This is a genomic window from Richelia intracellularis HH01, assembly GCF_000350105.1.
GTDB classification, from domain to species: domain Bacteria; phylum Cyanobacteriota; class Cyanobacteriia; order Cyanobacteriales; family Nostocaceae; genus Richelia; species Richelia intracellularis.
Genome location: NZ_CAIY01000047.1, coordinates 1 through 50,890, shown reverse-complemented (window position 1 = coordinate 50,890; position 50,890 = coordinate 1). Strand labels below are relative to the sequence as shown.

Annotated in this window: 26 protein-coding genes, 1 tRNA gene and 4 pseudogenes; 21 read left to right on the top strand and 10 right to left on the bottom strand. The window is 33.7% G+C overall.

Annotation, left to right across the window (positions count from 1 at the left end; all coding sequences use genetic code 11):
* Positions 1-1,132: 1,132 nt before the first annotated feature.
* Entirely contained in the window at positions 1,133-2,638 is a 1,506-nt protein-coding gene (locus tag RINTHH_RS06295; protein ID WP_044304777.1) for a hypothetical protein, read from the top strand.
* A 119-nt stretch (positions 2,639-2,757) separates the two neighbouring features.
* On the opposite strand, the gene trmB is transcribed toward RINTHH_RS06295, so the two are convergent.
* Complete coding sequence (gene trmB / locus RINTHH_RS06290; RefSeq protein ID WP_044304776.1) at positions 2,758-3,396, bottom strand: tRNA (guanosine(46)-N7)-methyltransferase TrmB; 639 nt, start codon at positions 3,394-3,396, stop codon at positions 2,758-2,760.
* Between the two features lie 1,083 nt (positions 3,397-4,479).
* Here trmB and cobA point away from each other — a divergent pair.
* The 3 genes from cobA to coaE all read left to right on the top strand — a co-directional run bounded on the left by cobA (position 4,480) and on the right by coaE (position 7,198).
* The gene (gene cobA / locus RINTHH_RS11725) at positions 4,480-5,205 is read left to right on the top strand and encodes a uroporphyrinogen-III C-methyltransferase (RefSeq protein ID WP_008234313.1); all 726 of its coding nucleotides are present in this window, start codon (positions 4,480-4,482) and stop codon (positions 5,203-5,205) included.
* A 101-nt stretch (positions 5,206-5,306) separates the two neighbouring features.
* On the top strand, positions 5,307-6,152 hold the full coding sequence (locus RINTHH_RS11720; protein WP_008234311.1) for a uroporphyrinogen-III synthase: 846 nt from the start codon (positions 5,307-5,309) through the stop codon (positions 6,150-6,152).
* Between the two features lie 461 nt (positions 6,153-6,613).
* A complete protein-coding gene (gene coaE, locus RINTHH_RS06275; protein WP_008234310.1) occupies positions 6,614-7,198 on the top strand; it encodes a dephospho-CoA kinase in 585 nt (194 codons plus the stop codon).
* Between the two features lie 1,130 nt (positions 7,199-8,328).
* Here coaE and RINTHH_RS06270 read toward each other — a convergent pair.
* The gene (locus RINTHH_RS06270; protein ID WP_008234306.1) at positions 8,329-9,438 is read right to left on the bottom strand and encodes a metallophosphoesterase family protein; all 1,110 of its coding nucleotides are present in this window, start codon (positions 9,436-9,438) and stop codon (positions 8,329-8,331) included.
* Between the two features lie 970 nt (positions 9,439-10,408).
* Complete coding sequence (locus tag RINTHH_RS06265) at positions 10,409-10,852, bottom strand: tetratricopeptide repeat protein (RefSeq protein ID WP_008234302.1); 444 nt, start codon at positions 10,850-10,852, stop codon at positions 10,409-10,411.
* Positions 10,853-11,852: 1,000 nt separating this feature from the next.
* On the opposite strand from RINTHH_RS06265, the gene RINTHH_RS06260 reads away from it, so the two are divergent.
* A complete protein-coding gene (locus RINTHH_RS06260) occupies positions 11,853-13,187 on the top strand; it encodes a TrkH family potassium uptake protein (RefSeq protein WP_008234299.1) in 1,335 nt (444 codons plus the stop codon).
* Positions 13,188-13,458: 271 nt separating this feature from the next.
* A complete protein-coding gene (locus RINTHH_RS06255; RefSeq protein ID WP_044304779.1) occupies positions 13,459-14,154 on the top strand; it encodes a potassium channel family protein in 696 nt (231 codons plus the stop codon).
* Between the two features lie 349 nt (positions 14,155-14,503).
* On the opposite strand, the gene RINTHH_RS06250 is transcribed toward RINTHH_RS06255, so the two are convergent.
* Complete coding sequence (locus RINTHH_RS06250; protein ID WP_008234295.1) at positions 14,504-15,508, bottom strand: transaldolase; 1,005 nt, start codon at positions 15,506-15,508, stop codon at positions 14,504-14,506.
* Between the two features lie 2,377 nt (positions 15,509-17,885).
* On the opposite strand from RINTHH_RS06250, the gene rpoD reads away from it, so the two are divergent.
* The 3 genes from rpoD to RINTHH_RS06235 all read left to right on the top strand — a co-directional run bounded on the left by rpoD (position 17,886) and on the right by RINTHH_RS06235 (position 23,072).
* Entirely contained in the window at positions 17,886-19,058 is a 1,173-nt protein-coding gene (rpoD, locus tag RINTHH_RS06245) for an RNA polymerase sigma factor RpoD (protein ID WP_008234293.1), read from the top strand.
* 316 nt (positions 19,059-19,374) lie between these two features.
* Positions 19,375-20,553, top strand: coding sequence for a sulfate adenylyltransferase (gene sat / locus RINTHH_RS06240; RefSeq protein ID WP_008234291.1), 1,179 nt, complete (start codon positions 19,375-19,377; stop codon positions 20,551-20,553).
* A 305-nt stretch (positions 20,554-20,858) separates the two neighbouring features.
* Entirely contained in the window at positions 20,859-23,072 is a 2,214-nt protein-coding gene (locus RINTHH_RS06235; RefSeq protein ID WP_008234289.1) for a caspase family protein, read from the top strand.
* 810 nt (positions 23,073-23,882) lie between these two features.
* Here RINTHH_RS06235 and RINTHH_RS06230 read toward each other — a convergent pair.
* A complete protein-coding gene (locus tag RINTHH_RS06230) occupies positions 23,883-24,755 on the bottom strand; it encodes an S-methyl-5'-thioadenosine phosphorylase (RefSeq protein WP_044304775.1) in 873 nt (290 codons plus the stop codon).
* Positions 24,756-25,561: 806 nt separating this feature from the next.
* Complete coding sequence (locus RINTHH_RS06225) at positions 25,562-26,056, bottom strand: DUF2996 domain-containing protein (protein ID WP_008234285.1); 495 nt, start codon at positions 26,054-26,056, stop codon at positions 25,562-25,564.
* Positions 26,057-26,373: 317 nt separating this feature from the next.
* On the opposite strand from RINTHH_RS06225, the gene RINTHH_RS06220 reads away from it, so the two are divergent.
* The 6 genes and pseudogenes from RINTHH_RS06220 to RINTHH_RS11710 form a co-directional block, all read left to right on the top strand.
* Positions 26,374-26,526 (top strand): chlorophyll a-b binding domain-containing protein, encoded by a 153-nt coding sequence (locus RINTHH_RS06220; RefSeq protein WP_008234283.1) that lies wholly within the window; start codon positions 26,374-26,376, stop codon positions 26,524-26,526.
* Between the two features lie 859 nt (positions 26,527-27,385).
* A tRNA-Asp gene (locus RINTHH_RS06215) sits at positions 27,386-27,459 on the top strand.
* Between the two features lie 102 nt (positions 27,460-27,561).
* On the top strand, positions 27,562-29,004 hold the full coding sequence (gltX, locus tag RINTHH_RS06210) for a glutamate--tRNA ligase (protein WP_044304773.1): 1,443 nt from the start codon (positions 27,562-27,564) through the stop codon (positions 29,002-29,004).
* Positions 29,005-32,238: 3,234 nt separating this feature from the next.
* A pseudogene (gene ftsH2 / locus RINTHH_RS06205) lies at positions 32,239-34,118 on the top strand (ATP-dependent zinc metalloprotease FtsH2).
* A 409-nt stretch (positions 34,119-34,527) separates the two neighbouring features.
* Positions 34,528-35,608, top strand: a pseudogene (thiO, locus tag RINTHH_RS11715) (glycine oxidase ThiO); the annotation flags it as partial.
* Between the two features lie 95 nt (positions 35,609-35,703).
* Positions 35,704-36,492 (top strand): annotated as a pseudogene (locus RINTHH_RS11710) (glycine oxidase ThiO); the annotation flags it as partial.
* A gap of 385 nt (positions 36,493-36,877) precedes the next feature.
* On the opposite strand, the gene RINTHH_RS06195 reads toward RINTHH_RS11710, so the two are convergent.
* Both RINTHH_RS06195 and RINTHH_RS06190 read right to left on the bottom strand, forming a co-directional pair.
* Entirely contained in the window at positions 36,878-37,474 is a 597-nt protein-coding gene (locus RINTHH_RS06195) for a DUF3177 family protein (protein WP_008234277.1), read from the bottom strand.
* A gap of 542 nt (positions 37,475-38,016) precedes the next feature.
* Complete coding sequence (locus RINTHH_RS06190) at positions 38,017-38,238, bottom strand: Calvin cycle protein CP12 (RefSeq protein ID WP_008226771.1); 222 nt, start codon at positions 38,236-38,238, stop codon at positions 38,017-38,019.
* A gap of 2,207 nt (positions 38,239-40,445) precedes the next feature.
* Here RINTHH_RS06190 and mfd point away from each other — a divergent pair.
* From mfd to RINTHH_RS06170, 6 genes are all read left to right on the top strand, one after another.
* On the top strand, positions 40,446-43,916 hold the full coding sequence (mfd, locus tag RINTHH_RS06185) for a transcription-repair coupling factor (RefSeq protein WP_008234275.1): 3,471 nt from the start codon (positions 40,446-40,448) through the stop codon (positions 43,914-43,916).
* 2,019 nt (positions 43,917-45,935) lie between these two features.
* A complete protein-coding gene (ndhL, locus tag RINTHH_RS10455; protein ID WP_081606238.1) occupies positions 45,936-46,148 on the top strand; it encodes an NAD(P)H-quinone oxidoreductase subunit L in 213 nt (70 codons plus the stop codon).
* Between the two features lie 193 nt (positions 46,149-46,341).
* Positions 46,342-46,632: a DUF3007 family protein gene (locus RINTHH_RS06180; protein WP_008234273.1), complete on the top strand. Its 291-nt coding sequence runs from the start codon at positions 46,342-46,344 to the stop codon at positions 46,630-46,632.
* 273 nt (positions 46,633-46,905) lie between these two features.
* Complete coding sequence (locus tag RINTHH_RS11555) at positions 46,906-47,031, top strand: tryptophan synthase subunit alpha (protein WP_008234272.1); 126 nt, start codon at positions 46,906-46,908, stop codon at positions 47,029-47,031.
* Between the two features lie 257 nt (positions 47,032-47,288).
* Entirely contained in the window at positions 47,289-47,378 is a 90-nt protein-coding gene (locus RINTHH_RS11550) for a hypothetical protein (RefSeq protein WP_331270894.1), read from the top strand.
* Between the two features lie 526 nt (positions 47,379-47,904).
* Entirely contained in the window at positions 47,905-48,555 is a 651-nt protein-coding gene (locus RINTHH_RS06170) for a hypothetical protein (protein ID WP_008234270.1), read from the top strand.
* Between the two features lie 30 nt (positions 48,556-48,585).
* Here RINTHH_RS06170 and RINTHH_RS06165 read toward each other — a convergent pair whose 3' ends face one another.
* Complete coding sequence (locus RINTHH_RS06165; RefSeq protein ID WP_008234269.1) at positions 48,586-49,113, bottom strand: hypothetical protein; 528 nt, start codon at positions 49,111-49,113, stop codon at positions 48,586-48,588.
* Positions 49,114-49,517: 404 nt separating this feature from the next.
* Positions 49,518-50,530, bottom strand: a pseudogene (locus tag RINTHH_RS06160) (DMT family transporter).
* Positions 50,531-50,890: the final 360 nt, after the last annotated feature.

Here is a 50,890-nt window from a genome sequence, read left to right as displayed (position 1 = left end):
GCATTCAAAAATCTTTGTATTCATGGATTATGATTAAATAAACCATAATTATTCATGATAACATAAATTTTACCTTGGAAAAGACATTCTTACAAACTACGTCTAATTGACTAAACTATTGATTTATATTTTTTGTTATTGACTCTATTTAATATATTTGTTTTCTAATATAAAAATTACCCAATTTTGGATTTTTATCCTACGGGCAATAAATAGGTTTTGAAGATGCTTCTATATTTTTATTAATTCATTATTGATTGACTAACCCATCAAAAATTTTACTAGATGACGCTTTATTGTATTATGCTCTACGGCTAAGTTTTTTATATTTTAATTATTTTCACCTTTATTCTGTATGATTTGGTTTACCTTTGAGTAATATCATCTTCTTACTTAAAGTAAATTCTCAAATAGTTAATCTGTAAGGATAATATTCTCAGAGGTTAATTGTGTGAGCATAAGACTTTACTAAATAGCTTTATTGAATACTAAGCTAATCAAAAGTAATTCAATATTTAACAACTCAGTTATGACTATATTTATGAGCTTCATGTCATTTTATAGCTCGACTAAAAAATTGATTGTTGTTATAACATAACAACAATCACTAGCATTTACTTTTTTATAATCTATGTAAATATTTGAAATTGTTATATTGCTTCTTAATGTAATATGCAAATATGTTTATCGGGAATAATTTATATAAATTTTGTCATCAAATATTATCATTTTTATCAATTATAGAAACGACATGGTAGCTTTTCATATCAATATTGTGCGGGTATTAAAGTCTAAATCAAGCTAACTAAAATTACTTAATTATTAAAATCGAAATATAAGATTTCAATAAAATATTGATGATGTTTGAGTCATAGCTTATTATCAGTTGCTAAGAGTTTATGAACAAGTAAAACTATTTTCATAGTCTTGCATCTACATAATTAAACTGATATTACTGATTTAAAGCATCTGCTCTGTAGATTACCATAACACATATATAGAATTATTTGCATCCGAATTAGTCAAGCTTAAAAAAAATATTCCGCCAGTTTCAAGTAATGCTAAATTTAGTCTAGGATCTTTTTATTTGTTTTTAATAAACATTAAACTAGCCCATGTAGGGAGATTGCTAATGAACCTACCTTTTATTTTAGATATAACACTTGGTTTAATATTTATTTACTTGATATTGAGCTTATTAGCGTCAGAATTTCAAGAACTGATAGCTACTCTTTTGCAATGGCGAGCTCAGCATTTAAGGAAGTCAATAGAAATATTTCTAGCCGGAGATGTTCAAAATTCACAAGAGTTTAGGGTAATTCAATTAGTCAATCAAATTTACGCTAATCCTTTGATTAAAGGTCTTAATCAAGAAGCTAAGGGTTTTCTAGCTTTATTGCCACGTCGATTAACTTGGTATATGGCTTCCATCTCTAATTCATTTAGGAAGAAGAGTCTAAAATTACAATTCACAGATACCGTATTTGGAAATCAAAAACATAGTGGACCTTCTTATATTCCTTCACAAATTTTTGCTAAAACTCTTATTGAATCACTGCAAGTACAAGCTTTAGTTCAAAAGTTAAGTGAGTCCAGATTTGGAAAATTTAAAGAGCAAAAATTGGCTGAAATCCAAAATATTTTATTTGAAATGCAAGAGCAAGCAAAAACTAATGAAGAAATATCTATTTTTTTAAATAAGATGTATCAAGAATTTACTGAGGTATATGCAAACTTTGAGGAAATTATTTGGGATTTTAGAAAGGAGAAGACTAACTTAGCTGTAAGTATTAATCATATGGGACAAAGTATTAATAAATATATAAATAGTTTTCAGACAAATATGATTGACGATGATGTATCAAATAAAGCTTTGGAAAGACTGAAATTCATAAAACAAAATTCTTTTAAGAATATACAACAAGTAATAGCTATTAATGGCTTACAACCAAATGTGAATGAAGTCTTGCAATCTATCAATAGGGGAAGCCCTGTTTATGAAGAGATAAAAGAAGCAATACAGGATAGTGATAGTGAGACATTTAAGGCACTTGATAATATAATTGACACTCTTCCACAATCAATTGTACAAACCCTAACAATTATTGCTAAAAATTCTCAAACTGGAGTAAAAAGGGCAGAAGAAGGAATTGACTTTTTACGCCGGGAAATAGAGACTTCTTTTAATCAAGCGATGGATAGAGCATCGGGAGTATATAAACGGAATGCCAAGGGTGTAGCAATTATGTTGGGAGTTATTATTGCTGCCAGCTCTAATGCAGATGCATTTCACATGATAAATCGACTTTCTAAAGATTCGGCAATTCGAAATACAATTATTAATAATGCAGGAGAAATTTTATGGCAGAGCCCCCAATCTGCACTTAATCTTGATGCCTTAAAGAACCAAACTGATTTGGCATTAAATGATATATCTCTACCTTTGGGGTGGACGGATACAAATTTAAAACAACAAGTATTTTCTCAAAAGGGGGGAATTCCTGTATTTAGGCACTTGAGCATATTTGCTGGTTGGGTTTTAAGTGGAATTGCGATTGCTATGGGTGCACCTTTCTGGTTTGACATTCTAAATAAGATAGTAAATGTTCGTAATTCTGGTAAACCCCCAAATTCATAGAGAAAAAAGAATTAAGAAAGAGAAGAGAGAAGAGTAAAGTGGCAATCTAAAACTCCTTCACTTTTTTCTTTTTTTATGAAATTAGTGAATGAAATTAGTAAGTTGATATTTGTGGAGTACTAGGGTATTTTGTAAAATAAATTACGGTACACAGGTTGTCCCTTCTTTTGGGTAGCTATTTCCCTCTCAGTCCTTACCGGAAGAGGGTTTTCTGATAACCACTTGTCACTGTTTTCCCTTATCAAACAGGGATTTCCTGAAAGTCGACTACACATTTCTGTTGCCAGAAAATGAATATCAGTCTGTAGAAAAACTACCCCCCCTGGGGCCAAACATTCTCCTAATCCTTTAACTAGTTCTGGTTGTAATATCCTTCGTTTAGCATGGCGATGCTTAAACCAAGGATCAGGGAATTGAATGCTTACCCACTTTAATACCCCTGGAGGGAGGGATGATAATAGTGATTGAATGGAGGTGTTAACATTACAAAATAAATAATGCAAGTTTGTTAAACCTAACGTTTCTCTTACATGATTTGCATTAATTACCAAAGGCTCACGAATTTCCAACCCCAAAAAATTCCAATGAGTTTCTATCTGTGCCATTTCTAATGCAAATTTTCCTTTGGCACAACCAATATCCAAGTGTAGGGGTTGACTAGGATAGCTGTAGATTTTCCCCCATTCGAGAGGTTTAGGAGTTATTTGATACCTTCGTGCCAAGGGGTTAACATGCTGGCGGACTCTAACTTGTAACATTGCTAAACTTTATGCTCTTTGAATAATGCTATTAACAATTTAACGAAAAATTTCGATTACGGCTTAGTTGATTCTTGTTTTACTCAACTCACGATTGTCTTTATTCTTCCTTTGAATTAATGCTTTTTACCTTTATATAGGTTAAATAGGATTTTTAACCCCATAAGAACTTTCTATAGGTTTTTCTTTACTATTTCATTTAAGTGTTGGTAATTTTATTATCTAAAACATATTCTCAAATTGATTGTATTTAGCATATATATGTTAATTAGTATTACCTTATTAAGGGATAATACTAAATATAATAATGGCCAATTAAGTAGATATATTGACTCTATATTTCATGCTATTTTCCAAAAATTTAATTCTAAAAAATATTTCTTCATATCCATCGTGAATAAATAGCAAATATGGTAAAAATTTAATTTATTTATATAATTAAAGCTCATGCTATAAGGGTAACCTGACATATACAGAATACTAATTAGTCATTTATCTGATTTCCAAATCGAAACAGGATAATTATAAGTATGAAGTCAATATTTGTAGCTTATGAAAGAAATTCACCTTAGCCTATTTTATCAGAAATAATAATTAACATAGCAGAAGTAGATTTACCGGTCACTAGAATGATTAGGAATAATCATTTGCTCAAAACCCAGGATTAACTCATGATTCAGGGTATACTTGTAATTGCGTAAGGTGTTGGTCCGAATTTATCATTAATAGTTAAATCCTGATTTAAAAGTGTGGCAATAGCGAAGAAATTAGTATTATTTTTTACTTCTGACAATTTTCTTAACATCATGTTGCAATGTGTTTCTCATAATGTTATTTCTCGTTCATCATCTTCAAATAATCTTTATTTGATGTAAAACATGGTAATCATAATAGCCTGTTCATAAAACTCTCATCGCTTTGCAAGGGGAAGTAAATTTATAACTTTACGGATTCTCAGATAGCTAAACTAATTTGAGGTAAATTCTTTTAGAAAAAGGATGTAAGTAATTAAACTTTATAGGTAAGATTCAAAATTAATTATAAAATTTTTCAGCTTGATAAAACCAGAAATATTACATACTTATGGCTAAACAAAAGGGCAAAGTTTATCTTGTAGGTGCAGGAACAGGGAATGTAGCACACCTTACTGTGAAAGCATACAATATCTTAAAGAGTTCTCAGGTTTTAGTTTATGATGCACTGGTAGATATTGAATTATTGAGACTATTACCCCCGGACTGCCTGAAATTAGAAATGGGTAAACGAGGTGGTAAACCGAGTACTCCCCAAAAGTATATTAATCAGTTATTAATTAAATACTGTCATCAAGGTATGCAAGTCATTAGGTTAAAATCTGGAGACCCATTTATTTTTGGTCGTTGTACATCAGAAATTTATGCCTTGAAAACAGCAGGTTGTAAATTTGAGGTGGTTCCTGGGATTTCCTCAGCTTTAGCTGCACCTTTATTAGCAAGCATACCACTCACAGATCCTATAATGAGTCGTTGTTTTGCTGTGTTAACTGCTCATGAGCCGGATTCATTAGATTGGGATGTCCTTTCACGGATTAATACTCTGGTAGTTCTAATGGGTGGTAAAAGTCTGGGAGAAATAGTTTGCCAGCTATTGAAGAATCACCGTTCATCTAATACACCAGTTGCTATTATCCGTTGGGCAGGAACTAATCAGCAGAGAGTTTGGACGGGCACATTATCTAATATTTTAGAAAAAACTGGTGAAGAAAAACTTTCACCTAGTATTATTGTGATCGGGGAGGTTGTTGAACTCCGCAAATACTTGCAATTTTAGAATCAAGGGATAGAAAAGGAAAAAAAGAGGATTACGTATTAGTATATATTAATTTTCGACATGATTTTACCTGATCTGAAATCTAAAATCCAAAATTAACAATGGCAACTCTTTCCTTGACAGATAGAACTATTCTTGTCACTCGCTCTGTAGGACAGTCTAGCGAGTTTACTCAATCACTTATTCATGCTGGTGCTAAAGTTATTGAAATGCCAACCTTGGAAATAGTTGCACCTTCAAGTTGGGAAAGTTTAGATAATGCAATCATGAATTTGGCTAAATTCAACTGGCTAATTCTTACTTCAAGTAATGCCGTCAATTTCTTTTTTGATCGCTTGAATGCCCATGGTCAAGATGTCTCTGAACTAGGAGAAGTAAAAATAGCTGTAGTTGGTGAAAAAACAGCCCAAACCTTAAAACAGAAGGATTTACAACCAGATTTTACTCCCCCTAATTTTGTTGCAGATTCTATAGTAGAAAAATTTCCTGAAGAATTCTCTGGAAAGAAAATATTATTTCCCAGAGTGGAAAGCGGTGGCAGGGATTTTTTGGTAAGAGAATTTACTGCCAAAGGTGCTGAGGTTGTCGAGGCTGCAGCATATCAATCTGTTTGTCCCAGTAATATTCCACCAGAAGCTAAATTGGCTCTAAAAAAGTTTAATGTAGACGTAATTACTTTTGCAAGTTCCAAGACAGTAAGGTTTTTCTGCCAACTATTAGCAAAAACATTTAATGTCAAATGGAGCGGAGATAGCAAAACTGAGGAGGAAAACCTAAGACGAGTGGTAAAAAAATACTTACAAGGAGTGTGTGTCGCTTCCATTGGTCCCCAAACATCAAAAAGTTGTTTTTCCCTGATAGGACGTGTGGATTTAGAAGCAAAAGAGTATACTTTAGATGGTTTGATTAAAGCACTAGTTGAATGGAATTGTTTTTTAAATAAGTAATCATTTAGAATTTTTGTCAAGATATTAAATGAGGAGTTATAAAATTTTGTGATCGAGAATCATGTAATATCAAGTTGTGGAAAAACTTATGCAACAACTACAAAAATATAGGTTTCTTACATTCAACTCTCAATATGACAGAATTCTTATGAAATTTTTAGAAGTACCAAATTAACACAGAGAGTTAATTTAACCGACATACAGAGATAGTTACAATTTGTCACCAGATTGAGCATTCTAATGATTGATTGATAGTTACTTATACAGGAGAATATAACCTTTATCTAGTGGCAAACCAGAATGGGTTTAATAAAAAGTATGTCTACAGAATTCTATCGTAAACTCAGAGTATTTCTCTAAAAATTTTAATATTGAATTCTTAATTTTTACTTATTTTCTATTGACTTGTTCCTATTCTACATTCTTACCCAAAATCTAAAGTCCAACAAGCATATTATTAAATGGCCAAACGAATTATTGGTCTAACTGGTGGTATAGCTACTGGTAAGACAACTGTCTCAAATCATTTAGCCAAAAAATATAACCTGTCCATTCTAGATGCTGATATCTATGCTAGAGATGCAGTAGTTGTAGGTTCACACATTCTAAAAATGATCGTACAAAGATATGGTAGACAAATATTACTAATTGATGGAAATCTCAATCGCCAAAAACTAGGTGAAATTATTTTCCATAACCCTGAAGAGCGTTCTTATATAGAAGATCTAATCCACCCTTATGTACGTGATCGTTTCCTGGAGGAAATTAAACAATCATCAGATAAAGTACTCGTACTAGTTATACCCCTATTATTTGAAGCAGGAATGAGTAACCTGGTCACGGAAATTTGGGTAGTTTTCTGTAATATACAGCAACAACTAGCTAGATTAACACAGCATAATCAATTAACTATAGAGGAAGCACAAGCAAGAATTGACAGTCAAATACCACTGTCGAACAAGATCGACCTTGCAGATGTAGTTCTAGAAAATAATTTAACACTGGGAGAATTGTACATGCAAATAGATCAAGTTTTACTTAGGTGAGATTATTAATTTAAAATAGAGATGAAAATAAAGGGCTCTTAAAAAATATTTTCTATATAGAAAAACCATACTAATTGCTTTAATACAAGACTAATATATGAAAAGTACAAAAAATCTAGTACTCTGCGCAAGAAATAATGTTTTTTAGTTTATTATTCGTATCTAATCAGTAAATCAAAGTAGAACTCTACTACCCAGATTTTTTGGACAATAAAATGCCTTCTCATCCTAGAATTACTTAGATAGATACCAAACAAATTAAATTCATAATCAATGATATTAATTTGTTTAGGAGTTTATTGATCTTACAAAATACTCTGATAAATTGTCAGATGATATTAATAGTTATAACAACAATCATAAAGTCTCTAATCTCATTTTATTTATAGAATAAAAGCTTATATACTGCTTCCTTGTAACCTTATTTTTAACTTTTTTATAATTAATAATTGCCTGATATAAATCACTTATGGAGATGAATATCGATGTAAATCTACATTACTGCGTAAATATTGGTACATTGTCTAACATTATGTGTAGTCTTCAATAAAATTTGCTTTCTTACTTCTTCTCTTGGAATAGGGAAAATTATCTTTATAAATTATTAAATACTAAATTTATGATTTCCTCATGATTTTGGTTTATAAATAAATCATGTCTCTGATAAATCCATGCCTTTCATATACGTGGTTACCAGATTAGAATTTACTTATGTGATCCGCTAGTATAATGTTGACTAGATATTCATAGTCTATATGAAGAGATTTTTTTACCAAGTACATTAATTACCTTCTCTAATATTTGCTCACCCCACCAAATGTATTTATTAAAATTCAATTCTTTCCTGAAATAAATGAACTGAAAAAGTGAAATCTCCTCCCCTCATGGTTTCCATGAATATTCAAAAAAATCACTGCTTATATCTACTTCTATTCCTACTTGTACTTAGGGAGCAGATGAAAGTATTAAAGTAAAATAATTTCAGTGATTCGCATGCTTGATATTACAGGCATTAATATAAAGTTAAGGTCGGAAGATATAGCTAAACCTCAAGTTTTTTTCTCTAAGAGAAGCTGTATGTACATGGAACATTGATGGGGTTGCTTCTTAATATTATTTTCCCATATAAATTATAAATTAGAGAGTAGTAAGGTACTGTGATTATCAATTAATGTGGGGATACCAGAAGAGGAAATAGCCCCATATCGCTGAAAACACTGGCGTAGATGGGTTGAAAATTCAGGGTAATCTAGTAATGCATCGCCGCAAGCAACGGTTGCCCAAAAATCTTTAAAGCTAGGAGCAAGCTCCTCTGCTTGTAGTGGTGATAGGTTAAAAGGTGGTAAACTTAAAAACCTAACAAGAAAAGGAAGACTCCTATCTCTCATCCATTCTCGAGAAGAATGTTGAAAGTTAGGAAATTCTGGCAGAGATTCCACCCTGTAAGATAAAAATTGTAACCATTCTCTACCATAATTATCTTGATGAAATTCAAGAATACGATAAGGATGGGGATAGCTAACTAGTGAACCTGTTGTTATCTCATATATACCATGAGACTGGGCAACATCTTGAACATGTAAATGTCCGGTGAATATTAGTTTGACCCCATGTCTTGCCAATACTTGCAATAGCTCTGATGCGTTTTGTAGAATATAATTCTGTACCATCGGATGTTGGGATTGATTGGGTAAATGCTCAATCACATTATGATGTACCATTACTAAAACTAGATCGTCTCCAGTATTAGCTAGAACTCCTTTCAGCCATTCTAATTGATGTTGATCTAATCTTCCTAATAGTTTTCCCTCATAATCAAACGAGTTAGAATTTAATCCAATTAGTTTCACAGTTGGCATTAATTCACAGATATAGTAACTCTGCTCTGGTTGATTATAACCAAATTTACGGTAATAGTAAGGGAAATCTCTGAAAGAAATGGATTGTGAATCTGCTCGTAATACTGGAACATCATGGTTGCCAGGAACCACATATACAGGAAAAGGTAATTTTGACAGGCGCTCACTTAACCAACTATGATTTTCTGCCTCCCCATGCTGAGTTAAATCTCCGGGAATTAGTAAAAAATCTAATTCTAATTGCGTCAAATGTTCTAGTACACTTTCCAATGCATGGATACTAACTTCTACCCAATGAAATCGACTGGGATGTTGCCAAATTGTGTGAGGGAGAGCAATATGTAAGTCACTGACTATCGCAAAACGAAATTTATAAGCCATTGAATTAAAGTCAATTTTAAAATCGGGGTGTAAAAACTCTCTATTCAAAGATTATAACTTTACCTATATTATGTAGTTATAAGTTGATCCCTTAATATGATCAGTAAAGACTAGAAGATAAGAATGAGTAAAAAAGATGAAGATTAAAGTTATAGGGTACTAACCAAGAATGACATACTCTAGAGAAAATAGTGGGTATATAATACCTAAACTTATAAGAAGATAATGAAAGTTAAAATATAATAATTAGTATGTTAAGAATTGAGAGCTGCGTGAATGGAATAGTGACTGATAGGATTAGTATCTAAATGAGTATATTAGACTTGCTAAAACTAATATCTCCGAGGATAAAACAACCCGGACAGTCAAAAAAGCAAAATTATGTATTTCGCCTTATCTAACATAGCTAATACCTTTTTTACCAAAGACTTTGAAATCTATCTTGTGTTCAAGGTATTAGGATATACTAATTTCTAGTTATTCCAGGTTTTATTCCGTTTATCTTATCTGCTAAAAGCTTGACGATAATGCTGTGTATGTTCATGTTTTCATTTCAAGGAACTGAATGAATTCCCCCCCCTCTGGAATAACCAAAATATTTGTCATTCTTAGTAGATGAAGATTTTCATAACCACCCTTTTTAGCAGCTGCTAACTGCACTGAATCTTAAGAGCTAAAGTATCTTCATTAGAGTAACTTAGGATTTTAAATCTGTATGTCAAAAACTTATAAAATATATATGGATGCTTTTTGCAAAATCTGAGTAACTAAGCACTACAATAAATTACATAGTAGTTATTATGAATATGATATTTATTTAAAGTACTAAATTAAGATAATTGTCCTTCCTAATATGTATAGTGGGAATATAAGAATTATTCCAGTCAAGTGAGTAAATATTAACTGATTGAATAATATAACTAACTTAATGTTAAGTGATTACATAAATATAATTGTTAATATTATTATATTAAGATTCAGTAATTATTTTTAATAATTGCTGAATCTTTTTCAGGTCATTAACTTGACGTTTTGATTGAAAATATTTTTGAGATTTTTCTAGCAAATTTATAGCTTCTTGCCGTTTATCTTGTATTATTAAGGCATTAGATAAGCGGCAGTAAGCATCAACTTTTTCAGGAGCTCGTTTAACGACTTCTTGATATTTATCAATTGCAGCTTCTAATTGTTTTTGTCTTAATAATGTATCTCCTAATAGGAGATGTACTAAGTCATTTGTGTAATTAATGGCAATTAACTGTTGAAAATATGTCTCTGCATTTGCGTAATCTTTTGCTTTATAAAAAGTAATAGCTTGTCGAAATATAACATTAGTTTTCCATGTTTTAACTGATAAGTAAATCAGGGACAAAATAGGTAAAACAACAGCAATAATGGCAAATAAATCTAACATGATTAATAGCTATAAAATAAATGCAGCGGTAAATAAATAATATCCTAATAATAATTTCCAAACAAATTTTAAAACATATATATAGTTATAAATCACCTTTTTGAGGTGACATTCTTATCAGATGAATACGTAACTACTATCAATAAACTATATAATTCAGTTATAAATCACTGATTTTTGTGATGAGGTTGATATATACCTCTGAGCTAAAAAAGTTCATGAGCCAAGTTGAACATAGCTCTTGGGAATATCCTATTAAATTTTATGGTAAATATACTGTCATTATACTATTTACTAGAATTATATATTTGTATAATCTCCATATTAGGTTTTTTGTATGTCAATTTCAAAGATAAATATAATTAACTGTAATAAATAATATCAGCATTCATGTATTTGTTAGTAATAAAATGATTGTCCTAGCATAACCAAAAGAAAATATGAATAAATAGAAGCTGGAAAAATTTACTCTGTATGTGCAGCTAAAATTAAAAGCTAAAATTAATTTAGTAGCAAAAACTATTTTCTATATCTTCAAGGTAAATTCCTCGGAAACTGATGAAAGATGGGGCTTGTCTGTCAAACTTAAGATAATACCCGTGCATCAGTATGAAATATTTCTACCAATCACAAAAAGCTAATACCAATATTACAACTTATAGTAATAATGCTCTACACTCCATTGATATTCCTACAGTATATAGATTTCTTTCATTAGCCAAGTTTCTTCCTGCCCGTAGTCTTTTTCCGGATTTCTATTGCACTATTATAACTATTGTACGTATTCTCACATAATATAATAGGAGAATCACAAAATTATTTAATCTGCTGATAACAGAGTTCCACTCACAAGTTAAGACAAAGTTGAAACTAGATGAGAAATACATTTACAAACTAAAATGTGTACTTTTAATTGAGATTGAATTAGTGTTTCTTTATCTTCCAGAGAAGTTCTACCCTACCTTTAGCCTCGGAAATATTTGCTGAGTCAATATTCTATATGACTGTTTCTAGAACAATTTGCTTAGGTTTTTTAGTAGTAATCGCAGTAGGAACAATCCTATTAATGATGCCTTTTGCTAATAGTGCTGGTATATGGAATGATCCAATTGTATCTCTGTTCACTTCAGCATCAGCAGTTTGTGTTACTGGGTTAGTAGTAGCTGATACTGGTACAGATTTTTCTTTTTGGGGTCAATTATTAATTCTGCTGCTAACACAAATTGGTGGCTTGGGTTATATGACCACAACTACTTTCCTAATTTTACTAACTGGTAAAAGATTTGACTTACGCCACAAAAGGGCTATTCAGCAGGCTTTGGACCGACCAGGTATTAGTGGTAGTAGTAATATTATTCGTTCTATTGTAGCCACAACATTAATTTTTGAAGTTACTGGTATGTTGTTATTATTACCAGTCTTTGTGAAAGATAGTGGATGGCAGAGAGGAATTTGGCTAGCAATTTTTCATAGTGTTAGTGCTTGGAATAACTCTGGTTTCAGCTTATTCTCTGATAGCTTTATAAGGTACCAGTCCTCAGCTTTACTAATATTTACTATTTCCGCCTTGGTTATTTTGGGGGGGATTGGCTATCAAGTTATTTTAGAAATGTTTTTCTGGTTGCATGCTCGCTGGAATGGAAAACATGAAACACTAACTTTCTCTTTAGGTTTTAAGGTCGCCACTAGCACAACTATAGCTCTTATTATTCTAGGGATAATAGCATTTTCTCTGGTGGAATTGAGAGTTCCGGAAAGGTTTGGCAGTCTTAGCAGTTATGAGCGATTTTTAATTGCCTTATTTCAATCAGTTAGCACAAGAACAGCTGGTTTTAATAGCATTGACATTTATAAAATGAGCAATGCCGGATTATTTATTGTGATTGCTTTAATGTTTATTGGTGCTAGTCCTGGTGGTACAGGTGGAGGTATTAAAACAGCAACTCTTAGAGTGTTAACTAGTTGCACTAAATCAATTTTACAGGGTAAGGAGGAAGTAATTATATATGAACGAAAAGTGTCAAATTCATTGATTTTTAAAGCTACAGGTGTATTAATTGGTTCTGTAGGAACAGTAATTATATCTACAGTGATAATTTCTATTACAGACCCTAATTTACCCTTTATTCAAATATTATTTGAGGTAGTATCTGCATTTGCTACCGTTGGTTTATCTACTGGAATTACAGCAGGTTTGTCTAGCCTGGGTAAAATAATTTTAATTATTACCATGTATATTGGCAGGGTGGGGATATTACTTTTAATGTCATCCATATTTGGTGATCCTCGCCCCACACAAATTCATTATCCAGAAGAAAGTTTGCTTGTTGGATAAATTAAATAATAAATAATAAGCACTTGTTATTTATTATTTAATAATGAATGATTAACAATCAGAAAAATTGGTCATTAATTCTCTACCCTGGATTATACTATTAATCATAAAATAAGTACTCATAAAACCCCTTTTTACTTTTTCAGTTCAATTTTTCTATGATAAATACTCTCTGAATTGATTAAATACATAAGAACGTTATATGACATAAGTAATCAAATCCTAATATATGGTTACTTCTAAATGTCTATATCAATTAGGAATAACAATAGTGAACTTGTCATCATTAAAATTTTTTCGTAATTTAATTAAAGACGACCAGCAGTTTGCAGTCATTGGATTAGGTCGTTTTGGTCGTTCTGTTAGTACAACATTACACAAGTTGGGTTATCAAGTACTAGCTACAGATATAGATGAAAAGCGTGTAGCCCAAGCCTTAACAGAAAATATTGCTGGTCACGCGGTGAAAATAGATTCTACTGAGCCGTCAGCATTAAAAGAAGCTGGGATATTTGAAGTTGATACTGTTATTGTGGGAATTGGCAATTACATTCAAGAGAGTATAATTACTACATTAAATGTCAAAGAGGGCGGTGTATCTAATGTCGTGGCTAAGGCATCAAGTGAAGTCCATTGTAAACTATTAAGAAGAGTAGGTGCAGATCACGTTGTATTTCCTGAATATGAAGCAGGTTGTGCATTAGCAAGAACACTAACTAAGCCATCAATTTTAGAAAGATTCGATATTGATCCAGATAATAGTATTGTAGAGTTGATTGTACCAGAAGAATTTCACGGTAAGAATATTGCTGAATTGCATTTACGTAATCGCTTTGGCGTCAATGTATTAGCAGTTAGTGAAGGGGGAAAATTTTTAATTAATCCAGGTCCGGGTAAACGTTTACAAAAGGGATCTATTATGGCTGTTATAGGAAGGAACCAAGATATTAATCGGTTACCAATTTGAGCACAAAAAAATTTGCTTGGCTAGGAACTGGGTAATTTACATATTGCCTTCTGATCCCTTAAAAAAAATATATTATGCTAGTCAAATGCTTCAGAATAACCGCTAAAGCTTTAGTCTATGACTAAAGCTTTTTTAACCTTTAAGTTATACGTTTCAATGAGGTTTAGTACTATTTATAACTTTACTACTACATGTGTTTAGTAGTGCATAATTCTAGATCAAAGTAAAAGGCAAAGGTTAGAATTCCTGGTTGTTACCCTGCCTTTTATTTTTCTCTGAATCCTAATAAGTGATAATTAGGGGCATGGGAAGACGATAAGTCAGTTTCATCTTCCCTGGTACTTATAAGTTAGACAGTAACTTTAGAGTCGGCACCTAGATTTACTAATCTTTCTGTTAGCAACTGTTCTAAGTTTTCTAATGCTTTTGTAAATCCCTTAATACCTTCATCTAGCTTATCAGATGCCATGCGATCTTCAGAGTGCATTTTTTCAAAAGCAGCCTTATCCATGGAAATTTTTTCAAGATTCATGCTGGATGCTTTTTCACCATCTAATTTCTGAGGTAATTCACCAATTGTGTCTTGTAACTCACCCAGTAAATTAGGTGAAATTGTTAGTAAATCACAACCAGCCAATCCAGTAATTTCGTCTATGTTACGGAAGCTTGCTCCCATGACCTCTGTTTGGTAATCAAACTTCTTGTAGTAGTTGTAAATTTTAGTTACAGACAAAACTCCAGGGTCTTCCGCAGGAGGATAATTGTCACGCCCAGTTTCCTTCTTGTGCCAGTCAAGAATCCTTCCTACAAAAGGAGAAATCAACGTTACTTTTGCCTCTGCGCAAGCGATTGCTTGGTGTAGACCAAATAATAAAGTTAAATTACAGTGAATTCCTTCTTTTTCAAGTATTTCCGCAGCACAAATACCTTCCCAAGTAGAAGCAATTTTAATTAAAATACGATTACGGGAAACCTCAGCATATTCATATTGAGCAATTAGTTCCCTTGCTTTCCTCACTGTAGCCTCTGTATCATAAGACAAACGAGCATCTACTTCTGTAGATACCCTGCCGGGTATAATTTGCAGAATCTTTAATCCGAAAGATACAGCTAGACGGTCAAATGCCAAAGAAACAACATCTGCCTGGGAAACATTAGTTCCCAGATCTTTCCTAGCTTTTAACAAGGTTTGATCCACAATGTCCTGATACTCTGGCATTTGTGCTGCGGCCGTAATCAAAGAGGGATTAGTCGTTGCATCCTGAGGCCTAAACTTTCCAATTGCCTGGATATCTCCTGTATCTGCTACCACAACAGTCATTTTCCGCAATTGTTCCAGTAAATTCTTAGCCATACATAGCTCCTTCAATATAATTGATTCAGGACTAATATGATTTTTCTCGTTGCTGATTTTCAGATATGTGTGAGTAGAAAATTGGCAATTGATCTAATGTCTTTTATTCAACGATTACCAATTACACCTTAACAATTTTGCACATAGGCCTGTTTTATTCCCCCAGCACTATTTTAGGCATGTTATTTCGAAATTGGCTGTGAGTTTATATGCATTTTGATTAAAACAGATTACAGTTTTATCCATTGTTGATAAATGTAAGATCAACTTAGTTCCCTATTTTCATATTTCTGTTGCTATAGTGGTATTTGCCTCACACAACCCTTGATATTTACATTAGTACCCGGAGCTTTTCTGATTTTACTATTTACTGCTAGTTCTTGTTAAAAATTAAGAAATTAAGGAAAAACAATGAATATTTAATTAAAAAAATAGACATATTTTGTAATTTCTCTATATATTTATTTTTTTGTATTTTTGTTGTCATTAAAAATATGTATGTTATCTGAACAAATCAATCCGTATTTTATGTGGGATTTTAATTAAAATGACAATTAGTAAATTATCAAGAGGATATTTGAACATACTGCATATTGAATTCATGTCATAGATAGATGATATTCACCTATCTATGACATAGACCATGATTAAATTTAACAAAATCCTTTTCTATGATTGCTGGAAGATGACCTATATCTTAGGGTTTGCTATACAAATAAGAAATTAAGTGTGATGAATATAACACAAGGGTAAAATAATCAAAATCATAATTTAGTCGAATCATATATACTTTATGAAAGTACTTTTATCGTGTTTCAAATCTATAGTAATTTGAGGGTGTTTTTTTGCCAAGCGACTGATGGATATTATTACTAGTCTGAATTTATAGTAAGTACTACTAGATACCAGACAGTTTATTCAATACCAACTCAAAGTAAGATTTACAACTAAACAGGTTTAAATAGTTTCAACTGAAATATTAATTGGTCTACAGACTGATAGTACCAACTATCAAAAGTTTTTTTCTTGGTTTCTATTTGAATAGACCTAATTAAGTAAAAATAATTGTAGTGTGTCATGCTATAAGCTAGCAAATAATATAATTGTAAGTATGCTATATATAAAATTCGTGTAGGCAGTGAAAAATGTAACAAATAATTATATCACCACAAATTATTCCATTTTTAATTAAAATTGAGTAATGACTTAGACACTATTATGTATCAAGAATTACTATTGATTAATGGACAAGGTAACCTCGTATTTCTGCAGAATTGCAGTTAACAGTGTGATTCCAAATTTAGTTGTATGCATTTTTGCAAAAATTAATCTAATGCTAATATTTCCGTTAATAATCTTTTTAGGAGTTGATTTAAATATCCATTTACACAATGAAAAAATAGCCTGTCAATTTTCATAAAGCCGGATTTTCAGCAATACTTTAGCATGTGAATGGAGTATAGCATTTTAATTTAATTGAATTACCTTATTACTAATTCCAGCAATAACTCAACTTATCTTATAAGTTGTATAAGATAGGAAAAAATATATTTTCAAGACATGGCCATAACTACTTAGTTAAGTAATATAATTACTGAGATGACCTAAAATAAATAAGGAAAATATCTGATACTAAAACTTTCTTTTTTTGTGGAGATTCAATGAAACTAATTTTTATCTTTAAATTCATTCTCTCATCTAAAGTTACTTTAAACTTGATGTTTTATAATAGGCCAGTATCAGAAATAGTTTGTTTAGCTGCATTATAGTCTCGATCTATAACAAAATTAGATAGAAGTCGATTCTATGAAGAAAACTTATGTTTTTTTTACATTTGTTTAGGCTTAATAAATACAAATGTACCTAGTTTTGAGCGTATTGAAAATATCATCATAACTTCAATAAGTTTTGGAAAAATTGCTGGAAAATAACTACCGTTTATAATGTTTTTTTGCTACAACAAACTAAAAGGACTTAATTGTTTTATAGAGTTGATACATAAAATAGAGTGCAATTTCTGTGAAACAGGCTACAATCAAAACAGTTTTTACTGAAAAATATTCCCGTACTCTATAGTTTGTGTGTCAGGATTAGTAATCCTCTTGATAAGTCAAATTGCCTTTGAGACTATCTTGCCGGCGTTTTGTCCGTAAAACATTGGCATTGGCATTTTCTTGAAATCAAAAAGTTTATCTACGAAACACACCTCTGTTTTGAGGCAAGGCAGGGATATTAAACTGGGACTAAATATCTATCAGATAATATCCACCAAGGGAATTAGCAAAATGCCCTCTTAGAAAAATTTAGCCAATTCATGATAAGGGCGGCAGTGAAAATCTTGAGTCATTGATTCTGCAAGGAGCATGAGGAACGCGGCATGAACCAGGCTAACAACGTACTCGAAAATATATATCAGCCTGACTTAGAAATAATAAATCAACCTGAAATCGAGTTGGAAGAACTCTTACTCGAAGAGGAAGAAGAAGACCTACTAATTGTCGATGATGGTGAAGTAGATGAATTTTTAGAGCCCCGGTCTGATGATGACGCAAAGTCTGAGAAAGCCGCTAAATCGCGTCGTCGTTCACAAGCTAAGAAAAAACATTATACTGAGGACTCTATACGTCTTTACCTGCAAGAAATCGGCCGAATTCGTCTTTTGAGAGCCGATGAGGAAATTGAATTGGCAAGAAAAATTGCTGATTTGCTGGAAATGGAACGTGTACGTGATCGCCTTTACGACCAACTTGCACGAGAACCAAAATATAGCGAATGGGCAGAAGCCGTTAAAATTCCTTTGCCACAATTTCGCTATCGCCTTCACATTGGCCGCAGGGCAAAGGATAAAATGGTACAGTCAAACCTCCGCCTTGTGGTTTCAATTGCGAAAAAGTATATGAATCGAGGCTTATCTTTCCAAGACTTGATTCAAGAAGGCAGCTTGGGCTTAATTAGAGCAGCAGAAAAGTTTGATCACGAAAAGGGTTATAAGTTTTCCACCTATGCTACTTGGTGGATTCGTCAAGCAATTACTCGTGCAATTGCTGATCAGTCTCGTACTATTCGTCTCCCAGTTCATCTTTACGAAACTATATCTCGTATTAAGAAAACTACTAAATTGCTTTCCCAGGAAATGGGTAGAAAACCAACTGAGGAAGAAATTGCGACTCGTATGGAAATGACCATTGAGAAGCTTAGATTTATTGCTAAATCAGCTCAGTTACCTATTTCTTTAGAAACACCTATTGGTAAAGAAGAAGACTCCCGTTTAGGAGATTTTATTGAATCTGACGGTGAGACCCCAGAAGATCAAGTTTCTAAGGGTTTGTTAAGAGAAGATTTAGAAAAAGTACTAGATAGCTTGAGTCCCAGGGAAAGAGATGTTTTGAGGTTGCGCTATGGTTTGGATGATGGACGTATGAAGACATTGGAGGAAATTGGGCAAATTTTCAATGTCACCCGCGAGCGCATCCGCCAAATAGAGGCCAAAGCACTGCGTAAGTTACGTCATCCCAACCGTAATAGTGTTTTAAAGGAATATATACGCTAAGTATTTACATTTAATTAACAAAATACTACTTTCAAATCAATATTGGACAGAAGGAGAAGATAATTCTCCTTCTGTCTGTTTTCTTATGAAGTTAAACTATAGTAGTAAATAAATAAAAATGAGTTATAGCAAAATGCAATACATTATTTGTATCCATAATTAGTCCGTACTTAGGTCTGTAGGCACATTCCATTCCTCTACATATATAGAAGTATACATAATTGTTCTAGCATAATTTGTTTCACGTACATACTTGCATTTTGGTAGTTTAATAAGTAATTAAAAAATTACAAGAGAAAGCAAAGAAGGGATTAACTTGAGTAACAACATAAAAGGTATTGCACCACATGGAGGGTATCAGGTAAATCGTATTGCTACACCTGAACAAGTAAAAGAGTTTACATCCAAGGCCAATTTTTTACCCCGTGTGCAATTGAATAAAAGATCTGTTTCCGATCTAGAAATGATTGCGATTGGTGGTTTTAGTCCCCTCACTGGTTTTATGGATCAGGATGACTACAATCAGGTAGTATCGGACATGCGGATGGCTAATGGTGTGGCTTGGTCTATTCCCATTACCCTTTCTGTATCAGTATCGGTGGCTGCTAACCTCAAAGAAGATAGTTTAGTACGTCTAGATAACGCAAAAGGTAAATATATTGGTGTTTTACACCTCAGTCAAAAGTACACTTATGATAAGCACCGAGAAGCTGTAAAAGTTTATCGGACTGATGAAGAGAATCATCCCGGTGTTCAAGTGGTTTATAGTCAAGGAGAGGTTAATCTGGCTGGTGATGTTTGGCTACTAGAACGTACCCCCCATCCTCTGTTCCCATCATACCAAATAGATCCTGTAACCTCACGGTTGATATTGAAAGATAAGGGTTGGAAAACCGTGGTTGGTTTCCAAACTCGTAACCCCATTCATCGTGCCCATGAGTATATTCAAAAGTGTGCCTTGGAAACAGTAGATGGTTTGTTCTTACATCCTTTAGTAGGAGCAACCAAATCAGATGATATTCCTGCTGACGTTCGGATGCGGTGTTACGAAATTTTGTTGGAACATTATTATCCTAAAGACCGAGTGCTTTTAGCGATTAACCCCTCTGCAATGCGCTATGCTGGGCCAAGGGAAGCGATTTTTCATGCTCTAATACGTAAAAACTATGGTTGTACACACTTCATAGTAGGACGCGACCATGCTGGGGTTGGTGATTATTATGGTACTTATGATGCCCAGGAGATTTTTGATGAGTTTCAGCCAGGAGAGTTGGGTATTACACCAATGATGTTTGAACACGCTTTTTACTGCACCCGGACAAAACAAATGGCAACAACCAAAACAAGCCCCAGCGTTCCAGAAGAAAGAGTTCACTTGTCTGGAACTAAAGTTAGAGAAATGTTACGCCGGGGAGAATTACCACCCCCAGAGTTCTCTCGTCCTGAAGTCGCAGCAGAATTAGCAAGATTTATGCAGTCAAAAAGACCATGTTAATGTAAAAAGTAACAGGGCAAATATTTATTTTGATTTTGTGCTTTTAGTTTTGACCTATTAAGCTAATAAGTCAATCAAAATCAAACAATTTCTGTCCAAAGATTGTAGGTATTTAAAAGTTGATAAAGCAACATTCTCCAAAGCCTAATTACTCATTAGTTTATCTCAACCGAATGTAAATGATAAACAGAAAATTATCAGATTGGGGATTTAAGAAGTAAGAAGAGGTAACATCTCTTTTATACTCTGACTCATAAATGACTTAGGATTGCTATAACTGATTGGCTGAGGACTGAAAGCTAATTATGAAGCGGCGGACTTTTTTGCAACGGTTTGGACCCCTTGTTGCGACTATGGGGTTGTCTCAGATTGAGTTACTATCTTTAGGCAATTGTTATTATCAAGCTTTGGCACAACCAAGTTCACGTAAATTTGCCTTATTAGTAGGAATTAATGAATATTCTCAAAACCCCCCTTTAGGTGGCTGTGTAGCAGATTTAGAACTGCAAAGGGAACTTTTAGTTCATCGCTTTGGTTTTTCTAGTTCTAATATTCTCACTTTAAAAGATGAGCAGGCTTCTCGAGGTTTTATTGAGGATGCTTTTCTTGAACATCTAATCAAGCAAGCAAAACCAGAGGATGTGGTAGTTTTCCATTTCAGTGGTTATGGTTGCCAGGTTGAGGAGCAAACAACACTCCCAAGATCAAAAAATGCCTTAGTAACTGTTGCTAGTACAGGTGAACGAGAGGATTATTTGCTAGAAAACAATCTGAAATTGCTAGTACAATCACTGGCAACAGATAAAGTGACAATGGTGTTGGATAGTAGTTATTATCCTCCTTATACTCAATTCCCATCTGGATGGCTTATTCGTGCTTGCTCCTCCACTGTAAGAGCCACTGAGGAACAAACCAAATTACAAGTAAAACTTACTGAGCAGTTAGCTACCAGAAATATATTGGGTAGTAACTCTCCACCAACTGTACTCACTCCCAACTGTGACGGTAAAAAAGTTGCCAGGGAGCTGCTATTTTATGGCTGGAGTGTTGGTTTATTTACTTATACCTTGACCCAATATTTGTGGGGAATTACACCCCAAACCACGGTGCAGTTTTTCTTGTCTCAAGTAACCAATTCTATGTATCGTCTAGGGAATTATCAACAACCCCATGCCTTGAATGCTAAAACAAATCAACAGCATATTGCCGATATCTTTTTAACAATCCAAGAAATAGGAGCAGAGGGAGTTATACAGAGCGTTAAAGAAGATGGAGAAACTGTTAACCTCTGGCTGGGAGGAATACCGGCTCAACTCTTATCATACTATGATGTTAACTCTCAATTTACTCTAGTAGGAGCACCAGACAAGGTCAATTTAGTTTTGCGTTCACCTCTAACCATCTGGTCTGATCAATTCCCCACTGTATTATCCGCAAAAGCCCAGGCGAGAAAAGGAGATGTTACATTTGTAATAAAGCCAGGACAGTTAATTCAAGAAAAAATTCGGGTTATTCCGCGCAATATTGGTTTAACTATAGCATTGGGAGCTGAATTAGACAGAATAGAAAGGGTCGATGCCACAAGTGCCCTTTCTACCTTAAACCATGTTTCTTCTGTAATTGCTGGGGAGCAACCAGCTGATTTTGTTTTTGGGAAATTGCCACTTGTCAAACCACCAGAATTAGATACAAATTCTTCAATTATAAATTCTTGTAGTCGTTATGGTTTGTTTTCAATGGCTGGTGATCTCATGCCTAACACTGTAGGTGAACAGGGGGAAGCAGTTAAAATTGCTGTGCAACGACTAACTCCAAATATATATACCTTGGAAGCAGCTAAATTATGGCGATTGACGGAAAATGCAACTTCTTCTCAATTGGCGGTTAAGGTGAATCTGGAAATAGTAACGGGTATTCTTCCCGGAATTATTATCCAACAGGAAACAAGAGCAAGTACTACTACAGGTTCACCCATTAGAAAAGCAGTGAACACTGGCAGCAGACAAATACCTAATGTTCCTATTGGTAGCCATATTCAGTATCGGATTCAAAACTTAACTAATCACTCTATATATGTTATCTTGCTGGGTTTAGATACGTCTATGAGTGCTTATATTCTTTGCCAGTGGGGAGGCATTGGCAATGATGGAAGTGGTCAAGATAAACCTATATTAGAGAATATAGTTATTGCTCCTGGTAAGAGCCTAATTATACCCGGCTTTACTGCCGATTTTCAATGGGCAGTAACAGGACAAACTTCTTTTGCTGAGACTCAGTTAATTTTGAGTAAGGCCCCCTTTAAACATACTATAGAGCAACAAGCCGTAAAATACTATAGTCATGTGTCTAACCATCAACGTATTTATCCCTTGCTTAATCCTATTGAAGTTACCCAAGCACTATTAGAAGATCTACATGATGCAAGCTGTTCCGTTGATGATGCGAATAGTCCATCGAGTTTTTACAGCTTTGATGTTAACAAGTGGGCAAGTTTTAGTTTCATTTATCAAATAGTATAAGTAATATGAGGACTTTATAATAAAAATTATGCACCTAATTTACAAAGTAAATAATTTACTGAAAAAGAAAAAATATGGTTTTATTGAATAAACCAGGAAATTTATTGGGTGGCCAGTTTGTTTGAAGTCCTAGATTATTTTCAATTTGTTGATACTATTAATTAGTGAACTTATAGATACTGAATTAAATAGTTATTAATTATGTAGGTAAACCCACAGGGTATTAATCAAATTTGGGGTTTATTCTTTCATTGTGTTTATTTCTAAGTCAAGTATGGATATTACATATGTAATAAGGGATTTAGTGGAAAGAAATGTTCTATATGAATATTTTCTTTTTGCCTAATAAAGTGTTTAAAAATTCGGTGCTTATGATAAATTATTTCCAATTAATAGGGTCGACTGCGTCAATTTTATTATTGGGTGATACTTGAAGTAAAACGAATTTAATACAAATAGTAGTGAGGGCCTGAGCTCTGCGAGTAAAATTTAAGGTATTATATAAATATAATCATCATTCAGTAATGTTTATCTGCATCAATATAAGCTTGCTTAAATCTTTACGGGATGTTTGTGTGTTAATTCATATTTGGAGTTAAAGTCTTATCAGACTACTAAATAATAAGAATAGTGTGTTGCCAAATAAATTAATTCAGTATATCTACTATCAATGTATTTATTTATATAAAAACTACGGGTATACTTGCATGAAGTTAACACTAAGATATATTATGGACTTGAGAATATGTACATTCAGTGTATTTATCTTGAGATATTTTCGGAAAAAAGTTTTCTAAAAAACTATTAATATTATAAATATTTCTTAATAAATAACCATATTTTCTCTTTAGTTGCAGTAGGGATTTTATCAAAGGAAGTTAAAATTGCATTCTTCAGTGCTGAATGGGATTCACTAACCGGAGGATTGGCATCCAACTGCTTTACTGCCTCTTGAATTACTTTCTGAGCATTCACCGCATTACGCTGCAAATTTGCCAAAACAATATCGACAGTAACGCTATCATGATCTGGATGCCAGCAATCGTAATCTGTCACCAGCGCTAAAGTAGCATAGGAAATTTCTGCCTCCCTGGCCAACTTTGCCTCTGGCAGGTTAGTCATACCAATAATTGTTGCATCCCAACTACGATATAAGTTAGATTCTGCCTTAGTAGAGAATGCTGGTCCTTCCATACAAATATAAGTACCTCTACGGTGGAGGTTAATGTCAGGGATATTAGCAGACATAATGGCATCTGCTAATATCCCTGCCAAATTAGGACAAATAGGATCGCCAAAAGCAATGTGAGCGACTATTCCATCCCCAAAGAAAGTGGAAGCTCTATTTTTTGTACGATCAATAAATTGATCGGGAACTACCATATCTAAAGGCTTCACCCCAGTCTGCAAAGACCCCACCGCACTTGCAGAAATAATGTACTCTACCTCCAGCTGTTTCATGGCATGGATATTAGCACGAAATGGTAATTCAGAAGGTAATAATGTATGATTGCGGCCATGGCGTGGCAAAAAAGCCACAGGAATATTATTTAAGGTGCCTAGAGTAATGGTATCTGAGGGATCACCAAAGGGTGTTTGAAGATTCACTTCTCGGATATTTTGTAGGGCATCCATTTTATATAGACCACTACTACCAATAATTCCAATAGGAGCTTTAGCCATCATACTTTACCTATATGTATTTACAATGCATATTTATTTTACTGGCAAATGGATAATTTCCATAATATTCAGTTATCAATATTCATTATCCATCTCACATTATTATTAATTACTGGACCTTAAATGAACAGGAAAATAAGTAAGTAGAAAAATTAGTATATAGATATTTTAGGAGTTTATATTTTAGGAATATTTATAGTTAAAACTACTACCAGCTTTAACTATAAAAAGCTCTTATCATTTGTCAAAAATTACTAAGGAAATATTACATATACATAATCTTTAAAAAATCAATCTTAACTAAGACAAGGTAAAAACAAAAATCAATATTACCTTTTGTTTTCCGCATGTTAAATGACAGCTGGTTCTTGAGTTTAGTATGTGTATTTTACCTAATAGATTAGTAATAGTGAAATTGCTAGAATTATTCTATAAGCACTGGTGTGCGGCATGTCTAGTGTTGTGAAATAATTTTAATAGTTACATAATAGCAAAGGCTAGAAGAGTAATAATAAAAACTCAAATTAAAATTTGAGTAGTTCTCTTTTAGGAATACCAAACCCACACACTATAATAATGAGTAAAGTTTAAAATATTACTGGGGATGAATTAACTATCAATTTAATTTGAATTTTTAGATCTAAAAAAGAAGTGTCTAAAATATAATTCAATATATAAAATACAAAAGTCCTGATCTTGTATGATTGGAAAATACCTTAAAGGAAATATTAAAGTATATTAATGTGGAAATGTATAGGAAACGATTCTAGTCAGTAGATAGTTTACTATCATTCCCACGAGATTAATTAGTTTCTACTTAGCCATTTCTGACCATCTAAACGTTGGGTTAATCCCCAAATTAAAAGTTCTAAAGTTACTTTGCGCTCATCAATCATAAATGGTTCTAAAGTGCTAGGTTGTTTTCCTTCATGACACGAGAATGTTTTTTTGCCTTTGATGCTCTCATCTGGAAAATAAATATTAAAATTGCACTTTCCTTGAGCAAAACTTCCAACGACTTGCCAACACTCATCTAGATTTTCCAGGCCCTTAACAGGTAATTTCTGTTTGATAAAAGATAACTCTAAATCAGCTATACCTTCATCCGTGATCGCCTTCTGCACAGCAGGTAAATAATACTCCGTTACAAACTCTGTGAATGGCTTATTTTCAATAACAGGTGGTTTTTCCTTTTTAACTTTTTTAGCCGGTTCCTCTCTACCATCCTTTGACATGACAGGTTTATCTGTTTCAGGGCTGGCTATTTCCGCAGCTTTATTTCTACTGTTTTCTTCTACCATAGCTAGGATTTGTCCTTATATACAAATGAAAATTAGGTGTTAGGGTTAATAACTATAAGATTTGCGCATCATCTTATGAGCAGAAATACTCATAATAACTTTTCTCTAACGACTATCACATAGCATAAGTCTATATCTAAAATAATTCTTTGTAATTTGACCATTTCGAAGTATGGGTTAATTTTATTCTGTCATAACAATGGCTAAAAATATTCTTTAATTCCGAATCAAGAATATTGCATTATCCCAAAATATTGTTATATTAATTTACATAAGATAAAATTTATTAGTGAATCTTTCATTATTAAGCAGTCATCATGCAAAATAACTTAAAAGCTTCCACTCCGTTAATAAGTGATAGAAACTCTTGGCGTTGGGGTTTTACTCCCCAGGCAGAAATTTGGAATGGCCGTATGGCAATGGTTGGAATTCTGCTAGCAACTATAATTGAGGTGATTGCTGGCCAATAATTTTTGTATTTCTGGAGTATTGTATTGGGTCATAAGTATCAGAAAGACAAAATTATTTAATAAGTATGCCAAAAAAATGGCAAAAAAAACTGGTAGTGTGCTTTGCACACTACCAGTTTTTTTTGATGATATAATCATGCTAAGTTTGTTTCTAGACTAAAAAAGTGTAAAAGCCCATTAAATTTTTGCCTAGTTTTATTATTGATAATAACCCTATCTAGTTCAGATTATTTAACTTGGTTATATTTAACAGTATTCATAACTACATTATCTAACTTAATTATTTTGCTGCTAAACCAGACTAATTGGCTATTATAAATGCCAATTGTATCTCCCTATTATTCTAGGATATATGCTTGACTATGTCTGTAATAATGAATGATATTTAGGCGATTATACTTCTAGTGTTGAGTATCTGAGATTTAATATACTAAATTATTGAAAACCATAATTGTTTAATATACAAACCATCTCTTACTAAACAATAGCCTTGTTATTAACTAAGGAATAAGATTTACTAGTATTCAGGGTTTTTATAAGAATGATGACTTACATAGATGATAGATATAACAAGGTTGAATATTTTCTCCTGACTTTAATCAAGTGTTTTCGGAACTAAATTTGGTCTTTTCATGACTACATTTATTAGTGTGGTGAGGAATATACTCTCCCATAATTAATTTTAAGCTTTCTTGTAAGAAGTTAGTATTTTTTGGATTTGTTTTTGTGTTAGGTCACTTCCCACAAAACTTTTTTTATGTGTATATTGCAAGCTGATTGGATATTTTTTCCGAGAGGGTACTTGACACATTTATCAAGAGGGAGGAGAATTAGTATGGTGTGTGAAAAGCACATCTGGGGGACCGTAGTTCAACTGGTTAGAGCACCGCCCTGTCACGGCGGAAGTTGCGGGTTCGAGCCCCGTCGGTCCCGTATATGCTTTCACTACTTATGTATCTTCTAAGATTGATGCTGTTACCAGGATTTTAGAATCAGGGCTCGATTAATTTAATGTTTTAAAAGAGAGAATATATCGTGACTGTTAGAGTCCGTATCGCTCCAAGTCCTACTGGTAAACTGCACATTGGTACAGCCAGGACTGCTTTGTTTAATTGGTTGTTTGCCCGCCATCATGGGGGGAGTTTCATTTTGCGCATTGAGGACACGGATCAAGAGAGATCTAGTTCTGAACATACGGAAAATATCTTAACTGGACTGCGCTGGTTGGGTCTAGATTGGGATGAAGGCCCATTTTTTCAGACCCAAAACCTACAAATATATAAAAATAGTATACAGGAATTATTAGACAAGGGTTTAGCGTACCGATGTTATACAACACCAGAGGAATTAGATATTCTGCGGGAATCCCAAAAGGCCAGAAATGAGGCTCCCCGATATGATAATCGCCATCGTAATTTAACCCCAGAAAGAGAGGCTGATTTTCAAGCAGAGGGGCGGAGCTTTGTCATTCGTTTTAAAATTGATGAAACTCGAGAAATCATCTGGGATGACTTGGTTAGAGGTCATATAGTTTGGCGTGGCAGTGATTTGGGTGGGGATATGGTGATTGCCAGAGCCGTACAACAAGGCATTGGACAGCCTTTATATAATTTTGCTGTTGTTGTTGATGATATTAATATGCAAATAACCCATATTATCCGGGGTGAAGACCATATTGCCAATACTGCCAAGCAAATCCTATTGTACGAGGCTTTTAATGGGAATATACCCGAGTTTGCTCATACCCCCTTAATTCTTAATATAGAAGGACGCAAGCTGTCCAAAAGAGATGGGGTAACTTCTATTTCTGACTTTCAGAGAATGGGATTTACAGCAGAAGCATTGGTTAACTATATGATTTTATTAGGATGGTCACCTTTAGATTCAACCCAGGAGATCTTTACTTTGGCAGAAGCAGCTAAGCAATTTGGCTTTGAGCGTGTGAGCAAAGCTGGTGCTAAATTTGACTGGGCAAAACTGGATTGGTTAAATAGCCAGTATATTCATAATTATCCTGTGGATAAGGTTATAGACTTGCTAATACCACTTTGGTTAGAAGCTGGGTATAAGTTTGATTTTTCTGGAGAGCGTCCTTGGTTAAAAAAACTAGTGACACTAATTGCCCCTAGCTTAAATCACCTAATAGATGGTGTGGCTATGAGTCAATTATTTTTCACCCGTGATGTAGACTTTAGTGAGGAAGCCAAAGAACAGCTAAAACAGGAAGGGGTTATCTCTGCTCTACAGGAGATTTTAAATGGTCTAGAAAGCAATACTGTTAGCTTTTTTAGTGGTCAAGAAATAATCAAAAAAGTAGTTAAAAAGCAGGGTATCAAAAAGGGTTTAATTATGCGGTCGCTCAGAGCTGCCCTAACAGGTAAAATGCACGGACCAGACTTGATGCAGTCTTGGGACCTACTTCATGATATTGACTTAGATAAAACTAGGTTAAAAGCTGCAATCACCTTAATCAGTTAAATATTCTTCAATAATCTATCAAGTTCAACTTCCAGGATCAATTGTGATAATTAGCAACTACCATGGTTACAAGTGACAGAATCAAAACCCAACTCAGGAGTTGTAAAACATACATATTTCAATGTATCAGAATCTTATTGCTCATACTCACTCAGGTGGGTACAAGTGTAGAGTAGACATAAAATTAGTCACAAATCCAATTCTCTGGGTTTTGCTATAACAGTCAAAATATTTTGACATCTTAAAATCCACTTTGCTATCAAGATAAGAAAAAGTACTAAAATGATACATTGGTAAGTCAAAGATTAATATTGATTATGCCTTTATAGGTGTTAGTTGATATGGTTATTAAACATAGTATCAACACAACAAAAAACTTTAAAATTCTTATATATTAATAGATTTTGTACTTGTACTTATTATATATATAATAAATGTTATTTTCCTAGATACTAATTAAAAGCAATCATCTCTTGAGCTTATTTGAATTACAGAGTTTATAAATGGAAATATTAGTGAATATTATTTCCGATTTATTTATGTCAATTCAACTTAATTCTTCACTCAGCTATTCAAACTTTGTATTATAAATTCATTGCTATATTTCGTAGTAATCATCAATATATTATCCTTGATTAACTATCATATACTTTTATCAAAAATAAGATCCAGCCAATTTATTTAGTTTACAGTCTCTCTTTAAATTACTAACACTGCAATTATATTTAGGTTTTTACAGTTATATGTTCTGTTTTATAAACAGTAAAAATTTTGTAACAAAACAGTTTGTCAGAGGATAAGAACTATATTATAGGGGTTAAATTCATATTTTAGATAACCCTAATAGTTTCAAAATATCCAAATATTTATATGATGACCACAGGCTTTTTTCAATTAATAATTAAAAAGTTTTAAGCTCCTCTATTTACTACTAGAAAAAGTACCTATGCTATTATTACTTAGTATTTTAATTGGCTTCTTAAACTGATAAATATCTATATTAAGTTCTGAAGTGATTATTTTCCTATAAAAAATAATATTTACCACACTAACAAGTCCTATTATGCTTTTATATTAAAATAACAAATTATACAAGTTTACCACCTCATAATTCCAGGGTAACATATAATAAATTCATTGGCTAATTACTTAATTACTGGGAATTATAAAACTAATAATAATCATGCCACCACAAGAACTTATAAGATAATTTTACAAAAAATGATAAGGATACTAAACATCTCAAGGAATCAAAGTAACTACTGGTAAGAATTTTTCCCCAACTCCAATAATAGGTATTCATATACCAAGTAGGTTTATTGATGGTAAGCAGAAGATTCCCATAGGCCACTATATGGGTTTTTATCAAACTTCAGACTATTCCTTGCAACTCAATTATCAATTTAAGTATTTTCCGCTCAAAGTAAAGAGCTATGAAGATAAAACTTTGACTGTGAAAAGACCAGACTAAGTTTGGTGCAATGATTATTTTCAAAGTAAAAAGCCAGAGATATTAGGGTTATGGATACTTAGCAAATAAAAATTGTAGATTGGTTATTTTTCTAGCAGTCAATATTTTTCTTATCCTTATTATAATAGAAATTACAGAGTTTAAATAAGTTGTAGGAAACAATTATGGCAAAATTGTATTTGCCATACCTAGGTTTATATATTTACTTGTAATGCAATTCATAACTTGGCAGACTTCTATCGTAGGATTAAAGGGTTAATGTAAAAACAGACTTCAATTAAAAAAAAATTAGGGAGTTTCACAATACTTAGGAAATTGATGCAAGTATTGGAGTAATAATTGAATTAACAAATTTTTTAAGCAATCTTAAAGTGTATATCCCAGTGGATCTTAATGTATGTGAGAAATATAGGTTAGTTAATTTCGTATTTGTAACAATGTATATTCACGTAACTAGTTTTTAACTAATTATATTCAGTAATCAATTTGAACTTGTCATAAATACAATTGTAGAGGTTTCTTATAGTGAGATGCATATGGCTTTTCTAAGATAATAACTAACCACATTAATTTTTTAATTATGGCTTTATAATTTTGTTAAATGCATTTTCTACCTCTGTATTATAGAGGATTCAGTATATCAACTTATAACTTAAACTAAATAGATGACAACGATATGATTCAGTTGTAAACAAATTATATAATTCCTTTTAATAGGCTTACTTATATTGAGAACAAGTAAGCACTATGATGATGCAGGTTTATAAAAATATAATCAATTTCTGACTTCCATTATTTAAACTATATAGGAATTAAAGATGTATCGTTAACAGATATTCTTGTATATATACTTGTTTAAAATAACACGTTGTAACTGAATCTATACGGTTTGATTAACCTTCAAAGCTGATAATCTTTGTTATATATACTATTTGGTTATAATCATTACATTCAAGGAAGATGTGAGAGAGTATTATTCGCTATGTTTTATCAGTAAAGTGTTTTAGTCTTAATTCTAGAGTTAAAAGAAGAGAGTAAGATATTACCTCTTAAGAATTTGAAAGATAACATACCCGGAGAACCCACTAACAAATAAAGAGATCTGACAAATCGAAAATATATTTTTCCATCTGGGTAATAGAGCTATTTAAGATTTAGATCCTAAGTGTGGATATGTTTCCTCAACACTGCACCTTACGAAACTATGAGTTTGTAATCAAGTTTATATTTACTAATAGTACAAGAAACACATAGTCATAGATTTAAAACTTACGGGAATACATTGAAATAAAAAATTAATTCGTAAAGTATCAGCAAAGAGTTGACATTAAACATGTAAAAATAATAACGATATCGTAAGTGATTTTTGCTTGCTTTAACTTACGTTGTTCTAATCTCACAACCTATTCTCGTTACAATATGTGAGAATTGTGTTAAGTTTGATGAATATTGTTGAACTTATAGCTTTGCTATGATCGAATAGTCTTTCCTGTAAACGGATATAGAGAAAATTAGTGAAACAGAATCAATTAATAAACATCCATGATGGCATGTATTTTAGTGATGTTAGAATCATCAGCTATTACTCAGGAAAAAAGATACAGAGACTTTAAAGTAGTTCGGGATTATCATTTAACATTAATTCATTAAGGACTTTTACAATCTTGGGGCTTAGAGGTATTTATCAATTAAAGGCAACTGGCAATATTCAATTGCCAATAAACTATTTGTTTTTATCAGTATATTTGTAGAGGTAAGTTAACATGAAGTTTTCCTGGAAAGTTATAATACTCTGGACATTACCTGCTCTACTAGTAGGCTTTTTCTTTTGGCAAGGTGCATTTAACGGTATTGGATACATGGGTAATACAGCCACTAGCCGCATGACATATGGCCGCTTTCTGGAATACTTGGATTCCAATCGTGTAGATACTGTGGATTTTTACGAAGGTGGTAGGACTGCGATTATAGAAGTTGTTGATCCTGAATTAAATGACCGAGTTCAAAGGGTTAGAGTAGAACTACCTCCTAATTCTCCAGAATTAGTTAGTAAGTTGAAGAAGAAAGGTATTAGTTTTGATGCTCATCCGGTGCGGAATGATGGGGCAATCTGGGGTTTATTAGGTAATTTAATATTTCCTATTCTGTTAATTACTGGATTATTTTTTTATTCCGTCGCTCAAACAGTATGCCTGGTGGTCCTGGTCAAGCAATGAACTTTGGTAAATCTAAGGCTCGTTTCCAAATGGAAGCAAAAACTGGTGTCATTTTTGATGATGTAGCAGGAATTGAAGAAGCTAAGGAAGAGTTACAAGAGGTAGTTACCTTTCTTAAACAACCAGAGAAGTTTACAGCTGTAGGTGCAAAAATCCCCAAGGGTGTTTTGTTGGTTGGACCTCCTGGTACTGGCAAAACCTTACTTGCAAAAGCAATCGCAGGGGAAGCAGGAGTGCCATTTTTCAGTATTTCTGGCTCGGAGTTTGTGGAAATGTTTGTTGGTGTGGGTGCTTCTCGAGTAAGAGACCTGTTCAAGAAAGCTAAGGAAAATGCCCCTTGTATTATATTTATTGATGAGATTGATGCTGTTGGTAGGCAACGTGGTGCTGGTATTGGCGGTGGTAATGATGAACGGGAACAAACCCTCAACCAGTTATTAACAGAGATGGATGGTTTTGAGGGAAACACAGGTATCATTATTATTGCCGCTACCAACCGGCCAGATGTATTAGATGCTGCCTTGTTACGTCCTGGTAGATTTGATAGACAAATAATAGTAGATGCACCAGATATAAAAGGGCGTTTAGAAGTACTTAAAGTACATGCCCGGAACAAAAAATTAGCTCCTAGCATTTCCCTAGAAACTATTGCTCGTCGTACTCCTGGTTTTACTGGTGCGGATTTAGCTAACCTCCTCAACGAAGCAGCTATTCTCACTGCAAGAAGACGGAAAGAAGCAATTACTCTTGCAGAAATTGATGATGCAGTAGATAGGGTGGTAGCTGGTATGGAAGGTACGCCTCTTGTGGACAGTAAAAGTAAACGGCTAATTGCCTACCATGAAATTGGGCATGCATTAGTTGGAACACTGCTTAAGTATCACGATCCAGTACAAAAAGTTACATTAATTCCTCGTGGACAAGCACAAGGGTTAACCTGGTTTACCCCCAATGAAGAACAGGGCTTAATTACCCATGGTCAATTGAAAGCTAGGATCACTGGGGCTTTAGGAGGGCGTGCTGCAGAAGAAGTGATTTTTGGTAATGCGGAAATTACAACTGGTGCTGGTAATGATCTGCAACAAGTTACTGGCATGGCAAGACAAATGGTAACTAGATTTGGAATGTCTGACTTAGGCCCCTTATCCTTAGAAGCCCAAAGTGGAGAAGTATTTTTAGGTCGGGATTGGATGTCTCGTTCTGAATATTCAGAAGCTATTGCATCCCGTATTGATGAACAGGTCCGCACTATTGTGGAAAAATGCTACGCAAACGCTAAGAAAATTATGCAAGAACATCGCAGTGTTATGGATCGGTTAGTCGATTTGTTGGTAGAGAGAGAAAGCATTGATGGTGAAGAGTTTTGCCAAATAGTAGCCGAATATGCTCCTGTTCCTGAAAAACCCCAGTTTACTGTCATACTATAAGCTAATATGGAAACAACCCTAGGGTTGTTTCCATATTAGCTAGCAGGAATAGCAAAAATTACTATTCCTGTTGTTTATTACTAGTAGACAAACATGTAAAGTGATAAATTAGTATTTTGCAGTAATAAACTCCGGGGAACTTTTAACGGAAATAGGAGGGCTTAACAAGAATTTAGGTGTGAGAATATTAAAAAAACAATTAAAACTTGATTCAATGGAACAAAGAATTTGCCCTGCATACATCAAATGCAACCTTATACTCTTTGAGTATCTCTCTTTGGGAAAAGGTTGTTTAGAAATAAGTCTCATAATAAGTGAATAAATAACTCTATTATCTCCAAATTAAGAATTTCTTTTAGAACATCTAAAATCCGAAATAATTTTGAAAAATCTAAAATAATTTTGACTAATGACTCTTGACGTTTTAATTGTTGGTGGTGGCATTATCGGTTTATCGATTGCCATTGAACTAAAACTACTGGGAGCATCACCCACCATCATCAGTAGGGACTTTAAGTCTGCTGCTACCCTGGCATCTGCAGGGATGCTAGCACCGGATGCAGAACAAATATCAGATCCAGCAATGCAACAATTATGTTGGCAATCACGTAGTTTATATCGGGAGTGGACTTGCAAATTAGAAAACCTTACAGGCTTAAATACTGGTTATTGGTCTTGTGGTGTACTTGCCCCTGTTTACAATTTAGAAAATAATTTGCCTCCTTCCTGTGACCTAAATTCTCATAACAGGTATTGGTTAGATGGGGAAGTCATTCATAAATGCCAATCGGGATTGGGTAAAGATATTATTGGTGGTTGGTGGTATCCAGAAGACGGACAGGTTGATAGCCGTGCCTTAGGAAAGACACTATTGTCAGCAGTGCAGTCTCTGGGTATTGAAGTTAAAGAAGGGATTGGGGCAGAAGCAATTTTAGAGGAGCAATGTCGGGTTGTAGGAGTACAAACCAAAACTGGCTTATTACAAGCAAATCATTATGTAATAGCTACTGGAGCCTGGGCAAATGAACTATTTCCCCTACCTGTAAAACCGAAAAAAGGACAAATGCTACAGGTACGAGTGACGGAAAACATTTCAAGTTTGCCTTTAAACAGAATACTGTTTATGGGAAATACTTATATCGTACCGAGGAAAGATGGTCGAATTATTATTGGTGCATCCAGTGAAGATGTAGGTTTTACCCCCCATAATACCCCAGTAGAAATTCAAGAACTGTTAGCTTTAGGAATTAGCATTTATCCTCAACTTCAAGACTATCCTCTTGAAGACTTTTGGAGTGGATTCCGTCCTGTAACACCTGATGAACTACCTATACTTGGCAGTAGTTATTGTGATAACTTGACATTTGCCACTGGTCATTACCGTAATGGTATTCTTCTAGCACCAATTACTTCTAGATTGATTGCAGACTTAATTTGTAAACAAAAATCTGACCCTCTGTTGGATAACTTCCACTACTCTCGTTTTCAGACATTATCACCTAAGATTTCATCTGTGCTTACTTCCACGAAAAATTCTAATCCTCTCCTTAGTATTGTGAACAATACCCACCAAACCTCCATCACAGATACACCCTTGGTTATTGCAGGTAAGGTTTTTAGCTCTCGGTTAATGACTGGGACGGGTAAATACCGCTGTATTGAAGAAATGCAAAAGTGCGTAAATAAGAGTGGTTGCCAAATAGTAACGGTTGCTGTGAGAAGAGTACAAAATAATGTTCCTGGACATGAAAGTTTGGCCGAAGCACTGGACTGGGAAAAAATTTGGATGTTACCCAATACCGCTGGTTGTAAAACTGCTGAGGAGGCAATTCGGGTAGCTTTTCTGGGTAGAGAAATGGCGAAACTATTAGGGCAAGAAGACAATAATTTTGTCAAATTAGAAGTAATACCCGATAGTAAATATTTGCTCCCTGATCCCTTTGGCACTTTGGAAGCTGCTGAAAAACTAGTAAAAGAAGGTTTTGCTGTGTTGCCTTACATTAATGCCGACCCTATGCTGGCAAAACGTTTAGAAGAAGTGGGTTGTGCAACAGTAATGCCTCTTGCTTCCCCTATCGGTTCTGGACAAGGTTTACAAACGGCAATTAACCTCCAAATAATAATCGAAAATGCTAAAATACCGGTGGTTGTAGATGCGGGGATTGGTTCCCCCTCAGAAGCAGCTCAGGTAATGGAAATGGGTTCAGATGCACTGCTAGTTAACAGTGCTATTGCACTCTCTGACAATCCGCCAGCCATGGCTTATGCAATGAATTTAGCCACGGTGGCAGGGCGCATGGCATATTCTGCTGGCAGAATGCCAATGAGAAGTTATGCTAGTGCCTCCTCCCCCTTAACAGGAACTATTGACTAAGGTAATAAAGAGAATTTACCCTAAAGTCATTTATCTATCTTGGTTAATAAAGTAATTCATGAAAAGTAGATATTAAGTCAGGTGTATGGAAAAGCCTCAATAGCTTTTTTATTCAATTATTCATTGCCAATATCAGTTGGTTTTGGTTAAATTTTAACTAGGTGTCTGGAGTGTTTAAAATTAATAGTCTGGATAAGAGCGTATTGGGAAGTTCCTTATCTATGAGAAAAAAATACCCCCAGTTTATTCCGGGCTATCAGTGGTATTTTGGACTCATGCTCAGTTATTCAGGTACTTAGTCCATTTCCGTATTTGTAATACAGGGGTGGATACCTATATTTCCACTCAGTTGACCATGGCTAACCTCAAGTTACATAATTTATTATTATTGAAGTGCAGAACGTCTCTTTTTGCCAAGTTTAAATAGTATAAAATAACCTAAGTAAACAACATATGTGATTAGGCCAAGAATGCCAAGAATACCAAGGGATTCAGGCTTATCAACATTAGAATGAAAGTATTCCTTAAACATCAATGGTGCTTCCAGCCATACCCCACAATAAGCTGTCGTAATACTATCCTTTGAGAAAGCACAACTTAAGAAAGGTAAAAATGCAACTAACCCAAAAAGACAATAAGTACTCACAGCCCATCGCCAAGAAGTGAAAATGACTTTAAGCAAGCTGTTTGGATAATATTCAATTTCCTCATTTAAATCAACCCAAAACCATAATTCTAAGGGAATTAAGAGTCTAGCTATCCAGCTAGAGAGAAAAGCAATCCCAAACCCACCAATCATTAAATACAAAGTAATAAGCAATAAACTTGACACTCGCCAATAGATAATTAAAAGTCTTTGTATAGCTTCAGCTTTTTGGAAAAATGCCCATGAAAGTAAGAGTAGAGGAAAAATTACCATAAACAAAACAGCTAAGCGATAATCTATCCATACTAATGGGCGAAACCAAACATCATTGTTCATAACTTTGTTAAATAGGTATAAATCAAGTCCAGAAATTCTGGTTTACAATCAACAAATTATAAATCAATGGTGTTGTTCTATTTAAACAACACCATTGACTTATTCAAAAGATAACTATAATAGATAACTTTAACTGAAAAATATCAACAATGAGGTGCCCGGTTTCTGTCATGAAACCGGGAATATATAGAGCAAAAGAGTTAAAAACAAGTATCTCTGGAATATTCTCCTCTAGATCGACATTATTCAACCTACATAGCCAGGGATAATTAGCTAATATAACTCCATTCTGTCTAGAGAGAAAAGATAGTTTTTCCTAAACCCATTGTAATACTACTATTCGGAATATTACTAGTTGGCATTGATCCTCAAAATGACATACTTACCAACACCCTACAATCTAAGGATTGGTGGGCAGGTGCTATATCTGGGTTTGATTTAGATAACTCAACTTATCAGGCCGGAAATCATTTCAGATATTAGAGTAAGAATGAAATAAAATTCGCTAATTTAGCCCCAGCAGAATTTAATGATGTACCTGACTAATCCTCATAAACACGACATTCTGCAGCGTCAGGATTCTCATCACAGTATTCTTCCAGAGAGTTTTTGGTTTTCCCTTGTTTTTGGTGGGAGGCTTCTGCTTGTAATTCTTCAACCGCATCCCATGCAGCAGCACATTCAGCAGAGTTACTACCTGATGTACCACATACTGCACGAGCTTCTTCTAATTCTTGCTGGATTTTTTCTTGAATATCAGACATTGTTTTGAGTACTGTTATGTTGTTATGACTAGTATAGAAAAAGTTAGAGGAATATTATTTTTTCTAGTGTCACTCACCATTTTAACTAGGAAATTGTACACTTAATAATTTTACCTATAGCTGTAACTAAATACTGTAATAATAGTCTTGCTTTCGAAGGAATTTAAGGAAATGTAAAAATGAAAAAATACCCTATGTATAATAATGAACCTGTTATCATTAACATAATAAGTTTTACTGTCTGTCTTTAGTATAAGCAAAGACTATCCTCAGAGTAAGCTGGGATTATACATCTCATAACATAAATGTATTGAACCAATAAATTATAAATTTGTTAATGATTTGGAAGAAGCAGTTGTATATATGATGTAGTGAATTAAATCTCTCCCAACAATATTTTTTCATGTAGAGTTGATTTATAAATACCTAATTAAGATAGTAGAAAACAAAAATTAAAAGGCCATATTCATAGGAAATAGTATAATACATAAAAGGTTAGTAAGGTCTAAAATTTATCTGAAATTAGATATTTAAACGACTGCACAGCTATCACCAAATTATGTACTAAAAAAAGTAATACTTGGCATAAAAATTTTGGACTAGGGAAAACATAGTCACCAGTAACAATATTCTCTCATATAGGACAAATGTTAGAGATATTATTATCACCAAGTACTATTATTAAAATAGCTACAAACCTTATTGTTTTCACCTTGCCAATATAATACATGACCTATATTTTTAGAAAAATAATCACTACGGAACATCAAATCAAAATCCAGATCTACTAATGTAGCATAGGGTATAAATTTAAAGTGCTCACGATTTATCTATATTGTTGACACTTTCAGATAGTTTAAGCAAACTAATCAAATCTTGAGTTTTAATTTTATAATTCCACACTTATATACTTAAACAAAGATCTCATAATCTGATTAGTTAGGAATAACTATAGTATTTCATTTATCAAAAACATTTTCATAAGCCATAATTATTTGAATGAAATATTTATTTTTAGTCTTGTATCTTTGGTTTAATTCACAACCTGGTTTTTATGGAAAATATAGGTATTACCGTAATATCTTTTAAATTCAAGCAATTCTATACCCATGTTAATTGGGAATATCATTAGTAATATTTCCTAATACATCTTCAGAATCATGGGAATTTTTACCACAAAATTCTTCTAAGTTAGACTGAACATAGGCCAAAATACTTTTACTTTATTCTTATGTTTGCAAGTATAACTTTAGCTTGTAGTAAAGGGTCTGATTCTTACTGTTTACTTATAACAATAAATAAACATTTTATTGAAAAACCATATTTAATCCAAAAGTATATCAGGTTTCTTATAATTGATGTATTTATATAAAACTCATACATAGGATATAGAAATACAAAGTAAAAGTCCTGACAAAAATATTAGGCAAAATTTGAAGTAGATTAGAAGGCAAAATAGTTTATAGCTGTAGATTTCATAAATGATCTTTGTATCCTACTTTAGGAGTACATTAATTTGAATGAAACACACTCATTTTATATATAAAAATAAATACTAAATTAAGATATTAGAGCTTTCTAAATGTTTATGCTTAAACGGTTCATAACTTAAATCAAGCATTATTATCTTAATGCCAGTATAGGTTCCAGAATGTCCCAGTTTAATCAATTATTTTGCCATTATCTTCTATTTACAAATAAATCTGATCATAACAGAGAACTATGTTGTTCATATATATTTTTTAAAAATGTTTTGGGACTTTGATCGATTGTATTTTCTCCTCAGAATTATTCTTGTGGGATGCAACAACTATCCATATCCGGTGGAATATTAGAAAGTCACTTAGTTCAACTCCAAACTGAAAAGGAGAGAATAGATAGTTATAGGCATAATTCTAGGGAATTGTATTACTTGTCCCCAAGGATTTATATTTTTGATTTCTCAGTACTTTGAGTTCTTCTTCTGAGCATAGGGATAAACTGCAAATAGTTGTTCTATCAACTCTAGTTGTGGCCATACAATGTTAGGCTAATTCTACAAGTGAAAATAAAGTGGTCTAAGCAAAATATACTCATTTTAGAAGAGGATAATTGTATAGGAATTCTATATAGATTTTATCCACTTGAGTTGGTTTAATTTTTATGAAATTAGACTTAGAGTCTGTAATCATTCCGAGTTAATCGACTTTCATTTCGGCTAGAAAATCATGGCTTTTTCATCCATTGTCCGTGCTTTAGGATACTCATCTCTGTTAAATGAACTTCTTGCCAAACTAAAACAACAACAAAATATACATTTGAACGGAGTTTCACGGCTACCTAAAGGTTTGGTTGCCTCGGCTTTGGCTAACGCTGAGGAGAAAAATTTATTTGTGATTTGCGCAACTTTAGAAGAAGCTAATCGGTGGACTTCTCAGCTAGAAGCTATGGGATGGGAAACTATCCATTTTTACCCTATTTTTGAGGCTTCTCCATACGAACCCCTTGACCCAGAAATCGAGGCAAATTGGGGACAGATGCAGGTCCTTGCAAATTTGGTAAAAAGGAACAAGATAACTAATTTGGCAATTGTGGCTACTCACACATCATTACAGCCCCATCTACCTCCAAAAGAGATATTCATTCATTTCTGTATTAACCTAAAGCGAAATATGGATTGGGATTTGGCGGTTTTTAGCCAACATTTGACTCGTTTGGGTTATGAGCGGGTACCCATGGTTGAAATGGAAGGACAATGGAGCTGTCGTGGGGACATTGTAGATATCTTCCCTGTATCCTCAGATTTGCCTGTAAGATTAGAATCGTTTGGCAATAAGATTGAGCAAATTCGAGAGTTTGAAATTTCTACTCAACGTTCAACTTTAAATAAAATTGAGCATTTAATTTTGACTCCCACCAGTTTTGCAACAATTATCATGGCAGCCATGGAAGATGTTTCTACTGTTGAGCAGTATTTATTAGCAGAGGAACGTGAAATATGGAGAAATAAGCAAACTTTGGAAGGAAGTCGCCGTTTTTTAGGTTTAGTTTTTGATAAAACTGCTTCTTTAATTGATTATTTACCAGAGAATACCTTAGTTGTTGTTGATGAACTAGAACAGTGTTATGCCCATAATGAGCGCTGGTTTGAAAATGCTGAGGAGCAGTGGAAATTTACTGATAATGATAACGATACTTTACCCAAAATTCACAGAATTTTAGATGATTGTTTGGGAGATATGGACCGATTTAAAACTTTATATTTATCTGAGTTAGAAGCAGAAAATAAAGGCACAAATTTATCTGTTCGTTCTCTAAATGTAACTCCCCATGGTTTTGCGAAGATAGCAGAAACACTAAGACAAGAACGTAACCGCAATTTTGCCATATGGATCATCTCTGCACAACCTAGTCGTTCTGTATCTCTGCTACAAGAACATGATTGTCCAGCTCAGTTTGTCCCTAATCCCCGAGATTACCAGGCAATTGACAAATTACAACTTAATCATACCCCTGTTGCTCTCAAGTATTCTGGGTTGGCGGAGTTGGAGGGTTTTATTTTGCCTACTTTCCGCCTTTTAGTAATTACGGATAGAGAGTTTTACGGACAACACTCATTAACCATTCCCAGCTATATTCGCAAGCGTTGTAATGCTGCTTCTAAGCAAGTTGATCCCAACAAGTTACATCCAGGGGATTATGTTGTCCACAGAAACCATGGTGTAGGTAAATTTCTCAGGTTGGAAAGTTTAACTTTGAATAATGAAACCCGTGATTATTTGGTTGTTCAGTATGCTGATGGATTATTACGGTTAGTTACAGACCAACTGGGTACACTGTCCCGCTTGCGTTATACAACATCTAAAACACCCCAACTTAATAAAATGACAGGTAAAGTATGGGAAAACACCAAAAATAAAGTCCGTAAAACTGTAAAAAAATTGGCAGTTGACCTTCTTGCATTATATGCAGCCCGTGCTAAACGGGAGGGATTTAGCTACCCCAAAAATATGGCTTGGCAACAGGAAATGGAAGACTCATTTCCATATCAACCCACCACAGATCAATTGAGGGCTGTACAGGATGTAAAACAGGATATGGAAAGTACTCGCCCTATGGATCGGCTAATATGCGGAGACGTGGGTTTTGGTAAGACTGAGGTTGCAATTAGAGCTATTTTCAAAGCAGTCACTGCAGGAAAACAAGTAGCATTGCTTGCACCCACTACCATTTTAACTCAGCAACACTATCATACTCTAAAAGAGCGCTTTGCTCCTTATCCTATCCATATTGGTTTACTCAACCGTTTTCGTAGTACAGAGGAACGTAGGGAAATTCAGAAAAGACTCACATCTGGGGAACTAGATGTGGTAGTCGGAACTCATCAACTTTTAGGTAAAAGTGTTAGCTTTAAAGACTTAGGGTTATTGGTGGTGGATGAAGAACAGAGATTTGGTGTCAACCAGAAAGAAAAAATCAAATCCCTGAAAACCCAAGTAGACGTACTCACTCTTTCCGCTACACCTGTTCCTCGTACCTTGTATATGTCACTTTCTGGAATTAGAGAAATTAGCCTAATTACGACTCCACCTCCATCTCGACGTCCCATAAAAACTCACCTTTCCCCCATGCTTACTGAAACTATCCGCAGTGCCATCCGACTAGAACTAGATAGATGTGGACAGGTATTTTATGTAGTTTCCCGAGTGGAAGGAATTGAAGAAAAATCTGCAAGTATTAGGAAAATGATTCCTGAGGTAAAGTTAATAACTGCCCATGGGCAAATGGATCCAGGAGAATTAGAATCTGTTATGCTCACTTTCAGTAATGGAGAAGCAAATGTGTTGGTTTGCACTACCATTATTGAATCTGGTTTAGATATTCCCCGCGTTAACACCATCTTAATTGAAGATGCTCATCGCTTTGGTCTGTCACAATTGTACCAATTACGGGGACGTGTGGGACGTGCCGGGATTCAAGCTCATGCCTGGCTATTTTATCCACAAAAACAGGTATTATCTGATACTGCCAGAAATAGATTACGAGCAATTAAAGAACTAACTCAACTCGGTTCTGGATACCAACTAGCAATGCGAGATATGGAAATCCGCGGTGTGGGGAATCTGCTTGGTGTAGAACAATCGGGACAAATGGATATTATTGGTTTTGATTTATATATGGAAATGTTAGAAGAAGCAATCCGAGAAATCCGAGGACAAGAAATACCTAAAGTTGAGGATACCCAGGTTGATCTCAACATCACTGCCATGATTCCTAGCGATTATATTCCTGATATTGATCAAAAAATGAGCGCATACCGCACTATAGCATTAGCCAAATCGAGGGAAGACCTAGCAAAAATTGCTGTCGAATGGGGTGATCGTTATGGTAAAGTACCCAAACCAACAACACAATTGTTAAGAGTCATGGAACTCAAACAAGTTGCGAAAAGACTTGGATTCGTCCGTATCAAACCGGAAAATAAACAGCATATCGTTTTGGAAACACTAATGGAAGAACCTGCTTGGAACTTATTAGCAGAAAATTTACCAGAAAATCTACGGAGCCGTTTTGTTTATTCTCCTGGAAAAGTCACAGTTCGTGGTTTAGGAGTATTTCATGCTGAGCAACAATTGCAGACATTGATTGATGCATTAGGGAAAATGTCTTCAACTATACCTAATGTATCAGTAATTTAAAATATTTATCGTTAAAACCGTTGGGTATTTTCCCCAGTATTTATAATGTCTTAAATAACGCTTGAGTTCATTGGTAGTAAAAGCCTTAAACTGCTTGATAAATTAGAAGTTAGTTTCAAAAAACAAAATTGTCCATATTAGGCAAACAATTAATCATTTTCACTAATGATGCTCTGATCACAGCATCATATAAGTAAAACATGTAACTTTTATTGCTAATATCTTTTTTTGGTAAACAGATCCAAAGATCCTGTGGTAGCTGTTACAATATTGTTAAGAATCTTTGCCTATCGCCTTTTAAGAATGCGAATTTGGGTTTAAAACGATTGAAAAGACAACATGGAAAAGAATTTTTAAGATAACCAGCTGTGGTAAGCTGGTTTTTATTTTTCATCTTAAAATAAATTAAGATTATTGCGGTCAAAATAAAGTGGTGCAATCATGATATTTTTGATTATTCACTGACTCGAGTAAATCTACAATTAGGCAAGTATAATCCACCCCTAGTCTAACCCAAAAATTATTTTGCCCTGTAATTGATCATTATCATGGTAAATGTATTTTATTATTACAGCCCTAAAATACGATCCCCAGTTTATTTATAGTCTTTTCACTAATGCAATAATTTTCATGTCATGAGAAACGACTAAACCTTAGTCCTAATAATACTAATAAACACAGTGAAGGATTTAGAACACATTATTATCTATATCCTGGATTTTACTGTTTTTGGCACTAGTTTGAGATAGTATTTAACTCATCTGAGTGATTGGCTTATCGGTTATGCTATGTTGTCTTCTCTACATCATTAATTAATTCAGTAAAGAATATATAATATAACCATGATAAAAATAAAGCTAATTTGCATTAGCATATTAATTTACAAGTGCTTAATTTGATTTTACTCAGATAGATGACTTAATCTTGGCTAGTCTATTTACAGCCTACTATTCAGAACCTCTAATGAACTGGCAATAGCAACATATAATACCACTGATGTGGGATGGTACTTATATGACCAGACTATAATACTCCTTGTTATAAAATTTTCAGTATATATATCAGTTATGTTTTACTTTCTCAGTACTTAGTCATTTTACGTTATCTTATCTATTTTTAGGGTTTTATTACCTTGCCTTTAAATTGTTATATGTTTTTTTCTTGTTGGATAATTGTCTCTGTTATTTATTTGGTTGTTAGCTATTTCAACACAATAGTATTGTTCTACATTTTTAGAGATAGTTTTTCCCATACCTTTTATATTCCCTATAGAATATGGGTGTTATCAATATGCTATTACTTAAATTATTTACTTTTGAAACTACCTTTAACATGTACTATGTATAACTAGATTTTCCTGATAAGGAAATTATATACTTAAACTGCTAAATTTACAAATTGAGTAGTTTTTTGGATGCAGTCAAAATATTATTTTTATGTAAGTATTCAACTCTTATTTATATAGCCCTTCTTAGGAATAATATTCCTCAAGAGGTTAAATAATAATTAATATAAAGTTATAAAATATACATGCTATTTAATATGTTCTTTATCTCATATATAAGTGGATAGTATACAGTCCAAATTAATTTTTTCTCACTGTCTAACTCAACTGCCTTCTTTAAAATAAGTTTTGAGTTGAACATTACAAGAGTCAATAACCAAAACTGTAAAATAGTCAATGTAAACCCAAAAAATACAAAACAGAAGAAAATTACATGGACTTAGGTATTACACTTTTTAATTACAAATTAGGTTTATGTTTTGACCTTCAAGAAAACTAGTGGCAATTTTCTGTAATTATAAGTTAATGACTACCATAAAGTCTATTTTTTATAGTTATCTGGTCATTTACTCTACAGAAATACTTGTTTGAGTATTATAGAAACACTCGTCGCTCTAAAGTAAAGGCGGGTTCTTATTTATCCACAGAATTATTTACCCTTTCCTAACTAATAACATCAGCCTATGATAAGAATTAGATATGCTTGTTAGTCTTGTGGACTGGAAAACAAAAGTATGATTATAGCGTTACTCTATTTAATGTTTGCTGGAGCCTATCTGCTGTTATTACCTGCAGCTGTTTTACTTTACCTGAAACAGCGATGGTATGTGGCGAGTTCCATAGAGCGATTATTGATGTACTTTCTAGTTTTCTTTTTCTTCCCTGGTTTATTGCTCCTGTCGCCATTTGTTAATCTACGCCCCCAGCGACGAAAAATTGAAGTGTAATATAGTAAATTAGAGGAAAAACTTAAAGGTTTAAAGTGTTAACAGGTAGACTACTTCTACTTGATTTTAACTCCTCTAAATTATTTGATATCTGGGGGAAATCCCTAGATATGAAAACTAGTATTTGGGGTTATTAGCATCATCAACTTGTTCCCCACTCTTTAATATTCTAATGTATTAGGTCATTCTTATCATGCGACGTATTGACGCAATTATAATTGCTTTTTGTATCTTTGTTGCAGGCGGTATAATATACCTTGCATTACAACGATTGGGTTTGGATAGCCAGATTTCTGGTATTTTAAGCCAGACAGTACTTATATGTGGGTTGATAGGCTGGTCATTCACCTATATACTTCGTGCTGTAAATAACAAAATGACCTATAATCAACAGCGAGAAGACTATGAAAAAGCTTTTTTCCAACAACGTTTAGATGAGCTCACTCCAGAAGAACTAGAACGTATTCAGACAGAGATAGAATAAAAACCTAATAATTTGAAAGTTTAGATAGTAATTTCTTAGATGGAAAGTTAGAAACCTCAGTTTTGCCTAATTAATTTGTTCGTTAAGTATATACTTGAACTAAGTCCATAAACTTTACTCCTAATTCGACTTAACAATATTGGGGACGACTGATGATTATTTCCACGATTTTAGGAAAAATATCTGACAAGATATTAATTTAAAATTCAAAGCTATTTTACTGAAAACAATTGCTAATATTTCCATTTATTTTGCTAGACTCTAGCAAAATAAATGGAAATTGCTTTAATTCCTTACATTACTGCAGACGATCCTAATTTGGAAATTACTGCATTAGCACTGCAGGGTTTTGATAGCAATGGTACAAATGTGATTGAAGTAAATATTACTTTACTCTGACTATCCTGCTATAGCAATACCCTAGAAAAGGTTCTGGCAATTTTAAAACAGCTTATTCCCAATTATGAATATACCCATTGTCTTATTTACATAAGATAACCCCATTTTAAATAGTGTAATCAAGATATTTCTTCAAGAAATATCTTTCATTGGCGTTTCTGGATTTGTTTTACCAGATTTATCTTTAGAGGAAGTAGCTAATTTCATTAAACCTGCAAAAAAAAGCTGGTGTTGAATTTATTTTACTCATTACTCCTATGAGTTCTGACAAACGCATAACTGCTATTGTAAATATTTCCCAAGGTTTTATTAACCTTGTGAGCGTTACCGGATTTACAGGGACATGATCTAAACAGATGTCGGATTTAACATTAAAAATACGTCATGTTACGAATAAACCTGTTAGTGTGGGCTTTAGTATTTTATGATCAGAACAAGCAAAGCAATTATAAAGACAGGGGAGGTGATGGTGTAATTCTTGATAGTTCCATGGTTTAGATATTGGCTCAAGGAATGCCAGAAGAGGATATAAATGCTATTGACTTTTGCTATAAGCTCAAAGATGCGATATCAGAAGTTTAAGTAAAATTAACAAATTAATTGCTAATTTTCGTTGAGACAAGGGGAGATAAATAAAGAAAGAGTAAAATCTAGTTTTTTCATCTTTCTTGGTAGACAATTTAACAGATATAGTTTTGAATATATAAAGCACCTTCATGTGCTTTAACAATTAGGTAAGTATAGAAAGCACTAACATACATAATATTTGAGCATAAAAAAATAAAATAAAAAGTATTAGGGTATTAAGTATATGAGTGTGAGAGAGAATCAGTCATTTATTTTAGTGGTGTTGCAGTCTAGGGGCAAGGGACAATGAGCGAAAGTATGGCGTTTGTTGGTGGGGTGGCCGTAGCAGGGCTGGCAGCACTCTTGTTACTTAAAGGTCCAGGGGAAACTTCTACCCAACCAAATTTTGCTGTGTCTCCACCAATGCAAGCACCTGCCATGAACCCGATGGTACCCCCACAAGTTAGAACATATCCCTACACCTACTTAAATCCTAACGCACCCGTACCCCTGCCTATTGATCCCAGTATCAGTCAGAAACTAGTGCAACTAGAGAAGTATAAAGTCTTAGGTGATAAATTACGGCAAGAAAATACTCTGTTGAAAGCCCAAATACAACAGATGCAGTTTCAGATGCAGCAAATGAGGTTGAATACTGATAATAATCAACGAATACCCATACCATCTGAATTAAATATAACTGGAAATACTTTGCTTTCTTCACCCATAGTTTGGGCAGTAGGGGGAATGAGTCTTGCAATTGGTGGGGGAGTTGTAGTTGCAGGGGTTTTGGCCCTATTCTCCCCTAGGGAGCGTAATGCCCGTACCGTCCAGGTGTTACATCCTTATCCTAGTACGAGCCAACATATGGCTCCCGCACGCCGGGCAGAATTTTTACCCCCTCACAAAGAAGTGAAAAGGGTAAAAAACCACCACCAATATGATGATATCTATTAGGTGAGTTGTTTCTGTATTATGTGATTTTTTTCATGTTGATTCTTTCTGTAGATATTTCCGTAAGCCCTCACTCATTTCCAACAAGTTAGGTTTAATCTTCTCTGCCAAAAAATTCTCTACTGCATGAGCTATTTGACCTGTTAGAAAATGGGGTACTCCCTTTATTTCCTTTGGGTCTATTATTAATTCCCCGCGACTTTCAATGATCGTATTGCCATTATCTTCTAGGAAGCGATTAATGCCAGAACAAGTTACAGCTTCTTTAAAAGAGTGCGTTTCAATTGACCATACCAGAATAAAATCTTTTCCTTTCCAAGTATTATACTCAGTCCAAGAAAGCATCTCTTCGCTGAGTATAGCTCTTGTCACCAAGGGTATCTCACCACCACCATGCCATTCATTCACACAATATATTTTCCCATCTTCTTCCCGACGGGACTTTACCCTAATATCACGCACATTAGGCATATAAGGAACTAAGTCCACGAGTTTATCCCGAAAGGTCGCATAAACTAAGGAACGATGGAAAGGAATACTACTACTATTTGAGATATTCATCCTCAGGTGTGATTCTTGTTGTCAAAACTATAACAGCAACTTGAAATGAATGTATAAAATAAAAAGATAAATACTATAAATTCAGTTAGGTTCTGTCTTGTCCACTTTTCTTAACAGAAGTTTAACAGACTAGGACTCTATAAAAAAAACTACCAATATCTAAATTTGCCAAATTAATATTCATATTTATCAATTTAAAGGATATCCCTACATATTCCTGTAATATATGTCAATATAAATTTGTCTGGTTGAATCATATAGACAACTTACTGGAGAGAATTATAGAACTCTGATGACACTATCAGGAAATATCAAGCAGATACTAAAACAACGTTTACTAATGTCAGATAGGCTATGACTCAGATGTATTTTGCTATGGGGTAAATGATTCAGAATTTCTGAACCTATAAATGACCATTTTTATCATTTCCAGCACCAGATTGGATTTCGAGATAGTGTTTACCTGTTAATTTTTCCCGTTGATTAATCAGGTAAATGCTGATTAACGTTAATCCAACCCCTACCCACTGTAATACACTGAGAACCTCGTGCAGCCAAAAATAGCCGAATATTAAAGCAAATACAGGTGTAAGAAAAGTCAGTGAACTGAGATTGATAAGATTACCTTGAAACGCAAAATAAAAAATAGCCCATAAGCGATTGCACTTCCAAAAACTGCCATATATCCCAGGATAAACCAATCACTAAAACCCAGGTTGATAAGGGGATTACTTTCTGAAATTCCCGAAACAAACCATAATGGCAACCCCCCAATAATCATATGCCATCCAGTAGAAGTGATAGGATCTGCATAACGGGAAACAAAACGAATTAAAATAGTTCCCACTGCCATACTGAGTGCTGCTACCAGCATTAAGTGTTCACCATTTTCAGTAAAAGACAGAAGCATATCATAGGGTGATAATTCAGCAATAGAGGGAATAAAAAGATGAATATCATGGAAAGTCAAATTGTCAGATAAAGCAATAAGACTAATACCAATTGCCCCGATACTTAAACCTAGCCATCCATATAAACCAATTCTTTCTTTAAATAGCCAGGAAGATATCAAAGCGACTGCTAGGGGTTGAGAGTCAATTATCACAGACCCCAAACCAGCACTGGTTTTAACTAAGCCTTCTACCAGGAATCCCTGGAATAAAGTCCCATCTACAAATGCAAAAATTGTAATCCACAACCAAGCATTCCATCCTTGGGGTTGGGATTTACCCATAAATGCTGCTGCCACCAATATTAAGATTCCTGCAGGGATAAGACGTAACCCAGCCATAAATAATGGAGTTGTGTGAGCTAATACCCCTTTCATTACTACCATTGTTGTGCCCCATAAAAAAAATGGCAGGATTAAAAATAAAGATGACAGAGAGAAGCGAAATACAGGAAACAAAATTTGCATAAATAACTACCGGATGTATTATTCCACACTGCGTTTAGTGGAAAATTATAACTAGTTAATTTTACTGAATTATGTAGTTTTATGAAAGCATATATATTAGTTTGTTATTAGAATAATTTAATATTTGTTTTCTTAGGTTCTTATTATTATCATCCTAATATGAGGATGCTTGACTCCATTAATATAAATTTATAAGTCTTATAAAAAAAAGATCTAATGAGTTCTTTTACAAATTTTAAATTTACATATAAATTCTTTATTTTTCATTTAAAAACTATTATATTTCTAACCTAAATTATAATATAAAATATATATATCTATTACTAAACTTATAGTATATTTTATATTATATATAAAAGT

What these genes read in the sequence shown, in the direction of transcription:
- RINTHH_RS06295 (WP_044304777.1), top strand. Translation starts at nt 1,133, where the DNA reads ATGAACCTACCTTTTATTTTAGATATAACACTTGGTTTAATATTTATT.
- trmB (WP_044304776.1), bottom strand. Translation starts at nt 3,396, where the DNA reads ATGTTACAAGTTAGAGTCCGCCAGCATGTTAACCCCTTGGCACGAAGG.
- cobA (WP_008234313.1), top strand. Translation starts at nt 4,480, where the DNA reads ATGGCTAAACAAAAGGGCAAAGTTTATCTTGTAGGTGCAGGAACAGGG.
- RINTHH_RS11720 (WP_008234311.1), top strand. Translation starts at nt 5,307, where the DNA reads ATGGCAACTCTTTCCTTGACAGATAGAACTATTCTTGTCACTCGCTCT.
- coaE (WP_008234310.1), top strand. Translation starts at nt 6,614, where the DNA reads ATGGCCAAACGAATTATTGGTCTAACTGGTGGTATAGCTACTGGTAAG.
- RINTHH_RS06270 (WP_008234306.1), bottom strand. Translation starts at nt 9,438, where the DNA reads ATGGCTTATAAATTTCGTTTTGCGATAGTCAGTGACTTACATATTGCT.
- RINTHH_RS06265 (WP_008234302.1), bottom strand. Translation starts at nt 10,852, where the DNA reads ATGTTAGATTTATTTGCCATTATTGCTGTTGTTTTACCTATTTTGTCC.
- RINTHH_RS06260 (WP_008234299.1), top strand. Translation starts at nt 11,853, where the DNA reads ATGACTGTTTCTAGAACAATTTGCTTAGGTTTTTTAGTAGTAATCGCA.
- RINTHH_RS06250 (WP_008234295.1), bottom strand. Translation starts at nt 15,508, where the DNA reads ATGGCTAAGAATTTACTGGAACAATTGCGGAAAATGACTGTTGTGGTA.
- rpoD (WP_008234293.1), top strand. Translation starts at nt 17,886, where the DNA reads ATGAACCAGGCTAACAACGTACTCGAAAATATATATCAGCCTGACTTA.
- RINTHH_RS06235 (WP_008234289.1), top strand. Translation starts at nt 20,859, where the DNA reads ATGAAGCGGCGGACTTTTTTGCAACGGTTTGGACCCCTTGTTGCGACT.
- RINTHH_RS06230 (WP_044304775.1), bottom strand. Translation starts at nt 24,755, where the DNA reads ATGGCTAAAGCTCCTATTGGAATTATTGGTAGTAGTGGTCTATATAAA.
- RINTHH_RS06225 (WP_008234285.1), bottom strand. Translation starts at nt 26,056, where the DNA reads ATGGTAGAAGAAAACAGTAGAAATAAAGCTGCGGAAATAGCCAGCCCT.
- RINTHH_RS06220 (WP_008234283.1), top strand. Translation starts at nt 26,374, where the DNA reads ATGCAAAATAACTTAAAAGCTTCCACTCCGTTAATAAGTGATAGAAAC.
- RINTHH_RS06195 (WP_008234277.1), bottom strand. Translation starts at nt 37,474, where the DNA reads ATGAACAATGATGTTTGGTTTCGCCCATTAGTATGGATAGATTATCGC.
- RINTHH_RS06190 (WP_008226771.1), bottom strand. Translation starts at nt 38,238, where the DNA reads ATGTCTGATATTCAAGAAAAAATCCAGCAAGAATTAGAAGAAGCTCGT.
- mfd (WP_008234275.1), top strand. Translation starts at nt 40,446, where the DNA reads ATGGCTTTTTCATCCATTGTCCGTGCTTTAGGATACTCATCTCTGTTA.
- ndhL (WP_081606238.1), top strand. Translation starts at nt 45,936, where the DNA reads ATGATTATAGCGTTACTCTATTTAATGTTTGCTGGAGCCTATCTGCTG.
- RINTHH_RS06180 (WP_008234273.1), top strand. Translation starts at nt 46,342, where the DNA reads ATGCGACGTATTGACGCAATTATAATTGCTTTTTGTATCTTTGTTGCA.
- RINTHH_RS11555 (WP_008234272.1), top strand. Translation starts at nt 46,906, where the DNA reads ATGGAAATTGCTTTAATTCCTTACATTACTGCAGACGATCCTAATTTG.
- RINTHH_RS11550 (WP_331270894.1), top strand. Translation starts at nt 47,289, where the DNA reads ATGAGTTCTGACAAACGCATAACTGCTATTGTAAATATTTCCCAAGGT.
- RINTHH_RS06170 (WP_008234270.1), top strand. Translation starts at nt 47,905, where the DNA reads ATGAGCGAAAGTATGGCGTTTGTTGGTGGGGTGGCCGTAGCAGGGCTG.
- RINTHH_RS06165 (WP_008234269.1), bottom strand. Translation starts at nt 49,113, where the DNA reads ATGAATATCTCAAATAGTAGTAGTATTCCTTTCCATCGTTCCTTAGTT.